We start from the raw sequence: 51,149 nt of genomic DNA on the forward strand, positions 1-51,149 counted from the left end.
CATCGGCCAGCGCTGCCTGCTCGGTGCCAACTCCGGCATCGGCATCTCGCTGGGCGACGACGCCGTCGTCGAGGCGGGGTGCTACGTGACGTACGTCGCTGCCGAAGCGACCGGCGGCGCGGGCGGCGCGGGCGGCGCGGGCGGAGCGGGCGGCGTGGGCGTCGGCGGCACGGGGGCCGGCGGAGCCTGACGGGCGATCGGGGCCGGGACCAGGGTCGGGGCCGCCTGAGCCTCGGCCTGAGCGGCGCTCTGGGTCGGGGCGGCGGGAGTCTGCGGCCGCTCGGCCGGCTCCGGGGTCGCCTCGGCCTGCTTCAGGCGCATGGTGGTCAGGTTGACGATGCGGCGCGGCGCCGGGGCCTCTTCCTCGGCCTCGACGATCGCTGGAGGACGTACGTCGACCACGACCGAGCCCGCACGGCGGTCATGCCACCCCTGGCGACGGCCGCGGTCGTCCATCGCGGCGACCCAGGCGAAGGTGGCGGTGCCGATGCCGAGCGTCGGGATCGTGCAGAGGCCGAGCAGGGCCTGGCGTACGAACGCCTTGCCGACGCCGATGGGACGGCCCGCGGCTCCGGAGTCATCGCTGACCACGCGGAGCCCGAGGGCCATCTTCCCGGGGGTCTTGCCCCCGGAGCCGGTGAGTACGGTGCCGACCAGCCAGACCGCCAGCACCACGCTGACGATCAGGCCGACGCCGGGAAGCGGGTTGTCGTTGCGGAAGAAGATCAGCCAAGCGGCGAACCCGGCCGCGGCGAAGATCGCCCACGCGATCACCCGGTCGATGGCGAAGGCGTAGAACCGACGGTCCGGCTCCGCGATCGCGGCCTCGACGGTTGGAGCCGGCAGGCCGGCCACGCTCATGCCGCCGCCTCCAAGGTGGCCGGCGACATGAGCGAGAGCCGCTTGATCATGGGTTGGTCACCCGGATCGTCAGACTGTCACCGAGGTCGATGACGGCACCCGGCATGAGCTGGACGGGTACGCCGGGGCGCAGGTCCTCCGGGCCGAGACCGGGCTGGACCAGCACGGTGCCGTTGGTCGAGCCGAGGTCGGTGACCACCGCTGCGCCGTGGTCGACACCGGCACCGGGACGGATCTCGCAGTGGGTCGAGGAGATCTCCTGGTGGGGACTCGGCACGGTCACCAGCATCGGCTGCTCTGTGGGCGTGAACCGGCTCGCCTCGGGGGCGCGACCGACCAGGACGACCCGGTCGACCTCGACGCGGTCACCGCTGGAGAACTCCAGGCGCGCGACCGGGTAGGCGGTCACCTTCGGGGCCTCGGGCTGGCCGGGGATCCCGGCGAGCCCGGCGTTGAGGTCCTCGCCGACGCCGATGCGGGTCAGACCGTCGTGGTCGTCCTCATCGGGGTTGGGCTCCTCCCAGACCGGCTCGTCGTGGGTCTCGGGGATCGGCGCCACGGGCGGAGCCGGCGGCGCGGGCGGGGCCGGGAACGCCGGAGGGGCCGGGGGTGCCGGAGGGATGTCGGTCACCGGAGCGTCGACGGGCGGGCCGTCGAAGGCCGGTGCCTCGATCGGCGCCTCGCTCGGCGCTGAATCGATCAGACCCTCGACCGGCGCGTCCACCGGAGGCGGCGGAGGCGTCGTCAGCGGCGGCGGAGGCGGCATCGACGGCGGGCCGAAGCCGGGCGCCGGGGCGGACTCGGGCTCGTCGTAGGACTCGGGCTCGTCGTAAGACTCCGGTTCGTCGTAGGGCTGCTCGTCGACGGCCGGAAGAACCTCGGTCTCGGCGTCGGAGGCGACGTCCATGTCGGACACGGGCTCCGGGGAGACCGCGGAGGGACCGAAGGAGGAAGCCACGGCAGCAGCGTGCTCGTCGCTGGCGTAGTCGTCCTCGTAGCTGCCGGTAGCCGGCTCCGGGAAGTCCTGGTCGTCGGCGTCCTGGGAGGCGGCCGGCATCTCGAACGCCTCGGTCGGCTCGGTCAGGTCGTCGTGACGCGGCGCCGACGCCTCGCCGGACTCGTCGCCACGGTTGACCGAGATCGGCTCGTCCGCGTCGGAGTCCGCGTCGAAGTCGGAGTCCGGGCCGAGGTCTGCCTCCGAGCCGGAGTCCGACTCAGCGTCCGCCCCGAGACCGGGGAGATCACCCGAGACCGGGATCGGCGGAACGACCGAGAGGGAGGGCGGAGCCGCTACCGGCTCGTCCTCGTCGAGACCCTGCTCCTCGGCGGAGTCCAGGTCGTCGGCGGAGTCGGCGTAGCTGTCCTCGGGAAGAGGATCGGTGAGCGGGTCACCCGGGGCCGGCTCGTCGACGCTCTCCTCGGGGCCCTCCTCGACGGCCACCGGGGCAGCGACGAAACCGGCGCGGCTCTCCGGCGAGTCGTCCTGGGCGGACTCCGGGACCGGCGGCGGAACCTCGAGACCCGAGACCCGCAGCAGGCCACCGAGCGCCGTCATCGGCTCGCCGGTCGCGCCCTCCTCGCCGAGCGAGACGGACATCCTGGTGACACCCTCGAGGGTGCGCTCGACCCACGTCTTCGACGACGATCCGTCGACCTCGACGGTGCCTTCGCCGGCCTCGAACGAGACCACGGACGGGCCGCGCACGACCGTGCGTACGCTGCCGCCGTCAGGCGTCACGTCCCCGGAGATGAGGACGAAGCCCGGCAACGAGCTCAGCCCGGTCGCGACGAGCGCGTCGAGCACCTCGTCGAACCCGGCACCGTCGTCGACGAGCGCCCACAGCGCGCCCGCACGGCTCTTCTCCGAGGGCGGGAGCAGCACCGTGGCGCTCTCACCGATGATGCCGAACCAAGTGCCCGGCATGTAGGACGTGCTTGCGATGGTTGCTGGCTCACTCATGGCAGCACTCCTAGCTTCTGCTCCATACTCACCCTTTGTTGCTCCGAGTCATACGGGTTCTCCTCGGTCAATCCCATCACATCGACCACGATCGCGGTGGCGTTGTCCCGGCCACCCGCCTCGACCGCGGCGGCGACGAGCTTCTCGGCCGTGTCGCGGGCATCGGTGTCCTCCGCCGCGAGGATGTCGGCGATCTCAGAATCCGAGATCATCCCGCTCACGCCGTCGGAGCACAGCATCAGCCGGGCGCCCACGGGCAGAGTCACCTGGAAGATGTCCGGGACCGCCGGGGCCATCCCGCCCAGCGCCCTGGTCACCACGTTGCGCTCCGGGTGGTGCTCGGCCTGCTCACGCGTGATCTGCCCCGAGTCGACCAGCTCCTGGACCAGGCTGTGGTCGCGGCTGAGCTGGCTCAGCGTGCCGTCGAAGTATCGGTAGATCCGCGAGTCGCCGACGTTGAGCAGGATCCACAACGGGCTGCTTCCGCCGTCGGCGATGAGAGCCGCGGCGCAGGTGGTGCCGGACTGGTAGTCCGAGGCCCCGCGCGAGCGCTGCTCGAGCGCGAAGGCCACGATCCGGTCCTGGGCCGCCTGGAGCGCCTCGACCATCGCCTGGCTGCCGGACTCGGACGCGTAATGGGTGCCACCTAGCTTGGCGAACTCCTGGATCACCATCTCGCTGGCGATGTCACCACCGTCGTGGCCGCCCATACCGTCCGCGACGACGAAGACCGGTGGCTCGGCCACATGGGAGTCCTCGTTGACCTTCCGCACCTGGCCGACATCTGTCGCGGCCCCGTGCGCGATCACTAATTTCCTGGACATCTCGCCCCCTAGGCCTGCCGGGATAGCGTGATGCCGATGGACACAGGCTTCCGCTCACTCGCAGACCAGTTGCGCTCTTGGCCCACAGAGCGCATCTCACGCCTGCTTCTTGCTCGTCCTGATCTCGCCACGCCGTCCCCTCATGACTCCGGCCAACTCGCCGCCCGAGCAGCCACTCGCACATCCTTGCACTACGCGATGGATGACCTTAACCATCTCGAGCTGATCGTGCTTGATGCCGTGGTCCTCGCGAATCAAACCACCAAAGCCCACTTATCTTCCATGCTGAACGCTGAAGTGGACGCCGCGACACGGGCACTTTCTCATCTGGAGGACACCTGCCTGGTGTGGCACTCCCTCGACGGCCTGCGCGCGGTGACCGGTGTCGCGGCCCTGCTGCGGGGCTCACCCGGCACCTCCGGGCTGCAGCCGTTCGCCGCTGACCAGGGAGAAGTCGTACGCAGCCTGCCGGCTGTCTCCGCCGAGGCACGCGCGATGCTGGAGGCCGTCGACGCCGGCGGCGGGCAGGCCTCCTCCTCCCGCGCGCGCCCGGGCGTATCCGTGGCCGAGGCGGCCGGACCGGCCGAGGAGCTCATCGCCCACGGGCTGCTGGTCTCCTCGGGCGACGGCATGCTGACTCTCCCCGGAGAGGTCGGGCTCGCGCTGCGGGGCGGGCGGACGACGGTCGCCCCCGTCGACGTCCCGCCGCCCCTGCCGACCTCGTCGCGGGCGTCCACGCTGGTCGACCGGGCGGCCGCGGGCGCCGCCTTCGAGCTCGTACGCAACCTCGAGCTGCTCCTCGACGCCTGGAGCGCCACGCCACCCCGGTCGCTGCGCGGCGGGGCGGGGCTGACGGTCCGGGACCTGAAGACGACCGCCGAGCGGCTCCATGCCAGCGAGCCCACGGCGGCGTTGCTGATCGAGGTCGCCTGGGCCTCAGGACTGCTCGCGCTGGGCACCGACGAGGAGGGCGATCCGTCCTGGATGCCGACCGAGCTCTTCGACCAGTGGCTCCAGCAGCCCCTGGCGGCCCGCTGGTCGCACGTCGCCGGCGCCTGGCTGGCCTCGCCGCGCCTACCCGGGCTCGTCGGCCAGCGCGACCCCGCCGGGAAGACCTGGAACGCGCTGGCCCCCGATCTGGCCGGGGCCTCGGCCGTGGCGACGCGGCGACAGACCCTGGGCCTGTTGGCCGCCCTCCCGGACGGCGAGGTCCTCGCCGCGGGAAGCGGACCGGCCGCGATCGTCACCCGCCTCGCCTGGGAGCGGCCGCGCCGGCCGCGCACCCGCACCGAGTCCCGCGAGTCGCTGGTGGACTGGACGCTGACCGAGGCCGAGACGCTCGGGCTCGCCGCGCTCGGCGGGCTGGCTGCGTACGGTCGGCTGCTGGTGGCCGGCGAGGACCCGGTCCCGACCCTGGCCGGGCTGCTGCCGGAGCCGGTCGACCACGTGCTGCTCCAGGGCGACCTGACCGCGGTCGCGCCGGGGCCGCTGGAGCCCGCGCTCGCCCGCACCCTCGCCGTGGTGGCCACGGTGGAGTCGCACGGCGGGGCGACGGTCTACCGGTTCACCAAGGAGTCGGTGCGCCGGGCCATGGACCGCGGCTGGACCGCCACCGAGATCCACTCGTTCCTGACCGCCGCCTCCCGCACCCCCGTCCCGCAGGCGCTGACCTACCTGGTCGACGACACTGCGCGTACTTTCGGGACGGTCCGGGTCGGGTTCGCCGCCGCCTACCTGCGCAGCGACGACGAGGCGGCTCTGGCCGAACTGCTGGCCCACCCTGCGGCCGAGTCCCTCGGGCTGCGGCGGCTGGCGCCGACGGTGGTCGTCAGCACCGTCGCGCTCGACTCGCTCCTCCCCCGGCTGCGCGAGCTGGGTCTGGCCCCGGTCGTCGAGGCACCCGACGGATCCATCCACGTCGCGCGCCCCGACGCCAAGCGCGCCAAGGCCCGCAACGGCGCGCGTCCGGCCGGCGCCCAGGCGGCCCACCTCGCCGCGCGTGCGACCGCGGTGGCGGCCAGGATCAAGGCGGGCGACGAGACCGCGTCCTCCCGCCCGTCCCCCGCCGAGCCGGCCTCCACCATGGCGATCCTCCACGAGGCCATCGATGCCGGGGAGCAGGTCGTGATCTCCTACGTCGACGGCCGCGGGGTCGCCGGCGAGGCGCGCGTCGAGCCGCTGGGGATCGACGGCGGCTCTCTCGCGGCCCGGGTCGAGGAGGACGTACGTTCCTTCGCGCTGTCCCGGATCAGGAGTGTCCGGCCGGGGTCGTGACCTTCGGCTCGGCCTCCGCGGGCTCCTCGGGGTCCGACCTCCGGCGGCCGCGCCAGAGCATCCGGCCACGGGTCTCCCACTGGGAGAGTGCAACGGCGAGGATGAGCGCGACGCCGTAGAAGAGGTCGTTGACCCAGCGCGGTGAGCCGCCGAGCTGAAGACCCTTGATGCCGACGGCGAGCACGTACATCGCCACCAGGGTGCCCCACACGTTGAACCGTCCGCCCCGGAACTGGGTAGACCCCAGGAACACCGCGGTCAGAGCAGGGAGCAGGAAGCTCGGGCCGACGGTCGGGTCGCCGGCATTGAGGCGGCTGGTGAGGAGCGCACCGGCCAGCGCGGCGATCGCGCCACCGGCCATCAGGGCGCGGGTCTGGATCCGGGTCACGCCGACCCCGGCGAGCCGGGCGGAGTCGGGGTTGAACCCGGAGGCGTACATCCGGCGCCCGATGGGGGTGCGCTCGAGCACGTACCAGCTCACCAGGGCCACCGCGAACAGGATGTAGACCGGCACCGTCACGCCCGCCCACTGCGTCGTGGCCAGCGTCCGGTAGGAGGGACCGAGGTCGAGGATCTGCTGGCTGCCGGAGACCCACGCCATCCCGGCGAGCAGGATCGAGCTCATCGCCAGGGTCGCCACGATCGGCTCGACCCGCAGTCTGGTGATGACGACCGCGGTGACCCAGCCGATCAGCGCGCCGACCACGAGCACCAGCGGGAGCTGGATCACTATCGGCAGCCCCGCCTTCGCCAGCAGCCAGGCCGACAGGATCGCGGTGAAGCCGACCTGCGCCCCGATCGCCAGGTTGAGCGAGCCGGTGACCAGCGGGATCAGTGCGGCGAGAGCGGCCAGCCCGGTGAGCGCCTCGGCGTCGAGGATCGAGCGCCACACGCCGATCTGGAGGAACCGGTCCGGGATCCAGATCGAGAAGACGACGAACATCACCACGAAGATGTAGACGGCGCTGATGTTGCGGAAGGAGAGTGCGCGCAGGTTCACGATGGTCCTTGGTCCTTCTGGATCTCGGGGTTGTCGGGCGTCAGGCCATAGCCCTCGACGAGCAGGCGGTGCTCGGTGAGCGCCTCGCCGGCCAGCTCGGCGACGAGACGGCCGTCTCGCAGGACGAGCACGCGGTCGCAGATTCGCAGCAGCTCCTTGGTGTCCGAGGAGCTCACCAGCACCGCGGTCCCGTTGGCCGCGGCCTGCCCGACCGCGTCGTAGATGGTGGTCTTGGCGCCGATGTCGACGCCCTGGGTCGGCTCGTCGAGAAGCAGGATCAGCGGGTCGTCGCGCAGCCACCGGGCCAGCACGATCTTCTGCTGGTTGCCCCCGCTGAACAGGCCGAACCGCTGCTCGGTGCGATGCGGACGTACGTCGTACGCCGCCAGCCGGCGCTCCGCCTCCGCCCGCTCGCGACGGTTGCTGATCGCCCCGCCCGTACCTCGGACGGTACGCATCTGCGGCAGCGTGAGGTTCTCCCGGGCACTCATCTGGGCGGTGGAACCGTGCCGGGCGCGGTCGCCCGGGACGAAGGCGACCTTGCGCCGGATGCTGGTCGCCGGGGTCGGTGCCAGGACGACGGCTCCGCCGACGGTGAAGCTCCCCGCGTGGGACGGCACCGCACCGAAGAGCAGCGACGGCACCGCCTCCCTGCCCGAGCCGAGCACGCCGGCGACGCCGACGATCTCGCCCGGGTGCAGGTCGAGGTCGAGGTGCTCGATGGCACCGCCGCGTAGGCCGCGGACGCTGAGGACCGGGTCGCCGCGGACATCGTGGGGCTGATGCGACTCGATCTCCGCCGGGGTGGCGCCGGTGATGAGCTCGACGAGCCGGTCGTGGTCGAGGCCGTCGACCGGCTCGGCGGCGACGACTCGTCCGTCACGCAGCACCACGACCCGGTCGGCGAGCGCCAGGACCTCGTCGAGGCGGTGCGAGATGAACATGACCCCTGCACCGTCGGCCGCGAGACCGCGGACCGCCGAGAAGAGGACCTCCACCTCGGCACCGTGGAGCGACTCGGTGGGCTCGTCGAGGACGAGCACGTTGCGCGGGTGCGTCCAGCCGTCCAGGGCGCGGGCGATCGCGACGATCGCACGCTGCCCGGGCGTCAGGGACGCGACCGGAACGGTGACGTCGAACGCCTCCCCGAACCGCGAGACGAGCTCGACGGCCCGGCGGCGCTCGGCCCGACTGTCATGGGGGCGCAGTCGGGCCGAGCCGATCAGGTTCAGGTTCTCGACCGCGGTCAGCGCGCCCACCAGCGCGAGATCCTGATGGATGAAGTGCAGCTCGGCTGCCTCCTCGCCACCCGAAGCGGGCAGCTCGACGGAGCCGTCGTCGGCCAGATAGCGGCCTGCGAGGACCTTGACCAGGGTCGACTTCCCGGAACCGTTGTGGCCGAGCACGGCCACCACCTCGCCGCTGCGCACCTCGAGCGAGACGTCGTCGAGCGCCCGTAGGCCCGGAAAGTCCTTCACCAGGGAGGTGACCCGCAGCAGCGGGTCACCTCCCGACTCATCGGCTGACATCACTCAGTCGACCAGCCAGGTCTTGGCGAAGAGCGCCTCGAGGTCCTCGACGGCCTGGTAGCCGACAGTGGCATCTTCCGGGAGGTTCTCGGCGTCGGTCACCCGGGTCAGGGTCGAGGCACGCACCTCGGTCGAGGGCCACTCGTACGCGTCGCCGTTCATCTCCCGCAGCAGCTGGTCCAGGACCGTCCACATCATCAGGCTGAGGTCGACCGAGAGGGTCGCGTCCTGGTCGCCGGAGCCGATCTGCTCGTAGTTGGGCGGCGAGGTCCACATCCCGATGCCCTGCGTCTCGATGCCGGCCAGCTTCAGCTTCTGCGGCAGACCGATCTGGACCTCGTCGACGGCGGCGATGAAGTACTCGGTGTCCGGGTTGGCCTGCAGGTCGCTGACCACCCGGTCGGCCGCCGTGGAGCCCAGCTCGGCGATCGGGATGTCGACGGTGCGCAGCGTGCAGTCGGGGCAGAGCTCCTTCATCTTCGCCTTCGCACCCTCCAGCTCCAGCGGTGAGAACGGGAACTCGGGCACGTTGTAGAAGACGTACTCGCTCGCACCCTCCGAGCGCACCACCGCGGCTGCGGCCAGCGCGGCGCCGTTGGCCTTCATCCAGTCCGGACCGTTGAACGCCTCGGGCAGACCGTGCTCGACGGTGTTCATCACCGACCCGGAGGCGATCGGGATGCCCTTCTCCGCCAGCGCCTTCGTCTGCGACTCGAAGAAGACCGGGTCCAGGGTGATGTTGATGACGCCGTCGGGGTTCTTCTCGACCACCGTGTTCATCGCGGCGTTGATGCTCTGCGCGTCCCGGCCGACCTCGACCCGCTCCAGCTTCAGGCCGAGCAGCTTCGCCGGCGCCTGCAGGTTGCTCCACATCACCGCGCTCACCGGGGTGCCGACGTCGAGGTAGACGACCTCGGTGCCCTCGGCGATCGGCTTGGAGAGCGGCTCGTCGATCAGCTGGCTCTTCTCACCCTCGCCGTTCCACGGCTCCAGGTAGGCCTGCGCAGCCTCGACGTCGGCCTCGGTGCTCGCGCCGCCTCCGCCGCCGCTCTCGCTTCCGCAGCCGGCGAGCAGCAGCGCTCCGGCGGCCAGCGCCGCGTACATCCGCTTCGTTCTCATCATGCGTCGTCGTCCTCGTCTCAGGTGGATCAGGTGGATCGGATGGATCTGCGTGGGGCCCGAGAGGGTTCAGAAGGGGTACGCCTGGATCTGCGACTGCACCGTGACCCACTGGGTCTCGGTGAAGGCGTCGATGTTGGCCTCGTGGCCGCCGAACCGCGCGCCCGTGCCGGACTCGCCGACGCCGCCGAAGGGCGCCTGGGCCTCGTCGTCGACGGTCTGGTCGTTGACGTGCACGATCCCGCTGGGGATCCGGTCGGCGAGCTCGTAGCCCGCGAACGGATCCGTGGTGAGGACACCGACCGAGAGGCCGTAGTCGCTGCGGCGGACCAGCTCGATCGCCTCGTCCATGGTGTCGAACCGGGTCACCGGCGCGACCGGCCCGAAGATCTCCTCGGCGAACGCGGGATGCTCCGGGGTCACCGCCGACAGCACCGTCGGCTGGTAGAAGAGGCCGTCGTACGTCCCGCCCGTCTCGAGCCTCGCGCCGGCCGCGATCGACCCCGTGACCAGGGCGTGCACCTTGTCGCGCTGCCCCGCGTCGATGACCGGACCCAGAGGTACGCCGCTGGTCGGGTCGCCCACCGGGATCCCGGCGGCCTTGGCGGCCAGGGTCGCGACGTACTCGTCGTAGATGTCGGCGTGGACCAGGTGACGGCCCGTGGTCATGCAGATCTGGCCCTGGTGCAGGAAGGAGCCCCAGGCGCCGGCGGAGGCCGCGGCGGTGATGTCGACGCCGGGCAGCACGATCATGGCGTTGTTGCCGCCGAGCTCGAGATGGGCCCGCTTGAGCAGGCGCCCGGCGCGCTCCCCGATGATCCGGCCGGCCTCGGTCGAGCCGGTGAAGGAGATGACCGGCACCTCCGGATGCTCGACCAGCGCCTTTCCGGCCTCGACGCGTCCGGGGACGACGGCCAGCAGCCCGGCCGGGAGCCCGGCCTCCTCCAAGAGCGCGGCGAGGAACAGCCCGCCGCCGATGCTCGTGCGCGGGTCGGGCTTGAGGACCACGGCGTTGCCCAGCGCGAGCGCCGGGAGGACCGAGCGGGCGGCCAGGATCGCCGGGAAGTTGAACGGCGAGATGACGCCGACGACGCCGACCGGGCGACGCCGCGCGACGCTCAGCCGCGGGTGCGAGGACTGGAGCAGCTGGCCGTAGGGCATCAGCGCGGTCGCAGCGGCCTGGTGCAGCTCGGCGGCGACCAGCCCGGCCTCGAAGGTGGCCTTGCCCTGCCCGGATCCGGCCTCGCGGACAAGCCAGTCGACCAGCAGGTCCTGGTGCTCGGCCAGGATCGCAGCGGCCCGGCGCATCACCTCGGCGCGCACCTCGGCCGGCCGGGCCGCCCACTCCCGCTGTGCCTCGACTCCCAGGCTCACCGCCTGGTCCACGTCGGCGGCCTCTCCGGACGCGACCGTGGCGATCACGTCGCCGGTCGCCGGCGCAGACACCTCCAGCGTCCCGCTCAGCCTCACCCAGCCCCCGACGTACGCCCTGCCGGTCCACTGGCCCTGGTCGAAGAAACCCATTCCACTCCCTCGTCTGGTCGAAGCGATGCCCGAGACAATCTGGCTCGTGCGACGACAGCCTCTGGTGGCCGCCGCCGCGTCGACGCTACGGCTGGTCGCCGTCGCCTGAACCGACGATTTGTGCACGGCGCCGGGCGGATCCGGGCGTGACCGGCATCACGTTCCGTAGGCTTCTGTCAGACCCCGGGAGGAGGACGAGATGAGCGCGGTGGTCGAGGTCGACAGCGCCGACGCCTGGCAGTCGGTCGTGAGCAACTGCTTCGTGCCTCTCGCCTGCAACGACATCGAGCCCGGGTTCACCGGCCGGATGGAGCACACCCAGCTCGACGACGGCATCGCGGTCGCGCTCGCGACCTCCTCGGGCCACAGCTCCACCCGCACCGCCCGGCTCGCCCGTGGCGCCGGCGGAGACGACCTGCACCTGTCGCTGCAGCGCTCCAGCACCGGCACGGTCTCCTCCGGCTCCCGGACGGTCGCCGTACGTCCCGGGTCGGTGTCGGTCTACCGCGTCGATGCCCCCTATCTCGTGGACTACTCCGCGCCGCACCAGCAGCAGCTGCTCGTCCAGGTCTCCCGCTCCTCGATGCGGCTGCCGAGCGGGATGCTCGGCGAGGCCGCGGACCGGGTCGCGCTCCCCCGCGTCCAGGAGGCGCCGGCCGCGCGCGCCCTCTTCTCCTTCGCGGCCGCACTGCCCGAGGCGGAGAGTCCCGCCGAGGTGGCGACCGTGGTCCGTGACCTGGCGGCGGTGATGATCCACTCCGCGTTCACCAGCGCCCCGGTCACCCCGCACACCACCGCCGGGCTGCGCCACACCGTGCGCCAGCACCTGCGTGACCATGCCGGGGACCGCGCGCTGACCATGGACGAGGTTGCCCGTCGCCACGGTGTCTCTCGGCGGCGGCTCTACCAGGTCTTCGAGGAGTCCGGCAGCTCACCGGCCGCCTATCTCCGCTCCGTACGCCTCGCCGTCGCAGCCGAGCTGCTCTCGGCGGCGCGGCAGCCTCCGGGCGGCATCGGCGCCGTCGCGTACGTCTGCGGGTTCAACGACCCGCTCACCTTCACCCGGGCCTTCCGCCGGGCCTACGGCGTCACCCCGCGGGAGTGGCGCGCCGGGGACCGGGCCGCCTGAGGCTGATCACGGTCCGCGGGTCGGCCCGTAGGCTGGTCCGGTGAACGACGGCCCCCTGATCGTCCAGTCGGACAAGACGCTGCTGCTCGAGGTCGACCATGCCCGGGCAGGTGAGTGCCGCAAGGCGATCGCGCCGTTCGCCGAGCTGGAGCGGTCGCCGGAGCACATCCACACCTACCGGCTGACTCCGTTGGGGCTGTGGAACGCGCGCGCAGCCGGGCACGACGCCGAGCAGGTGGTGGACACGCTGCTCGAGTTCTCCCGCTATCCCGTACCGCACTCCCTGCTGGTCGATGTCGCCGAGACGATGGCCCGCTACGGCCGGCTCCGTCTGGAGAAGAACCCGGCCAACGGGCTGGTGCTGGTCTCCGCCGACCGGGCGGTGCTGGAGGAGGTCATCCGGGCGAAGAAGGTCGCCGGGATGCTCGGCGAACGGCTCGACGAGGACACCGTCGTCGTCCACCCCTCCGAGCGCGGCAACCTCAAGCAGGCGCTGCTCAAGCTCGGCTGGCCGGCCGAGGACTACGCGGGCTACGTCGACGGCGAGGCGCACTCGATCGCGCTGGACACCACCAACTGGACGCTGCGCCCCTACCAGTCGGAGGCGGCCGAGTCGTTCTGGCACGGTGGCTCCGGGGTCGTCGTGCTCCCGTGCGGCGCCGGCAAGACGCTGGTCGGCGCCGCCGCCATGGCGCACGCCCAGGCGACCACGCTGATCCTCGTCACCAACACCGTCTCCGCGCGGCAGTGGAAGGACGAGCTCGTACGCCGCACCTCACTGACCGCTGACGAGATCGGCGAGTACTCGGGGTCGGTCAAGGAGATCCGGCCGGTCACGATCGCCACCTACCAGGTGCTGACCATGCGCCGGAAGGGCGCCTATCCCCACCTGGAGCTGCTCGACGCCCGCGACTGGGGGCTGGTCGTCTACGACGAGGTGCACCTCCTTCCCGCCCCGATCTTCCGGATGACCGCGGACCTGCAGGCGCGTCGCCGGCTCGGCCTGACCGCGACGCTGGTGCGCGAGGACGGGCGCGAGGGCGACGTGTTCTCCCTGATCGGTCCCAAGCGCTACGACGCTCCGTGGAAGGACATCGAGGCGCAGGGCTGGATCGCCCCGGCCGACTGCGTCGAGGTGCGGGTGACGCTGCCTGCCGACGAGCGGCTCGTCTACGCCACCGCCGAGCCCGACGAGCGCTACCGGATCGCTTCGTGCACGCACCACAAGATCGACGTGGTCAAGGAGATCGTCTCCTCCCACGCCGGCAAGCCGACGCTCGTGATCGGGCAGTATCTCGAGCAGATCGACGAGATCGCCGCCTCGCTCGACGCCCCGGTGATCGAGGGCAAGACGTCGGTCAAGGAGCGACAGCGGCTATTCAACGCCTTCCGCTCCGGCGAGATCGACCTGCTGGTCGTCTCCAAGGTCGCCAACTTCTCCATCGACCTGCCCTCGGCCGAGGTCGCGATCCAGGTCTCCGGGGCCTACGGCTCCCGCCAGGAGGAGGCCCAACGGCTCGGCCGGCTGCTGCGCCCCGGCGACGGCAACAAGACCGCGCACTTCTACACGATCGTCTCCCGCGACACCGTCGACGCCGACTTCGCCCAGAACCGCCAGCGCTTCCTGGCCGAGCAGGGCTACGCATACCGGATCGTCGACGCCGACTCCCTCGACGACCTCACCTCCTGACCGGTTGAATCGTTGGCCGTGGCCGGATGCGGCCAAGTCGATGCACGCGGAATGTGACGCACGCCATACTCGGTGAAGCGTTTCAATTCCTCGACCTCAGGAGTCCGCGTGCGCCGACACATCGCCGGGCTGGTCACGGCCACCCTCGCCGTCGTCCTCTCCCCCGCACTACCCCCGCTCGCCGCCAGCGCCGTCCCATCGACCGAGAGCGTGGGCTCCGTCCCCGTCGTCGGCGAGCTGCGTACGAATGCGCTGGTCGATCCGCTCGGCATCGCGACGACCGCCCCCACACTGGGATGGCAGCTCGACTCCGACCGCCGCGGCGTGACCCAGAAGGCGTACCAGATCCGGGTCGCATCCTCTGAGCGACGGCTCACCTCGCCCGACGTGTGGGACAGCCGGAAGGTGAGGTCCGGGCAGTCAGTCGACGTCCGGTATGCCGGCCCCGCGCTGAAGCCTCGCACTGACTACGTGTGGTCGGTGCGGGTCTGGGACGACGACGGCGTCGCCTCCTCGTGGAGCGAGCCGGCGACGTTCGCCACCGGCCTCGGCAAACAGGCGTGGACCGCGGACTGGATCGGCGCGGAGACTGCTGAGCTGGGCGCGGAGTGGACCGACTACACGATCGAGTTCACCGCCTCCGACATCGGCGGAGCGCTCGGCGTCTACTTCCGTGGCGAGAACACCGAGAACGCCTACATGTGGCAGTTCAGCGAGTCCGATGACGCGCTTCGTCCGCACGTGAAGCGCAACGGCGGCTACTCCGTGCTGCCCGCGAAGCCGGTCCCGAGCGGCTTCGACTTCGCCGCCGAGCACGACTACGCGATCACCGTCGCGGGCGACACGATCACGACCACGATCGACGGCCAGCAGCTCGACCAGCGCACCGATGCCACCTTCGCCGGGCCCGGGGTCATGGGCTTCCGCACCAACGGGGCCGAGCACGGGCTGGTCCACGACGTGACCGTCACCAGCGCCGGCGGCACCGCCCTGGTGGACACCGACTTCCCGACCGGCGACCGCACCTTCACCGCCGGCACCGTCACCGCCGACGGGCTCCGGGTCGACAACGCCGGCGGCGAGGCGTGGCTGCGCGGCGACGACGCGGTGCCGCTGCTGCGCAAGGAGGTCGACCTGGGGTCGAAGAAGGTCGCCCGTGCCCGCGTCTACGCCTCGGCGCGCGGCGTCTACGAGCTGCGCCTCAACGGCAAGCGGGTCGGCGACGCCGAACTGGCACCCGGCTGGACGGCGTACGACAAGCGCATCGACTACCAGACCTACGACGTGACCGAGCTGGTGCGCTCGGGATCGAACGTGTTCGGGGCCGAGGTCGCGCCCGGCTGGTACTCCGGCAAGGTCGCGATGTTCGGCACCGACGTCTACGGCACCGACAACTCCGTGATCGCCGAGCTCGTCGTCGACTACTCCGACGGCACCAGCGAGGTCGTACGCACCGACGACACCTGGCGCACCACCGGCGGACCGACCCGTGAGGCCGATCTCCTCGACGGTGAGTGGTACGACGCCCGCCGCGCGGCAGAGGTCGAAGGCTGGGACCGGGCCGGATATGACGCCCGGGACTGGGCCGCCGTCGCCGTCAGGGACGAGCCGACCGACGTGCTCGAGCCACAGACGGCCGTCGACGTACGCGTCACCGAGGAGCTCGAGACCTCGAAGCGGATCGACTCGCCCACCGATGGTGTCTACCTCTACGACCTCGGCCAGAACATGGTCGGCCACGTCCGTCTCACCCTGCAGGGAGAGAAGGGCCAGACGGTGACCATCCGCCACGGCGAGGTGCTCAACCCGGACGGCACTCTCTACACCGCCAACCTCCGCAGCGCGAAGGCCACGGACACCTACACCTTCGGGTCGGACGAGCCGGAGACGTACGAGCCGTCCTTCACCTTCCACGGCTTCCGCTACGTCGAGATCTCCGGCGTGGAGGAGGCGCCCGATGCCTCCGACCTCGTGGGCGTCGTGGTCGGCACCGACGGCGACCTGGCCAGCACGCTGGACACCAGCTCGGACCTGGTCGACCAACTGCAGAGCAACATCGTCTGGGGCATGCGCGGCAACTTCCTCTCCATCCCGACCGACACCCCGGCTCGCGACGAGCGGATGGGGTGGACCGGCGACATCAACGTGTTCGCCCGGACGGCGGTCTACAACATGGACTCCGAGTCGTTCCTGACCAAGTGGATGCAGGACCTGCGCGACACCCAGCGGCCCAACGGATCGCTGCCCGGCGTAGCCCCGGTCGTCCCGGGCCGCTTCGACGGCGGCTACGAGTCGGCCGGCTGGATGGACGCGGGCGTGCACGTGCCCTGGACGCTGTGGCGGGCCTACGGCGACACCGGCGTCATCACCGAGAACTACGACATGATGAAGCGCTACGTCGACTTCCTCGACGCCGACTCGACCGGACACATCAGGTCCGCCGGCGGCTACCTGGACTGGCTCAACCTCGACGACCCGACACCCGCGGACGTCCTGGACACCGCTTTCGTCGCGAAGAGCACCCGGGAGTTCGCGCAGATGGCGAAGGCCATCGGCAGGGACGCCGACGCCGCTGCCTACCAGGCGCGCTACGAGGCCATCCGGGCGGCGTACCAGCAGGCGTTCATCGCGGCCGACGGCTCCGTCAAGGGCGACAGCCAGACGGCGTACATCCTCACCCTGACCAACGACCTCGAGCCCGAGGACCGGCGCGATGCGGTCTAGACCAGTTCGTGCAGACGCTCGAGCGGCGTGACTACCACCTCTCGACCGGGTTCCTCGGCGTCGACGGGCTGCTGCCCGCGCTGACCAAGGCCGGACGCACCGACATCGCCTACCGACTGCTGCAGCACGAGGACTACCCGTCGTGGGGTTATGAGATCGGCAAGGGCGCCACCACGATCTGGGAGCGCTGGAACTCGATCAACCCGGACGGCACGTTCAACGACGTGGGCATGAACTCCTTCAACCACTACGCGTACGGCGCCGTCGGCGAGTGGATGTACCGCACCATGGCCGGGGTCTCGGCCGCCGAGCCCGGCTACCGCAAGATCACCATCGCGCCCGAGCCCGGAGACGGTGTCGACGACGTCGACTACAGCCTGCAGACCCCGTACGGCACCGTACGCAGCGCGTGGGCGACCGACGACGGGCCGATGACCCTCGACGTGACCGTCCCGGCCAACACGACCGCGGAGGTGCGGATCCCCGCGGCCAACCGGTGGGCGGTGACCGAGGGCGGCGGCTCGCCGATCGAGGACTCGGAGCACGTCGAGTTCGTGCGTGAGGACGAGGGCGTGGTCGTTCTCGAGGTCGGATCCGGCGACTACAGCTTCGCGGTCGCTCCCGCGCTCGGGGACCTCGGGGCCGCTCGGGCGGAGGCTGCCGCGACGGCTGCGCAGGTCTCCTCCCTGAACCTCGATGGCCCCGCGGGCCGTGCCGCCAAGCGCGACCTCGCGAAGCGGACAGCTCTGCTGCGCGGCGAGATCAGCGGGGCATGGGACCTCGCCGCTCGTGACGCCGAGGAGGAGCGGGTCGCCGAGGCGGTCCACCGTGCCCTCGCGGCAGCCGCGAACCTCGACCGCGCCGTCCAGATGTACGCCGACAACGGCATGGTCACCGAAGCGACCGCGGCAGGTCTGCGCGACCGACTGACGGCGATCGAGAAGAGTCTCTCGCGCGCTTCGGCCCGACTTGTCGGCGCCGTCGCCGTCCTGCAGGTCCCCGGCGAGGAGGTCCTCCCCGGCGACGTCGTCGAGGTGTCGGTGCGGGTCGACAACTCCGGCAAGCAGTCGCTGAAGGAGGTGGCCTCGTCGCTCGAGGTGCCGGACGGGTGGACGGCGGAGCCGGTCGGCGCACCCGCCGACACAGTGCCCGCCGGCGGACAGGTCGAGCACGCCTATGAGGTCACGGTGCCGGAGGATGCCGCCGTGGGTCCCGCGGAGCTCAGCGGTGAGCTGTCCTACAGCCGCTCGGGTGGCACCGCCGGGCTCCCGGTGGGAGGCACCCTGATGGTCGGACCCGGAGTGCAGATCACCGCGACGTCGAGCGCCCCGGCGTCGGCCGACGGCGGACAGACCGCGACCATCTCCGCCACGCTGCACAACCGCAGCGACGTCACCCAGCGCGGCGAGCTGTCACTGACCGGTCCCGCCGGCTGGTCGGCGGAGCCGGTGGGCTACGAGATCCCGGCCGGCCAGGACGCCGATGTGGACGTCGAGGTCGTCGTGCCGCAGACGGTTGTGGCCGGCCCGGTCTCCCTGACCGTGGCGACCGGAGCGACGCCGGCGGAGCAGGCGGCGGCCACCGTGACCGTCGGACTCGCGACGCCACCGTCGGAGTCGACCGATCACATCGACCTCGGCGAGGCCACCTCGGAGACGGCGCACGGACTGACTGCCTCCGAGCGGTCGGGGACCAATCAGGAGGCCGGACTGACCCGCCGCTACACGCACTCCTCCTACCCCGGCGGCTGGTTCGAGTTCGACGCCGCGGTGCCGGCGGATGGATCGTTCGTGGTCCGCATCGTGGAGACGTTCGACGGCGCGCGCCGCAAGACCTACGACGTCGAGCTCGACGGTCAGGTCGCGCGCAGCGTCGACCTGACCCGCACCGGCGGCGGGCAGGGCGCGATGACCCACCAGTTCCTGGTGGAGCCCTCGGCGCTGACCGCGGACGGCTCGGTGCGGATCCGGTTCCGGGACACCGGCGCCGACTACGACCCCTCGGTCGCCGACGTGTGGGTGGTGCCGGTGGCATGAGCCTCACCCGAGCGCAACGACGCGGAGCTGGTGAGGGGGTGGACAGTTCTGCACCCAAAGGTCTCGGCACTCGCGGCACAACAGGTAGGTGTGGGTGCACCGGTCGTCGGGACAGAGCACGGTCACCGCGTACGCCGCCACCTCGCCACAAGGCTCCGCGTCGCTGTCCGGGCTGCCACAGCTGCACTCACAGGCAGGCCGCTCGCCGAGCTCCTCCTCGAGCCGCTCGATCTCCTCATCGATGGTCGTGCTGATGGTCATGACATCTCCTCCGTCTGGATCGGATGTCGTCCTCACCACCACCTAAACAGAGACCACCGACAGTTCTGCCTCATGGATCGTGGTCTCGAAGCCGAGATCGGGACGTGAACCTCCGACCGGGGTCAGCTGCACGACGACCCCGGTCGCGACGTCCAGCGCGACGTCGTACGCCTCGGGGTAGACCGTCCCCGGGGACGGCTCCCAGCCCGGGTCGCCGTCGCCGTACTCGTAGCGGTCGGAGACCCAGGACCACAGCAGCGGACAACAACCGCACCGCGGCTCGTACCCGTCCCCGGGCACCGCCCTCGCCCACCAGGTCTCCCGACCCGCTCGCTCCTCCGAACGCAGGTCGCCCAGCAGGACGTCGGCGGAGAGCTCTTCGGGATCGAGCATCGACACGAAGACGTAGTTGTTCCACATCGGGTCGTCGATGTCGTGGGTGTAGGCCCGCGACCGGCTCTCCACCAGACCGTCGGCGCGAAGCACCGGCTCCGGATCGAACACCGGACCCTCACCCCTCTTTACGCGATCCCCGCCGGCATCGCGCACCCGGAGCCAGCCGGGTCTGCGCAACCAGCACTCGACGTCGCCTTCGTCCCGCGTCCGCCAGGTGAAGTGCAGAGCGGAGAAGAGCCACGGCGAGGATCGGGCGAGCGCGCGGAAGGTGTCCTCGGTCAGCGGGATCTCAGCTTCCATCGGACCCGCCCTCGTCCAGCCAGCGGCCGTTCCGCATCAGGTGGCGTCCCTCGAGCTCGTTCGACTCGCGCCACGCCTGGATCTTCGTAGGCCGGACGCGGATCAGGCTGTCCGCCCAGCTGCTCGGGTCGCCGCCCTGCTTCTCGGCGTAGATCTCCAGGACCCGCTTCGGCGTACGCTCCATCGGCTCGACCTCGGCGCGACCGTCGATGATCACGACGTCGCGCAGCTCGCCTAGCGCCAGGCGTACGACCGGGGAGGCGGACAGGTTGCGCTGGGTGCGCGCACCGCCCATGCTCGCGATCCAGATCTCGCCCTCCCACCACACGAACGAGATCGGCACCAGCCACGGCTGGTCGTCGTGCGCGGAGGCGATCCAGAGGTCGATGTCGTTCTCCAGACGAGTGCGGGTGTCGGAGAGTCTCTGGGCGAGGGAGCGAGGGTCAGCCATGGCCGCACCCTAGCCGCCGGCCATGCCGGTCGATCCATCATTTTCCAGACGCCGACCTGGGAGGATGAGCGCGTGGAGACCTGGGATTTCGAGGCCGAGCTGTGGCCGTGGAAGGACACGACCGACGCCTGGATCTTCGTGACCGCGCCACCTGAGGTCACCGAAGAGATCCGCGAGGCGTCGATCGCGACCGGCCCGCCGCGCGGCTTCGGGTCGGTGAGGGTCGAGGCGCGGATCGGCACGACCACCTGGAGGACGTCGGTCTTCCCAGGCCAGGAAGGCTATGCACTGCCGATCAAGAAGGACGTACGCCGCCGGGAGGACCTCCAGGTCGGCGATCGGGCGCTCGTCTCGATCACCCTCGTCTGACCTTCGCGAAAATCCCGCGCGGAGCCGGCCATCGGCATGGTTGGCTCGGGCACGATGAGCGCACGGATGCACGATGACGAACTGATGATCGACGCGGACCTGGTGCGGTCCCTGCTGAGGCGGGACCTCGCCGCGTACGCAGAACTTGCCCTCCGCCCGCTGGACTCGACCGGGTCGACCAACCGGCTCTTCCGGCTGGGCGAGGAGCATCTCGTACGCCTCCCCCGCCAGCCCGGCGGATCCGCCACGATCACGCAGGAGGCGCGCTGGCTGCCCGGGTTCGCGGCCAACCTCGAGGTGGCGACGCCCGAGGTGGTGACGGTCGGCGAGCCGGGCTTCGGCTATCCCGAGCGCTGGAGTGTGGTGCGCTGGCTCGACGGCGAGAAGCCTGCCCCTGGCGCGGGTGACGTCACCGCCGCGGACCTGGCCTCGGTCGTGACGGGGCTCCGCCGGACCGAGGTGCCCCAGGAGGCCCTCGACGACCCCGAGCTGCGCTGGTATCGCGGCGAGCCGATCGCCGGCTTCGATGTCGACGTCCGGTCGAGGCTGCGTGAGTGTTGCCAGCTCGCCGATCTCGAGCTGGACCTGGACGCGGTCGAGTCAGTCTGGGACGAGGTGATGGCCCTCGCCCCTGCGGAGGCCGGGACCCACTGGCTCCACGGCGACCTGCTCGCCGAGAACCTCCTCTCCCGCGACGGCCGCCTCACCGCCGTACTCGACTTCGGAGCCCTCTCCGTCGGCGACCCCACCGTCGACCTGATCTGTGCCTGGGAGCTCCTCGACGCAGCCGGCCGCGACGAGTTCCGCAGGATCTTGGACATCGACGACGCCACCTGGCTTCGCGGCCGCGGCTGGGCCCTCTTCATCGCGCTCATGACCTTCCCCTACTACTGGCAGACCATGCCCGTGCGCTGCGCCGACCGCCTCGTGATGGCCCGGGCCGCGCTTGTGGGTTGAGCGTGGTTTGTGCCTGAGTTCCAGCGTGGGTGGGGCCAATACGTTGTCTGGGTTGGGAGATTTAGAACCAGGGTGCCTGGCTGGGTGCCATTTGGCTGTCTTGCGGGCTTCCAGCAGCGGTCTGGGTCTTGGTTGGGATATCTGTCCCTGATTGGGTTCGGTTGTTTTGCGTTGTGTGGTAGGCTCGGCACAGGCGTAAATGTGAAGGCCGACCACCTCAGAATGAGGCGTGCTCTGTCGCTCGGGAGACAACGGGTGTGGGGTAATCCAGGGGAACCAGGGGCGTGAACGCTGAGCTGCGAGGGTAAGTAATAGCCCGTACTGCCGGGCCTCCGAGACCAGCGAACCAGAACACATCCGCGTGCGCGGGTGTGAAGAGTTCGTACGTCGGGAGGTGACCGTTCGATGACCACGCTGCAACAGCCCCAACACCCTGTGCTGGGGGCCGTGGTCGCGATCACCGCCTCCCTCGAGCAGGTTGCTGAGGCGAACCCCTCGTTCATGGCCACCGACCAGAAGGCCACCACCCTGCTCGAGATCGCCCGGGCTAGAGCCCAGTTGGCTGAACTCGAGCTGCGGGTGCTCGCCGCGGCCGACGACGTCGCGGCCGAGAGTGCCGCACGGGATGTCGCGGCATGGCTGCATCACCACACCCACCAGCGCCCCGAGACCCTCCGCGCCGACCTCCGCCTCGCCGAGGCGCTCGACCGTTCCTACGTGCTGGTCGCGGCCGCGATGCGGGCAGGCGCCTGCAACCCGGCCCAGGCCCAGGTGATCGTCAATGCCCTCGATGAGCTGCCAGCCGACCTTGACCCCGAGATCCGGATCAAGGCCGAGGAGGCCCTGGTCGCCTATGCGACCCAGTTCGACCCCATCCAGCTCCGCCGCCTCGGGCGCCGGATCCTGGACGTGATCGCGCCTGAGATCGCCGAGGCCGAGGAAGCGAAACGGCTCGCCGCGGAGGAGGCCCACGCCCGCAAGAAGACCCGCCTGTCCATGCGCCGGCTCGGGGACGGCACCACCCGCATCTCCGCGGTGGTCCCAGATGCGGCCGCGGACCGGCTCACGACCAACCTGGAGGCCTTCGCCTCACCCCGCCGCGACGACGGCACCCGCACCGACACCGGCGAGTACCTTCCCTACGACCGCCGCCTCGGGCGAGCGTTGTGCCAGATGCTGGAGACCCTCGACCCGACCCGGCTCCCGATCCACGGCGGGGACGCCACCACCGTTATCGTGACCATCGATATCGACCAGCTCCGCAAGGAAGCCGGCATCGCCCAGATCCTCGGCGGCACCCCGATCACCGCCGCCGAAGCCCGCCGTCTAGCCTGCACCGCAGGCATCATCCCCGCCGTCCTCGGCGGTGCTTCCGAGGTTCTTGACCTGGGCCGTATGCAACGCTTCTTCACCGCCGCCCAACGCCGCGCTCTCCTCCTCAGGTCAGCGACCTGCGAGGCCGAGGGGTGCGACATCCCCGGCACCTGGGCCGAGGCCCACCACTGGATCGCCTGGGCACTCGGCGGAAACACCGACCTCGACAACGCCGCCCTGCTCTGCTCCCATCACCACCACCGCGCCCACGACACCGCGTACCTCCACGAACGCCTACCCAGCGGCGACATCCGGTTCACCAGACGCACATAGAGTGGCGCTAGCCGCGGCCTTTGAGCCGGGAGCGAAGGATGAGCCGGGCCGTCGGCCCGAGATCCTCGATGACCTCGACGAGCGTGCCGAGCTGCTCGAGGGAGGCGAAGGCCGAATCCGCGCCGGGGCGGTCGACGCCGTCGTACATGAGCAGGCCGATGAACGCCGAGCTGATCGCGCGCGATAATCCAGGCGCGTCAACCACGGCCTCGACCGGGCTTCCAGTCAAGGCGCGAGCGACAGCGGCCTCGACCTCTTCGTTCCACCGACCCAGCGCGTACCGCGCTGTCTCGGCCAGCGTTTGGTCGCGCTGCGCACCGGCCAGGAGCTGAGCCATCAGCGTGATGTTGCCCGCGGCTCGTTCCCGCTCATGAAGCCCGCGACCGAGCTCCAGCAGCTCGCTCAGCGAGGTCACCTCCGCGAGCTCGTCCCGATAGGACGCCGCCGCCTCGTCCGTCGCCGCCCGGCACGCCTGGTCGACGAGATCCATGACGGTTCCGAAGTGGTAGAAGACCAGCGCCTGGTTGACCCCTGCCCGGTCGGCGACCGCCCGCGCCGAGAGACCGGCGATCCCCTCCTGCTTGAGCAGGTCGGTGACCGCCGACATCAGCTTGGCCTTGGTGGGGTTCATTCTGCGGCGGGCTCCTTGGTGACGAGCAGGTTGTAGCCGATCAGGACGAGACCGAGTATGCCGCCACCGATGAAGCCTACGAACGCGCAGAGCAGGGCGATCCACGGCCCGGCATGGATCCATCCTTCCGCCATCACGAGTCGCGCGGGTCGACACCGGCGTTCCCGCCAACGCGAAGTAGACGAAGATCTCAGGAGTACGCAGCGCCCGGATCCGCGCACGACGGGTGATCGCATGCGCGAGGAGTCCCGCGATCAGACCGGCGGCGACAGCCATGCCCGGAGGAAGACTCCGAAAATGATCCGCACCAGACCCACCACGTACGCCTCCTCCGACTCATTTGAGCGATTGCTCAAATTCAAGGTAGCGCACCTCTTGAGCGATCGCTCAAATTGACCGTATGGTCGCAGACATGAAGATCGTCATCCCTGGCGGAACCGGCCAGGTCGGAGGCATCCTGCGGCGTTCCTGGAGCACTCGAGGACATGAGGTCGTGGTGCTCTCCCGCCACCCCGAACAGCTGGAGGAAGGCGTACGTCATCAGGTCTGGGACGGCCGGACGATCGGTCCGTGGGCAGATGAGATCGACGGCGCGGACGTGGTGGTGAACCTCGCGGGCCGGACGGTCAGCTGCCGCTACACCGACGTGAACCTGAAGCAGATGATGGACTCGCGCGTCGAGTCGACCAGGGTCGTCGGCGAGGCGATCGCGAAGGCATCGGCTCCGCCGCACACATGGCTGCAGATGAGCACCGCGACGATCTACGCCCACCGCTTCGACGGGCCCAACGACGAGGCGACCGGCATCATCGGCGGTAGCGAACCCGACACCCCCGCCTACTGGGAGTTCTCGACGAGGATCGCCAAGAGCTGGGAGGCCGAGCAGGCCGCGGCGGCAACACCACACACCCGCAAGGTTGCGCTCCGCTCGGCGATGGTGATGAGCCCTGACAAAGGCGGCGTCCTCGACGTACTCCTCACCATGGCGCGCCTCGGTCTCGGCGGGCCCGTCGCCGGCGGCGACCAGTTCGTCTCCTGGATCCATGAGACCGACTTCGTACGCGCCTGCGATCTGCTCATCGAGCACGATGCCATCGCCGGACCGGTGAACCTGGCAGCACCGGGACCATTGCCCCAGCGCGACCTGATGCGCACGCTGCGCGATGAGGCGGGCATGCCGATCGGGTTGCCCGCCACTCGCTGGATGGCTGAGGTCGGAGCCTGGGTGCTGCGCACGGACACCGAACTGCTCCTCAAGAGCCGTCGCGTCGTCCCGGGAAGGCTGCGAGAAGCGGGCTTCGAGTTCGAGTACGCCGACTGGGCCTCCGCCGCTCACGACCTCGTCAGCCGGGCACGAGGGCGGACGCGGCAGAGAAACCACTCGCTTGGCCCAGCCGGATCGGCCACGATGAAGAGGTGACTCGCGCGACCTGGCAGCCCCGACCCGACGACGCCGAGACCCTGAGACGGTTCTTCGGCAAGGACGGGCGGCTGCTGACGATCCCGTCGAAGCACGTCAAGAAGCTGGTCGTGCTCAACCAGCTCGCGCAGGCTTTCGAGCCGGGGAAGGTCTACCCCGAGCGCGAGGTCAACGACATCCTGAGACAGTTCCACGAGGACGTCGCGGCGCTGCGACGCTACCTCCACGAAGAGGGATTCATGATGCGCGAGGGCGGCTACTACTGGCGCGACGGCGGGAGCGTGGAGGTCTGAGCAGCGAGGGTCCCGTCCGTCGGGCATGATTCGCCCCATGACGATGCCGGACCAGACGGGCCAGCCAGTGCCCGGACAGCCGCCCGTGGGGTGGATCGACCTGACGATCCAGGGCAGCCACATGACCTCGAACATGATCGTGCCGACGGTGAAGCTCAACGGCCACCAGATGCCGACGCAGTACGGCCGGAACGTCTTCCCGGTGCCGCCGGGGCGCTGGAACGTCGACATGTACGCCCAGTGGACCTGGAAGTTCGGCAAGGCGTCGCTGAGCTTCGACGTCGCCGAGGGCCAGACCGTTCCGGTCTTCTACGCCGCGCCGCTGACCGGGTTCAGCAAGGGTGCGATCGGGCACGAGAAGCAGGGCAAGCCCGGAATCCTCGGCTTCGTCCTCATGATGGTCGTGCTGCTGCTCTTCATCGTCGGCATCGTGGCTCTGGGCGTGGTGTCGGGCTAGCTCCGCACGCGGGGACGCCGGCCCGGACTGTCGGTGCTCACCGATACCGTCAGCCTTGTGACCACCACCGAATCACGCGGCCGAAGCGAAGCCCGGCGAAATAGCCGGGGCTACGCGGTCCTCGACGTCGAGACGACCGGGCTCGACCCCTACCGCGACCGCGTGATCCAGGTGGCGATCCGCCAGATCGCCGCCGACGGCACCGCCGAGTCGGAGTGGGAGACGCTGGTCAACCCCGGCGCCGGCGTCGACCCCGGACCGGTCGAGGTCCACGGCCTGACCAGTGCCGACCTCGCCGGTGCCCCGCCCTTCCGGGACGTGGCCGCCACGATCGCCCAGCGTCTCGCCGGCCGGGTCTTCGTGGCCCACAACGCCGCGTTCGACTGGACGTTCGTGGCCGTGGAGTCGGACCGTGCCGGCGTACGCCTCGAGGTCCTGGAGTGGCTGTGCACGATGCGGTTCGCGAAGGCGCTCGCGCTGGAGGTTCCGGACAAGTCCCTGGCGACCATCGCGGCCTACTACGCGGTCGAGCAACTGAGGGCCCACGACGCCGGTGACGACACCCGGGTGGCCGCGGAGATCCTGCTGCGCGAACTGGCCGACGCCGACCGGGTCGGCCTCACCCTGCCTCTGGTGGAGTGCAACACCTCGCGACACCGGCTGAAACGGACCGTACGCCGTTGGTTCAGCCGCGTCCGGCGACCGCTTCACTGAGAGATCGTCCCAACATCCGGGACATCTCCCGCAGAGATGCAACCGGAGAACCCGGTTCGGACATCACTATCTCGTCGGCCCCGCGTTACTTGAAGTAACAACACCTTGAGGGCCTTGGTCCGAAGTGAGGCGATGAAGATGGTCATCCGGGGATTGATCGCCGGGGCGCTCGCCGCCCTGTTGGCAACGACGTTCGCGGCCTGCGCCGTGGAGCCGGCCGCCGCGCCTGGGCCCGAGGCGACTGCCTCACCGGCCGCGGGCTCCTCCTCCGCCAGCCCCTCGGCATCGCCGAGCGCCACGCCGACACCGTCGCCCAGCGCGAAGCCGAAACCCGAGCCGAAGCCGTCCCCGACCTCGGGTCCGCGGCTCTTCGGCAAGGGTGACAGCGGTGACGACGTACGTGACCTGCAGGCGCGCCTGAAGCAGATCGGCTGGTTCAACGCGGGCGTCACCGGGTTCTACGGCAACGTCACCACCGAGGCCGTCTCCGGTTTCCAGGGCAAGCGCGGCATCGCGGTCACCGGCTTCGTGGACCAGACCACGCTCGACCGGCTGCACGCGATGACCCGCGAGCCGACCGAGGCCGAGCTGACCAACGCGCCGCCGCCGGTGCCCTCCGGCAAGCTCGACCCGCGCTGCCTGACCGGCCGGGTGATGTGCATCGACAAGTCCACCTCGGTGCTGCGCTGGGTCGTCGGCGGGACCGTACAGATGAGCGTCGAGGTGCGGTTCGGCTCACAGGAGCTGCCCACCCGCGAGGGCCAGTTCTCGGTCTTCGCCAAGAGCCGCGACCACGTCTCCTCCATCTACAAGACCCCGATGCCGTTCGCGATGTTCTTCTCCGGCGGCCAGGCGGTCCACTACTCCCCCGACTTCGCCGCCAACGGCTACAACGGCGGCTCCCACGGCTGCGTGAACGTGCGCGACTACGGCGCCATCACCTCGCTCTACGACCAGGTCGACATCGGCGACGGCGTCGTCATCTACTGGTCCTGAGAACCGCCGTGCGCGCCCGTCCGGCCCTCGGGCAGGATTGAGGAGGCGTACGTCCCGCGTCTTAGGCTTGAGCCATGAAGGCGCTGCTCCTGGAGAACATCCATCCCGTCGCTGTCGAGAACCTCGAGAAGGCCGGCTTCGAGGTCGAGCTGCGCAGCAAGTCTCTCTCCGAGGACGAGCTGGTGGCCGACCTTCCGGGCGTGACGCTGCTCGGCATCCGGTCCAACACCCACATCACCCCGCGCGTGCTGGACGCGGCCACCGACCTCAAGGCGATCGGCTGCTTCTGCATCGGCACCAACCAGGTCGACCTGGCCGGCGCCGCCGAGCGCGGCGTGGCCGTCTTCAACGCCCCCTACTCCAACACCCGCTCGGTCGTCGAGCTGGTCATCGGCTACATCATCTCCCTGGCGCGACGGCTGCCGGAGAAGACCGAGAAGATGCACGCCGGCGTCTGGGACAAGTCCGCGAAGGGCTCCCACGAGATCCGCGGCCGCACGTTGGGCATCGTGGGCTACGGCAACATCGGCACCCAGCTGTCCAACATCGCCGAGGCGCTGGGCATGTACGTCATCTTCTACGACATCGCCGACCGGCTGGCCCACGGCAACGCGCGCCGGATGAAGTCGCTCGACGCGCTCCTGGAGGAGGCCGACGTGGTCTCCATCCACATCGACGGACGCCCGGGCAACCTGGGCATGTTCGGCGAGGAGCAGTTCGCGAAGATGAAGCCGCGCTCGCTGTTCATCAACGCGGCGCGAGGCTTCCTGGTCGACAACGACGCGCTGCGCAAGCACATCGAGTCCGGTCACATCGCCGGCGCTGCCCTCGACGTCTTCCCGATCGAACCCAAGGCCCAGGGCGACGCCTTCGAGAGCCCGCTGCAGGGTCTCGACAACGTCATCCTGACCCCGCACGTCGGCGGCTCGACGCAGGAGGCCCAGGAGGAGATCGGCTGGTTCGTCTCCAGCAAGCTGCGCGACTTCATCCGCTCCGGGTCGACCGCGCTGGGCGTCAACCTGCCTGCCGTCCAGCCGCCGCCGCTGGCCGAGGGAGCGCGTCTCGCGCTGCTGCACGACAGCGTCCCGGGTGTGCTCGCCGACCTCAATGCGCTGCTCGCCGCCGAGGGGGTCAACGTGACCGGTCAGTACCTCGCCACCGCCGGTGAGACCGGCTTCGTGGTCACCGACGTGACCGACGTACCTGCGACGACGCTGGAGAAGATCACAGCCAACCCGCACACCCGGTGGGTGCGCGCCTACCACGCCTGACGCTAGCGTTCTGGCTCATGGAGCTCCCGCAACATTGGCCGCTGCCAGAGGCGACCGACCTTCTCGATGACGTCCTGGCAGCGTACGACGACCCGACCCGCCGCTATCACGACCGCCGGCACCTCACCGAGGTGCTGGACCGGATCGAAGAGCTGCGGGCGGAGGGAGAGCACTTCGATCCGCTGACGGTCACCCTGGCGGCGTTCTTCCACGACTCCGTCTACGACGGGGAGCGGGACGCCGAGGAGCGCTCGGCCACCTGGGCCGAGGACGCACTGGGCGCCTACGTGGATGCCGACACGGTGGCGGAGGTCGCCCGGCTGGTGCGGCTGACCGAGACCCACGACCCCACCGCCGAGGACCGCAGCGGCCGGGTGCTCTCCGATGCCGACCTGGCGATCCTGGCGGCGCCGACGGAGCGCTATGCGGAGTACGCCGCGACCGTCCGCGAGGAGTACCAGCACCTCACCGACGAGGAGTTTCGCGTCGGTCGTGCCCAGGTCCTCGAGCGGCTGCTGGAGAAGGAGTCGCTCTTCTCGACACCCTTCGCGAGGATCAGCTGGGAGGCCGCCGCGCGGGCCAACATCTCGGCCGAGATGGAGACCCTGAACACATACCTGTCACCCGACCGATAACGATTCGTTCGAATCGCTCACCGGTGACAGAATCTGCCGGTGAGCTTCCAGACGTACGCCGACCTGTGGCGGATCCCCGACGTTCGCCGCATCCTGGTGCTGGGTCTGTTCCTGCGGATCCCGATGCCGGCGTCCTCTGTCATCGTGACCCTGCACGTGGTCGGCCCGCTGGATCGCTCCTACGCCGAGGCCGGCCTGGTCTCGACGATGCTCGCGATCGCGATGGCGATCTCCGCGCCCTGGCTCGGTCGGCTCCTCGACCGCCTCGGGCTGCGGCGTACGCTCCTGCTGCCGCTGGCAATCCTCCCGATCGCCTGGTCGATCGCGCCCTGGGTCGGCTACCTCCCGCTGCTCGCGCTGGTCGCCGTCGCCGGGCTCTTCACGGTCCCGTCCTTCTCGGTCGTGCGCCAGGTGATGATCCGCTCGGTCGGTCCCGGGCAGCGCACCGCGGCACTGAGCGCCGACGCGATGATGACCGAGCTGGGCTTCATGGTCGGACCGGTGATCGGCGTGCTCGGCGCCAGCTATTTCGGCACCGCCTGGGCGATGCTGCTGATCCAGTGGCTCGGGATCGCCGCGGCGGTCGTGCTGTGGCTGTTCAACCCGATGATCACCGACGGCGAGCCGACCGTCCCGAGCGACGCCGTCCCGAGCGACGCTGTCCCGAAGCGCCGCTTCGGGCTCCCCTCGTGGGTGAACCCGGGGGTCACCCTCCTGCTCGCCGGCACCTTCACCGCCTCGCTCATCCTCATCGCCGAGGACCTCGGCACCGTGGCCGCGATGCGCGACTTCGACCGCACCGCCCTGCTCGGGCTCGTCATGGCGATCTGGGCGCTCGGCTCGCTGCTCGGCGCACTCATCTACGGCGCCCTCAACAGCCACCCCTCCACCGCGGTGATGCTCGTCCTGCTGGGTGCGACGACGGTCCTGACCGCGTTCGCCTGGGACCCGGTCTCCTTCACCGTCCTGCTCCTGCTCAGCGGCTTCTTCTGCGCACCGACTCTGACCGCCGCGCTCGAGGCGATCACCAGCAGCGTCCCTTCGAACGTACGCGGCGAGGTGATGGGCTGGCACGGCTCGGCCATCACCCTCGGCAGCGCCGTCGGCGCCCCCACCGCCGGGTTCGCCATCGACCTGATCGGCTGGCAGGGCGGCTTCGTCCTCGGCGGCGGCCTCGGCCTGCTCATCGCGGCGGCCATCTGGCTCACCACGCGACGGATGTCCACCCCAGCGGAGGCCTCGCTCCCGCCGGGCGAGAAGTCACCCGCCTAACGGGGTTTGCGGCGGCGTAGGCCGGCGGCGAGGAGAGCGGAGACCAGAACCCGAGAGGTGACCTCGACGGCACCCGCGGCGACCATGTCGTCGTAGACCTCGGCGGGTACGTCGTAGTGGTCCCGGTCGAAGCCTCGGGCCGGGATGCCCATCCGGCTCGCGAAGGCGTGCAGCTCCTCGTAGGAGGTGTCGCTGGCGAGGTGAGACCACATCCGGCCGCGACTGGGTACGTTCGGCGGGTCGATGAGGATCACGGGCCATTCTTACCGTGTCGATCCTGAGGCCACAGCCTTGACCGGTCGGCAAGAATGGTCCGTGATGAACACGACAGTGCTGTTCGAGGCTCGGGCGAGGGTGCTCCATGACCTCGATGCCCGCGGACTCGCCGGTGCGGCAGCCGTCTCCGCTCTCGAGGACGCGATGACCGAGCGTGGCTGGTGGGTGGAGCAGTGGCCGGAGGGCAAGGCGTACGTCGCCGGCCTGGTCGCCCAGGACGTCCAGGACCTCCTCTTCGACGGCGAGGCCTCGGCCCGCTGGCCGGTGTGCACCACGTGTCCGCCCGAGTCGCCGGTGCACTCGCTCCACATCACTCCCGACCTGGGAGGTCCGGACCCGATCTGGGTCTGCGAGGAGAGCGGCGACGTGGTCGCGCCGCTCGGCGACCTCTGATCAGGACGGACCGAGCTGCAGGTGCAGCGCATAGCGGTCGGCACGGTAGACCGAGCGACACACCTCGACGTAGCGATCCCCCGCGACCGACTTCCGCTGCCTGCGGAGCACGGGGACGCCGACCGAGAGGCCGAGCAGCGTGGCCTCCTCGATGTTGGCCACATCGGCACGGAAGGTGTCGTCGACCCACGACGGCCGCATCTGTCGACTGGCCAGCTCGGCGTAGAGACTGGTCGGCGCGGTGCGCTCGAGCATCCCGGGCACGATCGCCTCGTCGAGGTAGACGTCCTCGATGCAGATCGGCACCCCGTCACCGCGGCGCAGACGCCGCCAGTGGATGACGGCCGCACCTTCCTTGATGCTGAGCGCGCGGGCGATGGTGGGGCCGGCCTTCTCCCGGCCGAGCAGCAGGGTCTCGGAGGACGCCTGCATCCCCCGGCGAGCCATCTCCTCGCTGAACCCGAGCACCGGGCTCGCCGCCCGCGGCGGGCGCGCCACGAAGGTGCCCCGGCCCGGGATCCGAACCAGCAGACCGTCGGCGACGAGAGCGTCGAGCGCCTGCCGCACGGTGGCCCGGGCGACGCTGAACTTCTGGACCAGCTCGCGCTCGGAGGGCGCGGAGGCACCAGGGCTTTCGCCGATGACCAGCTCCCTGACGTACTCACGGATCTGGACGTGCTTGAGCGACCGCTCTCCCTCGACCGACCGGACCATGACCAGAGCGTAGGTGTACACCTCGCGTACGTCCCGAGTTTAGTCAAGTTGTGACATTGCAACGAGATGAGGCAGATCAACTGCAACGAAACAACAATGTCCGCCAACAATCAGTACAGCAGTAGAACACATGTTCGATCACGAGGTATGGTGGCGGGGTGGACTTCCAGGGAACACTCTTCGCCCCCACAGACGACGAGACCACCGAGACGACCTACGAGCGGATCCATCTGGACCGCGGAGCCTGGGTGGACATCGCCCGCGGCTGGCTGCCCGATCCCGACGACGTCTTCGCCGCGCTGGTCAGCGACGTCCCGTGGCACGAGGAGCGACGGCAGATGTACGACCGCGTCGTCGACGTGCCTCGGCTCCTGCACACCTATCTGCAGGGCGACCCGCTCCCCCACCCCCGTCTCGCCGAGGCCCGCGGCCGCCTCACCGCTCACTACCTGCCCGAGCTTGGCGAGCCGTTCGTCACCGCGGGCTGCTGCTACTACCGCGACGGCCACGACTCGGTCGCCTGGCACGGCGACAAGATCGGCCGGGGCCGCACCAACGACACGATGGTCGCCATCGTCTCCGTCGGCGACCCCCGCCGCCTCGCCCTGCGTCCCTATGGAGGCGGCAAGGGGATGAGCATCCAGATGGGCCACGGCGACCTCGTCGTCATGGGCGGCTCCTGCCAGCGCACCTGGGAGCACGCCATCCCCAAGGTCTCCTCCGCCGGCCCCCGGATCTCGGTCCAGTTCCGCCCCCGCAACGTCTTCTAGGTTCAGCCGGGATCAGCCGAAGGGACGCATGCTGAACCCTTCGCCGCGGTAGTAGTTGTCGATCGCGGCATTCATCCTGCTGATGAACATGTCGAGAACCCTGACCGCACTGACGTAGCTGCGATTTCTCGCGCGAGTCAGGAAGGCCGCCTCGTAGGTCGCCACGGCGGTCCTCGCCCGCCCCATCAGCTGGCCCTCGATCGAGTCGAACTGGCTGCTCACGCTCGAGAGCCGCGGCGCCCACCTCTTCCACCTGCGGTGTGAGGCGAGGTAGTTCCGCTGGTACCGCAAGGAGTCGGTGGCCGACTGGATCGCCGCGATGTCGATCCGGATCGAGGCTGCTTCGGCGGGCGCCGGCTTCGTGGCAGCGGCCACGGCGATCGGGGCGAGGCCGGCAACGAGGGCGAAGGCCACGAGCAGGACTCGCAGCCGGGTGAAGAGGTGGGGCACGGTGAACCTTTCTGAGGGAATATTGCGGCCATCGTGGCCGGTCCCGCGGACGCCTCGAACCCGTACCGCTCCCGTACCGAGAAGCCCGCCCAGCGCCGATCTCAACCGTCCCGAGGTGGGTCCCACATGCGTTCCGTACGCTGGTAGGAAAGGATGGGACCGACAGCCGACGCCCCTGGAGCCGCCTTGACCACCACCGCACCACCCATCGCCCCGCCGTCCGCTGAGGAGATCGCCAGGGCGAAGGAGATCGTCGGGCGGGTCAGCACCGCCTTCAGCAGCCGTGTGGTCGGCCAGGAGCGGCTCAGGACGGCGCTGCTGATCGCGCTCCTCTCCGAGGGTCACGTGCTGCTCGAGAGCGTGCCCGGGCTGGCCAAGACGCTGGCCGCCTCGACGCTGTCGCAGACGGTCAAGGCGCAGTTCTCCAGGATCCAGTGCACCCCCGACCTGCTGCCGAGCGACATCATCGGCACCCAGGTCTACGACCAGCGCAACCACGAGTTCGAGACCCAGCTCGGCCCGGTGCACGCCAACTTCGTGCTGCTCGACGAGATCAACCGCTCGTCCGCCAAGACGCAGAGCGCAATGCTCGAGGCGATGCAGGAGCGCCAGACGAGCATCGCGGGCCACATCCACCCGCTGCCGCGCCCGTTCATGGTGCTCGCCACGCAGAACCCGATCGAGGAGGAGGGCACCTACGTCCTCCCGCACGCGCAGATGGACCGGTTCCTGCTCAAGGAGATCGTCAACTACCCCAGCGACGCCGAGGAGCTCGTCGTCCTGGAGCGCATCGAGGCCGGCACGCTCGGCCCCGACCACGAGGTGACCCGCCCGGTCGCCGACCCCGACGACGTGATCTGGCTCCAGGAGCTGACCAAGCGCGTCTACGTCGACCCGGCGATCAAGCGCTACATCGTCGCCCTCGTCCAGGCGACCCGCAACGCCCGCCAGCTCCTCGGGCCGGAGACGGGTTCCTACGTCGAGATCGGCGCGTCCCCACGTGCCTCGATCGCGTTCCTGCAGGCCTCGCGCGCGGCGGCGCTGCTGCTCGGCCGCTCCTACGTGACTCCTGAGGACGTTCGCGAGCTGCGCCACAGCATCCTGCGCCACCGGCTCCACCTCAGCTTCGAGGCACTGGCCGAGAAGGTCCAGCCCGAGATGCTGGTCGACGCGCTGGTCCGCGCTGTCCCGAGCCCCTGACCCGAGCACCGACATGGCGACGTACCTTCCCAGGATCCGCACACGGTTGATGATCCATGCCCACCGCAAGGTCCTGGGCCTGCTCGACGGGGAGTACGCCAGCGTCCAGACCGGGCGCAGCATGGACTTCCACGACCTGAGGGAGTACGTCCCCGGCGACGACGTCAAGGACATCGACTGGAAGGCGACGGCCCGGTCCCGGAGCCTGCTGGTCAAACGGTTCACCGCCGAGCGCCAGCATCTGGTGCTGCTGGCGATCTCCACCGGCCGGAGCATGGCGGCCCAGGCGACCGGCACCACGACCAAGCGCGAGCTGGCGATCTTCACCGCCGGCCTGGTCGGCTGGCTGGGAGTACGCCACGGCGACAAGGTCGCGGTCGTCTACGGCGACTCGGAGACCCAGAAGCTCACCAAGTCCGCAGACACCGAGGTCGCGCTCGAGCGGGCGCTCGGGCAGGCCCACGACGCGATCACCCCCGACTCCGCCGAGGCCGACATCGTCGCCGTCCTGCGCCACATCGCCACCAACGTACGCCGCCGGGCGATCCTGCTCGTCGTCACCGACGAGCACTCGGTCAGTGACGAGATGGCCGCGGTCCTGCGCCGCCTCACCGTCCAGCACGAGGTCCTGGTCGCCGGCATCGACGACCTCGACCCCACCACCGCCGTGGCCGGCGGCGCCCCGACCGTCGACATCGACACCGTCTCCGCCCTGCCGGGATGGCTGACCGGCGACTCGGTTCTCCAGGCTCAGTACGCCGAGCTGGCCGCCGCCGAGGAGCACGGCCTGCGCGGCACCCTGGACCGCCTGGGCATCGCCTACCAGCGCGTCCAGGACGACGCCACCGCCATCGGCGCCGTCTTCCATCTCCTGCAGAGGCACCGCCATGCGCGCCGGTAGCGTCCCTGAGGAGTTCCAGCAGCCACTGGCCCACTCGGGTTGGTGGCTGGTGCTCGCGCTCGCGCTGCTCGCCGCGATGGCGCTCTACTACATCGCGGTCATCCTGCTGACCCGCAAGCGCCGGCAGGTCGTCGAGATCGAGACACCCTGGGTGCCCGAGCCTCGTGACCTCCGTGCCGAGCACCTGGCCGAGATCGACCGGATCGAGCGGGCGGTGCACCGTGGCGACGTACCGGCGCGGGTCGGTCACCAGCACCTGAGCCGCACCGTGCGCGACTACGTCGCCGAGGTCAGCCAGATCCCGGCCGACAAGATGGTCCTCGCCGACCTGAAGGCGACCGTACGCAGCGACCCCCGCACGCGCCCGCTGGCGATGGCCGTCGAGGTGATGTACCCACCCGCCTTCGCCTCCGAGGAGGAGGGCAAGGCTTCCGAGCGCTTCCCCGAGGCGCTCAGCCGGGCCCGTCAGGTGGTGACGACATGGACCTGAGATGGCCCGTTCTCGGCGCGATCGTGCTGGTCCTCACCATCATCGCGATCGCCGCGATCGTCGTGTTCGCCGCCCGGGTGCATCGCCGCCCGGCCGACGCGGTGCTCGTCGCCCACACCGCGCGGCTCAAGCGGCTCCCCCGGTTCCGTGAGCTCGCGACCCAGCAGCGGTGGCTGTCCTGGTGGCAGACCGCGGGGATCGCGCTCGCGGTGATCGGGTGCATCTGGCTGATCGCCCGGCCTCAGGCCACCGACATCACCCAGAACCGCTACTCCACCCGCGACATCGTGCTCTGCCTCGACGCCTCGACCTCGATGTTCGACGAGGACACCCAGGTCACCCAGGCCTACTCCCAGCTCGTCGCCGGCCTCAACGGCGAGCGGGTCAGCCTCGTCCTGTGGAGCGACGCCGCGGTCACCGTCTTCCCGCTCACCGACGACTACGGCTGGGTGCAGGACGAGCTGGCGCGGGCCGGCCGGGCCTTCGCCCTCGGCGACCAGGAGTACGTCGCCGGCACCTACCTCGGCAAGGAGCGAGCGAGCCTGATCAGCGACGGGATCGTCTCCTGCGTCAAGCGCTTCGACCTGTCCAACTCCGAGCGCGGCCGGGCGGTCATCGTCGCCTCCGACAACGACCCACAGGGCGGCCCTCCGGTCTACACGCTGCCCGAGGCCACCGAGTTCGCCAAGGAGCGCGACGTCCAGCTCTACGGCATCGGCTCCGCCGACCTCAGCTTCCAGGAGGACAAGCGCGCCACCTTCGACAAGGCGGTGACCGACACCGGCGGCACCTTCTCGCTGCTCGGTGACGACGGCTCGATCGAGTCGATCCTGGCCGGCATCGACCGGCTCTCCGCCGACGAGGTCATCGAGCCGCCGAAGTACCAGATCCGCGATGCCCCCGGCTGGCCGATCGCCACGATCGTCCTCGGGGTCCTCATGTTGATCGCCGGGTGGGTCTACGCCCTGGTCCGCTCCGGACGACTGTCCCCGGGCCCGTCGTCCCGGCCGACCCCGCCCGGAGGCTCGTTGCCCGCACAGACCCGGCCACCGAGCGAGGTGGCCCGATGAGCGCTAGAGGGTGGCAGATCCTCACGCTCGTACGCCGCGCGCTGATCGTTCTGCTCACCGTCGTCGTCCTGGTGCGGCCGAGCTGGGGCGCGGCGCCGGCGGAGATGCGTACGGCCGATCTCGATGTCCTCGTCGTGGTCGACCGGACACGGTCGATGGTCGCCGAGGACGCACCCGGCGGCGAGGCCCGGATGACGCAGCTCAAGAAGGACCTCAAGGCGCTCTCGGCGGCGCTGCCCTCGGTGCGGTTCGGTGCGATCACCTTCGGTGGCGAGGTCGTCCGCACCGAGATGCCGTTCACCTACGACACCACCGCCTTCAACGCCTGGGTCGACGGGCTCTACGCCGAGCGGGCCTTCGACGGTTCCGGATCGATGGTCGATGCTCCGCGCGATGCGGTCATCGAGGCCCTCGAGCGTGATCAGGAGCGCTTCCCCGAGCGGCGCCGGATCGTGGTGTTCGCCTCCGACGGCGAGAACACCCGCGAGGGCGTCGACCAGCAGTCGTTCGCCGAGGTCGACGACCTCTCGGCCGGCGGCATGGTGCTCGGCTACGGCACCGAGGGGGGCGGCCGGATGCCCTGGGACGACGAACGTCCCCAGGACGGCTACCTCAAGGACGGCGACGGCCAGGACGCCCGCTCCCGGATCGACCTGGCCAACCTGCGCGAGATCGCAGGTCAGATGGGTCTTCAGACGATTCACCGCACGACGAAGGAGACCAAGGAGATCACCACGGAGGCCTCGACCTGGGACTCCGAGATGCTCACCGAGGAGACCTCCGCCGGCGGCGAGACGTCCCGGGCCTGGCTCTTCGGCTTCCCGCTCCTGGCACTCTTGCTGTGGGAACTGTGGGGCCATCGCCGCCGCGCACACGAGGCCGAGGAGGTGCTGTCGTGACGCTTACCGAGACGCCTGTCGACTCGACCGAGCCGCAACCGCTACGCACTCCTCGCGAGCAGGTGCGGCGCGCGCTGCTGCTCGCCGGGATCGTGCCGGTGGTGATCGGTCTGGCCTTCCTGGGGAAGGTGATCCTGATGGACCACCACGACCGCGGCGGCCGGGACGCCTGGGACGTACGCGACGCCGCGACCGCGATGGAGCACTACTCGGCCAACCGCGACCTCAACTTCCTACAGCCGTGGATCGCCCACTTCGACGCCGGCAACGCGGCCTTCCTGCTCGGCGAGAACGCCCGCGCGGTCGCCTACTTCGGCGAGGCTCTGGAGCGCGTGCCCGAGGACCACGAGTGCACCGTACGCATCAACATGTCGCTGACCCAGGAGGCGATCGGCGACCGCGCCCGGGACGCCGGCGATCAGCCCGGCGCGAAGGCCGCCTACGAGGAGGCGCTGGCCACCCTGAAGGAGGGCGACTGCCCCACCGACGCCGGCCAGGGCCCCGAGCAGTCCCAGCAGGGCGAGTCCGTCGAGGAGCGCCTGAAGGAGAAGCTGACCCCGAAGGTGCCGATCAAGCCCGAGGAGCAGGAAGACCCGCCCGAGGAGCCGCAGAACCAGGGCGAGAAGGAAGACAAGCTCGACCGGCGCAACGGCGACGGCGAGGACTACCGCCGCGACGACGCCGACCTGGACGACTACGGCGGGTTCAGCGACGAGCCCCAGTGGTGACCGTCAGCGCATGAGGGTCTGAGACGGAAGCTCCTGGAACTGTGCCCGGTACGCCTGGGAGAACCGGCCGAGGTGGAAGAAGCCCCACTGAGCGGCGACCTCGGTGACCGAGGTGGCGGTGGCGTCGGCGGCGAGCAGATCGGTGTAGGCACGGTCGAGCCGCGTACGCCGCCAGTACTCCAGCGGGGTGGTGTCGAGGTCGCGCTGGAACGCCTCTTGCAGCGTGCGGGTGGAGACCCCGACCCTCTGGGCCAGCTCGGCGACCTTCCAGGGACGCTCGGGGTGGGCCTCGAGGAGGTCCACGGCCATGCGTGCGGCTCGGGAGATGGTGGGAGATCCGGTCTCGGAGACGATCTCGAGGGAGGTGTTGGCCTGGATCGTCAGCAGTCCGCCGATGAGAGCCTGCTCGTACGGCGCGGCCACCAGCGGAGAGCTCAGCAGTGAGCCACCGGCCTCGACGTTGTCGTAGGCCAGCCGCACCATCTTCAGCCAGTCACGCACCTCGGGCCGGCCGAGGTCGAGGCTGGGATCGAAGACCACCGGCCCGGAACCGCCGATGCCCGCGGCCGCCTCCTCGACGGCGCTGCGGCGGATGTAGACCTGCAGCTTCTCGCAGCCGTCGGACCAGAGCATGTCGACCGGTTCGGTCGGCGAGCCGATCGATGCGCGGGTGCGGTCGGCGAGGACGACCTGCTCCCCCACCTTGACCTTGGCGGTGCCGGCCAGCGGGAGCTGGATCAGGTAGAAGTCGTCGAAGGTGCCGGGAGTGATCCGCACCTCGTCGCCGTAGCGCATGTAGTTGAGCATCACGTCCTCGCCCAGCGGCGCGGCGTTGTGCACCATGTCGAGGTGGGAACCGGCCTTGGTCAGCGCCAGGTAATGGGCACAGAACCGTTCGGCCACGGCTTCTCTGGCCTGGTCCACGTCAGTGGTGGCGACAACGGTGTGACGGCCCAACAGGGGACGGGGCAATGGAGGCTCCTGGAGCGTGCTCGATTGACCGAAGAGCGTAGCGGAGCCGGCGCCGCGTCAACGCGAACACGGCGCAATCACCGTCTAAGGTCCCAGCCCAGGTCCTGACCCGGTCCCGAAACGAGATGCCGGCCCCACCCAGCACCGGCATCTCGCCGTACTAGCTCCTCGCTGCCAGCTTCTCCACGAGTCTGGGAGTGATGGAGGCGTACGCCTTCGGGTCGATCGGCAGCAGCCACTGCACTGCCTTGACCCGTTTGCTGACGTCGATGTCGACGTCACCGAGAACCTCGTCGATGTTGTGCATCGAGAACGGGATGATGTTGGTGCCGCGGGCGTGGTGGCCGTCGGTGCGCTCCCGCATCCAGGCCAGCCGCGCGGTGACGTGGGCCTCCATCTCCTCCACCGGCGGGACCTCGTGGCCGCCACCGAGGTGCGAGCCGATCCAGACGGCGCTCATCTCGGCCGAGAGCGGCGAGAAGAACGAGGAGTTGTAGCCGGCGAAGGTCAGGTCCTTCACGCTCAGCGGAAGGATCTGGCGGTAGAGCTGGTAGTCGCCGTTGTCGTCGGTGAGCTGGTCCTGGATCTCCTCGGAGAAGAACGGGAGCTCCTGCTTGAACCCGGTCGCGGTCACCACGACGTCGGCGGGCACCGCGCGCCCGTTGGCGAGCTCGGCGTACGGCTTGCCCTCCTTCGTCACGAAGGCGGCGATCTCGGTGTCGCGCTCGACGGCGATGTCCCCGGCCTCGACGCCCTCGAAGAAGCCCTCGGTGGCCAGCGAGACCGTCGAGCGGGCGATGTCGGTGAACGGGCCCTTGGGCACCAGCCCGAGCTTCTTCAGCTTGAGCTGGCTGGTGGTGACCGACTCGACGCTGCCGACCATCGAACCGGCCATCTTCGAGCCACCCGCGTGCAGCGCCTTCTCGGCCCCGCGGATGCTCTGGTAGGGGAACAGCCCCTCCCCCAGGCGCGTGAGCAGCAGCATCTTGTAGTTGAGGACGCCCTTGATCTTGCGGGGCATCTTCCACAGCAGCTGGCGCGCGACCACGGTGGTCGAGGCCGCCTCCTTGGCGATCTCGACGGCCACGTCGCAGGCCGACTTCCCGTAGCCGACGACCACGACGTGCTTGCCGCTGACGGTCTCCAGGTCGTGCAGCTCGCTCGCCGCGAGGATCCGGCCGCCGGCGGCCTCCAGCTCGTCGACCCCGTCGTACGCAGGGGCGAACGGCTCCGAGAAGACGCCGCTGGCCACAATCAGGTGATCGTGGTGCTCGGTCGTCTCGCCGTCGGCCCCTGCGATGGCGATGTCCCAGCCGCCCCCTCCAGCCGGCTGGGCACTCCGCACCTCGGTGGAGAGCTTGATCATCGGGGCGAGGTCGAACTTCTCGACGTACATCTCGAGATAGCTCTGCACCTGCTCGCCGCTGAGCCACTCCGGGAACACCTTGGGCATCCTCAGGTCCGAGAGCGTGTAGGAGTCCTTGTTGTTCTGCGTCGTCAGGCCCGGGTAACGACGGGTCCGGCTCCAGACGCCGCCGACATCTGGGGCCTTCTCGTAGACGGTGACGTCATGACCGAGCTCGCTGAGCACCTTGGCCGAGGCAACGCCTGCGAACCCGGCACCGATGACCGCGATCTTCACTTTTCTGTTTCCTCTCGCAGCGGGATCTGCGTCATGGAAACGCTAGAGAGGTCGAACGGCCCTCGCTATCCACGTTGCGCGGGTGGTATCCGGTTTGCGCGACGGGTTCAACCTCGCAGGAGCCTGTAGACGATCACCACCGCCGCGATCACGGCTACCCCGACGGCGATCTTCTTGCCGTAGTTCTTGATCAGCACCGGTACGACCGTGGCGCCGAGGTCGAGCGCTTCGGGCTGCTGAGCGTGCTTCGGCGCCGTGGCCCGCGGAGCGGGTGACTCGACCGGGGCGGCAGTCTGCGAAGGTTCGGGGCTTGCCTCACCCGACGGCTCCTCAGCAGCGGGTGGCTCCTCGGCCGGAGCCGACTTGGACTCCAGGCACGCGACGAACTGGCCGAGGAGCTTGTCGGAGACGTCCTGCATGACCCCGCGGCCGAACTGGGCGGGCTTTCCGGTGACCGCGAGGTCGGTGACGATCTCGACCTTCGTGCCGGTGCCCTCCGGGGCCATCGTCAAGGTCGCGTTGGCGCCGGCGGTGCCGTTGCCGCGCTTGTCCCGTCCCTTGGCCTCGACGACCAGGCGGCGGGCGGTCTCGTCCTTCTCGACGAAGGTGCCGGAGCCGGCGTAGACCATGGCGATCGGGCCGAGCTTGACCTTCACCGTGCCGGTGAAGGTGTCGCCCTCGGCCGAGGTGACCTGGGCTCCCGGGAAGCACTCGGCGAGCGCGCCGATGTCCAGGAAGCTGTTCCAGGTCTCCTCGACCGAGGTCGGAACCGTGAACTCGTGCGTCAGGTCCACGCCTCAGCCCCCGAGGGCCTTCGTGATGGCGCGCCGGGTCAGCACCGTGACCAGGTGACGCCGGTAGTCGGCGTCGCCGTTGAGGTCGGAGGGCGGCTCGGCGCCGTCCGCGGCCAGGGCCGCGGCGTTGCGTACGACCTCTTCGGTGGCCTGCTGGCCGACCAGCGCCTGCTCGACGCCGGCGGCACGCAACGGGGTCGAGCCCATGTTGGTGAGACCGATCGCCGCGCCCTCGATCACGCCGCCGGAGACCTTGAGGGTCGCCCCGACCGCGCAGATCGGCCACTGGTGGGCGACCCGGACGAACTTCTCGTAGTGGGCCGTCCATCCGGTGTGCTTCGGGATGCGTACGCCGATGAGCAGCTCGTCCTCCGAGACGGCCGTCTCGAAGAGCCCCTGGAAGAACTCGGCACCGGGGACGACCCGCTCCCCGGCCGGCCCGGCGATGACGAACTCGGCGTCCAGGGCAAGGGCCGGGGCTCCGAGGTCGCCCGCCGGGTCGGCGTGGGCGAGCGCGCCACCGAAGGTGCCGCGGTGGCGTACCTGCTCGTCGGCGACCGTCGCCGTGGCACGCGTGATCAGTGCCGCGTGCTCGGCGACCAGAGGATCGGCCGCGACGTCACAGTGGCGCGTCATGGCGCCGACGAAGATCGACTCACCCTCGTCGCGTACGCCGCGGAGCGAGTCGATGCGACCGAGGTCGATGACCCACTCCGGAGCGTTGAGGCGCATCCTCAGCACCGGCAGCAGGCTCTGCCCGCCGGCGATGATCTTGGCCTCGTCGCCGTACTGTGCGAGGGCGGCCAGCGCCTCCTCGACCGTGGTCGGGGCGACGTAGTCGAACGATGCGGGAATCACTGGACGTCTCCTTCCGTGCGGTCGACGTTCCCGGACATGCCCGTCGACGGATCGAAGTGTGCTGCGGCCGCACCGGTGGTCTCGCCACCGGCCGAACCCTCGTTGATCGCCCGCCACACCCGTTCGGGCGTGCAGGGCATGGTCACGTCGTGCACACCCAGCGGGCGCAGCGCGTCGACGACCGCGTTGACCACCGCCGGCGTGGAGGCGATCGTGCCGGCCTCGCCGACGCCCTTGGTGCCGAGCGTGTTGGTGGTCGAAGGCGAGGTGGTGTGGTCGATGTCGAAGCTGATCGTGTCGGCGGCGGTCGGCAGCAGGTAGTCCACGAACGAGCCCGACACCAGGGTCCCGGCGTCGTCGTAGACCGCGTCCTCCCACAGCGCCTGGGCGATGCCCTGGACCAGGCCACCGTGCACCTGACCTGCGACGATGAGCGGGTTGATGATGTTGCCGATGTCGTCGCAGCAGACGTACTTCCGCATCTTCACCTGCCCGGTCTCGGTGTCGACCTCCATCGCGCACAGGTGGGTCCCGTGCGGGAAGTTGAAGGCCTCCGGGTCGAACGTGGCCTCGGAGTCGAGGTTGGCCTCGACCCCGTCGGGCAGGTTGTGCGCGGCGAAGACCGCCGTGGACAGCTCGCCGATGGACATGCCCTGGTCGGTGCCGCGCACCGTCCACCTGCCGCCGGTGAACTCCATGTCGTCGACGCTCGCCTCGAGCAGGTGGGCCGCGATCGGCTTGGCCTTCTCGAGCACCTTGTCGGCAGCCCGCACCAGCGCCTCGCCACCGACGACCAGCGACCTGGACCCGTAGGTGTCGTAGCCCTTGGCCGCGACCTGGGTGTCTCCGTGGAGCACCTCGACGTCCTCGAAGGCCACGCCGAGACGGTCGGCCACGATCTGGCTGAACGCGGTCTCGTGGCCCTGCCCGTGCGCGCTGGCCCCGGTGATGACCTCGACCTTGCCGGTCGGCGTCAGTCGCACCTGGGCGTGCTCCCAGCCACCGGCACCGTAGTCGAGGCTGCCGAGGACCCGGGACGGAGCCAGGCCGCACATCTCGGTGAAGGTGGAGATGCCGATGCCGAGCTGGACCGGGTCGTTGTTGGCGCGACGCTGCTGCTGCTCGGCGCGGAGCTCGTCGTAGCCGAACATCTCCTTCGCCCTGGCGGTCGCGGCCTCGTAGTTCCCGGAGTCGTACGTCAGGCCGGCGATGGTCGTGAACGGGAACTCCTCGTGCTTGATCCAGTTCTTCTCCCGGATCTCGAGCGGGTCGACCCCGACCTCGGCGGCCAGCTCGTCCATCAGCCGCTCGATGGCGTACGTCGCCTCCGGCCGCCCCGCGCCGCGGTAGGCGTCGGTCCAGGTGGTGTTGGTGAACACCGTCTGGCAGTTGAACTGGTAGGCCGGGAACTTGTAGATCGCGTTGAACATGAACGCGCCGAGGACCGGGACACCGCCGCCGACGATGGCGACGTACGCCCCCAGGTTGGCGTCGAGCTCGACCTTGAGGCCGGTGACCTGGCCGTCCTTGGTGGCCGAGAGGGTCAGCTTCTGGATCTGGTCCCTGCCGTGGTGAGCGGAGAGCAGCGACTCGGAGCGGGTCTCGGTGTACTTCACCGGCTTGCCGAGCCGGCGAGCGATCGCGAAGACGATCATCTCCTCCGGCGTCTGCTGGAGCTTGCCGCCGAAGCCGCCACCGACGTCGGGCGCGATCACCCGGATCTTCGACTCGGGCACGCCCGTGGTCGCGGCGAACGCGAACCGCAGGATGTGCGGGATCTGGGTGGCGCTCCACACCGTGATCTGCTCACCGGTCGGGTCGCACACCACGCTGCGAGGCTCCATGAACGCCGGGATCAGGCGCTGCTGGCGGTAGGTGCGCTCGATGACGATCCCGTCGCTCTTCGCGGAGGAGATCGCCTCGTCGACGCTGCCGCCGGTGCCGGCCTGGGCGCTGTCGAAGACCCACAGGGCGGACTTGTTGGTGCCGAGATCGGGGTGCGCGAGCACCTCGTCCTTGACCGCCTCCTCGAGGGAGACGACCGCGGGGAGCTCCTCGTAGTCGACCTCGACCATCTCGGCGGCGTCCCGGGCGGCGGCCGCGGACCGGGCGGCCACGACTGCGACGATCTCACCGGCGAAGGTGACCCGGTCGATGGCGACCGGCGGGTGGGCCGGCGTCTTCTGGTCGGGCGTGATCGGCCAGGCGTTGATGCAGACGCCGAGGCTCTCGTCGAAGTCCTTGGCGGCCAGCACGGTCACCACGCCCTCGGACTCCTCCGCGGCGCTGGTGTCGATGCCCGTGATCCGGGCGTGCGCGAACGGGCTGCGCACCATCGCGAGGTGCAGCATCCCGGGCAGGTTGATGTTGTCGGTCCAGCGGGTCCGTCCCGTGATCAGGCGCGCGTCCTCCTTGCGGCGCCGGTCGCGGCCGATCTCGTTGGTCTGCTCCGGACGAGCTTCTACGGCGGTCACAGCGCGTCCACCTCCTCGGTCGCGCCCTTGGGGCTGGCAGCCGTGGCCAGGTGGCCGCTGGCGTACTGCACCGCGCGGACGATGTTGTGGTAGCCCGTGCAGCGACACAGGTTGCCCTCGATGCCTTCACGGATCTCGTCCTCGCTGGGCTGAGGGTTGCGCTTGAGCAGGTCGACGGACTGCATGATCATGCCCGGCGTGCAGAATCCGCACTGCAGACCGTGACACTCGCGGAATGCCTCCTGGACCGGGTGGAGGTCGCTCTCGACCGTGTCGGCGAGGCCCTCGATCGTGGTCACCTCGCACCCGTCGGCCTGCACCGCGAGCACGTTGCACGACTTCACCGAGTCGCCGTCGAGATGGACCGTGCAGGCGCCGCAGTTGCTGGTGTCGCAACCGATCACCGTGCCGGTCTTGCCGAGTCCTTCGCGAAGGTACTGCACGAGCAGCGTTCGCGGTTCGACGTCGTCGGTGACTTTCATACCGTCGACGCGCATGCTGATCCGGGCCATGTTGTCTCCCTGCCAGACGTCACTGTTCTAGTGGAAAGCTGTGTGGGCCAGATCACAGTAGGACGCGCAGGGTTGGGCCCCGGTTGGCTGCTCGAGCCGCGTACCCGTTCTTGGTCAGCGGCTGGCGGCCAGGCGTGCCCTGAGCAGGGGCAGCGCGGGGTGGGCGCTGCCGCCCAGACGACGCAGACAGACGTCGACGACCTCGGTGTCGTACGGAGCCAGCTCGCTGTAGCTGAGCACCGCGTCGGGCTGCGGGTCGGCGATCAGCGCCTCGCGCAGCGCGACCGCGACGTACTCGGCCATCTCGGCCAGAGCCGGGCTGTTGGTGCCGGGCAGAAGATCACCGCCGTACGCCTCGACAGCAGCGGCCACCCGGCCGTGCCGGACCAGCGCGAGGACCTGCTCGACGTCGGTCACGACCGGCATCAGCAGGCGGTAGGGCCTGGAGGCGACCTGGCCGCCGAGGGCGTGGCGCAGGTGGGAGACCTCGGCCTTGAGCGTCGAGAAGGTGACCGCCTGGTCGCCGTAGACCATCGCGTGCAGCCGCTCCAGCGAGAGGCCCTCGGGGTGGAGCGCGAGCAGGGCGAGGATCTCGGTCTGGCGACGGTTGAGGAGCAGCCGCTGCCCGTCGAGCCAGGTCTCGGCGGTGCCGAGCAGCGTCAGCACCAGGCCCGGTTCTGCGATCGCCTCGTCGTCCCGCTGGGTCGGGAGCTTCGGCAGCGCGCCCTCGATGAGGCGCGCCATCACGCGGGCGGTGGCCAGCCCGATCGGGTGGGTGCGGTCCCAGGTCGTGGAGAGGTCGAGGACACCGAGGTGCTTGCCGGTGACCGGGTCGTGCAGCGGCGCGGCCCAGCAGACCCAGTTGTGCACGACCTCGGCATAGTGCTCGGGGCCGAAGACCATCGTCGGGGAGTTGGTCCGGTTCGCGAGGTCGAGCGCGTTGGTGCCGGCGCTCTCGTCGTCCCAGCGGCCGCCCGGCACGAAGTTGACCGACTCGGCCTTCCGCCGCATCACCCGGCCGCCGTACGTCCACAGCACCCGGGTGTCGGGGTCGGTCACCGCGATGACCAGGTCGCCGTCGTCGGCGGTGCACCGAAGCTCCTCCTCGACCCGCTCGACCGCCACCTGGAGCGGCGAGCCACGCCACATCTCGCGCGTCTCGTCCTCGTCCGCCAACGGCGCCTCGCGCACGTCGGGTCTGACGGCCGTCGCCGAGCGCGTCCAGCTGGTCAGGATCTCCGGCCTGACGAAGTCCTCGGCGGCGTCGCCGCTCTCCACGAAGGCGGTCCACGCCCGCGCCGCGCTGATGCGGCGCTCCTGCAGATCGCTGTGAACCATCACTCCCCCTTTGGAGCTGGCTGGTTCTGCCAACGTAGCACCCTGTGACGCGGCTCACTATGCGGTTGGAGGTACTCCAGCTTCCGGTGTCACAGTGGGTACATGACGACGCGCACCGCCACGACCTGGGCCGACTTCGAGACCGCGGCCAGGCTGCAGGTCGACTTCAACACCGAGTACGACGACCCCGCCCCGCCCACCGACGAGCTCGCCCGTCACCTGGGCCGCCTGGTCGAGGGCGGGGACACGACGGTGATGCTGATCGGAGACCCTGCGGTCGGCCACGGCATCACCCGCTTCCGCCTGCAGACCACGGCCGACGAGCTCGAGGCCTACCTCGCCGAGCTCTACATCGTGCCGTCCCGTCGCGGGCAGGGACTCGGCACCACCTTGCTCCAGGCGATCATCGACGAGGCGAAGGCCCGCGGTGCGACGTACATGGACCTGGGGACGAGCGAGGACGACACCTCAGCCCGGGCACTGTACGAGAAGTTCGGCTTCGACAACCACGAGGGCCGCGGCTCCGGGCCGCGGGCGCTCTACTACGAGAAGGAGCTGTAGCGCTGTGGCATCGCCGTCGGCGTCCCAGACCGGTCGCCGTCAGCGGTACTCCACGTCCTGATGAATCCGGCCCTGCGTGCTGGCCAGGCGCTCGCCTGAGCCGCCCCAACGGCCGGCGATGATCTCGGCGGCGATGGAGATGGCGGTCTCCTCCGGCGTACGGGCGCCGAGGTCGAGGCCAATGGGGCTGCTCAGCCGGGCGATCTCTTCGTCGGTGAGGCCGGCATCGACCAGGCGGGCGAGGCGGTCGTCGTGGGTGCGGCGCGAGCCCATCGCACCGACGTAGGCGATATCGGGAAGGCGGAGGGCGACCTCGAGGAGAGGTACGTCGAACTTCGGGTCGTGGGTGAGGACGGCGATCACGGTGCGCTGGTCGATGCGGCCCGCCTCGACCTCCTGGTTCAGGAAGCGGTGGGGCCAGTCGACGACGACCTCGTCGGCCTCGGGGAAGCGTGAGTTGGTGGCGAAGACCGGGCGGGCGTCGCAGACGGTGACGTGATAGCCGAGGAACGCACCGACGCGGGCGACGGCGGCGGCGAAGTCGATCGCACCGAAGACGAGCATCCTGGGCTTGGGCGCGAAGGACCAGACGAAGACCCTCATGCCCTCGCCGCGGCGCTCGCCGTCGATCCCATAGGACAGAGTCTGGTTGGTGCCGTGAGCGAGCAGGCCGAGCGCGTCGTCATGGACGGCGTCGTCCATCCGGGCGCTGCCCAGCGACCCCTTGACCCCTTCGGGGCGGATGAGGACGCGGCGCCCGAGGATCTCGGGATCGGGGTGCTCGATGACGGTCGCCAAGGCGACAGGGCTGCCGCTGCGTACGTCCTCGGCGAGCTCGCCGAGCTCCGGGAAGGTCTCCTGGGACACCTTCTCGACGAAGACGTCGAGAATGCCGCCGCAGGTCAACCCGACCGCGAACGCGTCGTCGTCGGAGACGCCGTAGCGGTTGAGCTCCGGCACACCGGTCTCGGCGACCTCGCGGGCGACCTCGTAGACGGCGCCTTCGACACAGCCGCCGGAGACCGAGCCGACCGCGCTCTCGTCGGGACCGACGAGCATCGAGGCGCCCGGCGGCCTGGGGGCCGACTGGAACGTCGCCACCACGGTGGCCACCGCCACGGTCTCGCCGGATTCCCACCACTTCATCAGATCGTCGAGTACGTCACGCACGCGCGATCACCTCCACCAGATCCTCGTACGTCGCCAGTGAATGTCCGGCGACGAAGTCGTCCACGTGCGGCAGCACCGCGACGATGCCTCGCTGCAGTGGTTCATATCCAACCTTGCCACGGTGTGGGTTGGCCCACACCACGCGGTGTGCGAGACGGTGCAGCCTCGCCGCCTGCTCCTCGAGGAGCGCGGTGTCGCCGCGCTCCCAACCGTCGCTCGCGATGACAACCACCGCGCCTCTGGCCAGACCCTGGTGTCGCCGCAGGAACGCCTGCAGGTTGTCACCGAGCCGGGTCCCGCCCGACCAGTCGGGCACCGTCTCGCCGGCCGCGACGAGCGCACGGTCGGGGTCGCGGTGGCGCAGCGCGCGGGTGACGTTGGTGAGCCTGGTGCCCATCGTGAACACCGCGCCGCTCCCGGTCGTCGAGCTCACCCGGTGGGCGACCCGCAGCAGCACATCGGCGTAGGAGCTCATCGAGCCGGACACGTCGATCAGCCACACCACGCGGCGCGGCCGATCGCCACGCCTGCGGTAGTGGATCCCGGCCGGCTCGCCGAGGTGCCGCAGGCTGGCCCGCAGGGTGCGATGGGCATCGACGCGCCCTCGCCGCCAGGGGTCCTGCCGCGGCGTCCTCCGTCGTGGCGCCCGGGGGCGGAGCCGGGCGATCAGGGTCGCCAGGCGCTCCTGCTCGGCGGGGTCGAGGTCGGCGACGTCGCGGTGCCGCAGGGTCTCGATCTCGCTGGCCCGTGCCCTGATGAGGTCGTCGGTCTCCTCACCCTCCCCCTCGCCCTCCTGCGGCTCGGTCTCGGGGAGGGTCGAGGTGACCGAGACCGTACGCGGCGGCCCCTGCGGCCCCGGCAGCGTCGCGGTCGACCCGAACCATGCCTCGAAGACCTGGTCGTAGCGGCGCAGGTCGTCGGGGCCGGCGCACAACGTCGCCCGTCCGGCGGTGTAGGTCGCGGTCGGGTCCCCCGCACCGACGATCGCGGTCGCCTGCAGAAAGCCGTGGGCGCGGTCCTGGGTCACCTGCACCCCGGCCGCTCTGAGCGCCCGGGTGAAGCCGAGGAAGATCGCTGTCGGGATACCCGGTTCACCGGGTATCCCTGCACTTCTCTGGCGTTGCATTGCCTGAGAAGTGCCAGTTTTGCCAGAGAAGTCCGTCACGTCAGGAGCCGATCCAGCGCTGCCCGGACGCGGTCGGCGTCCTCGCGGTGCTTGACGAGCGCGCCGAGCGTCGCGGCGGCGCTCTCCAAATCCATCTCGGCCACCCCGAGATGGTGCAGGGCGCGGGCCCAGTCGAGGGTCTCGGCGACGCCCGGCGGCTTGAGCAGCGCGTTCGCGCCCTCGGCGCTGCGCAATTGCTGGACCACCGTGACCACCTGGCGGGCGAGTTCGTCGGCGACCTCCGGGGCTCGGCTGCGTACGATCTCGATCTCGCGGGCCAGGCCTGGGTGGTCGATCCAGTGGTAGAGGCAGCGGCGTTTGAGGGCGTCGTGGAGCTCGCGGGTGCGGTTGGAGGTGAGGACTACGACCGGTGGGACCGTCGCCGCGACGGTCCCGAACTCCGGGATCGTCACCTGGTAGGTGGACAGCACCTCGAGCAGGAACGCCTCGAACTCGTCGTCGGCCCGGTCGACCTCGTCGACAAGGAGCACCGACGGCGCCTGACGCAGCGCGGCCAGCACCGGGCGAGCGAGCAGGAACCGCTCGTCGTAGAGGGACTTCTCGGCCTCCTCCACCTCCCCCGCCCCACCGGACGCCTCGAGGGCACGCAGGTGGAGGATCTGGCGGGCGAAGTCCCAGTCGTAGAGCGCCTGGGTGGCGTCGATCCCCTCGTAGCACTGCAGCCTCACCAGCGGCAGGTCGAGCGCCTCGGCGACGGCCTCCGCGAGTGCGGTCTTTCCGGTCCCAGGCTCTCCCTCGAGCAGCAGCGGCCGCTGCATCCGCAGCGCGAGGAAGGTCACCGTCGCCAGCTCCGGGTCGGCCAGGTATCCGGTCGCCGCCAGCCGGTCAGCGATCATCACGGGCGTCAGCGACTCCATGCCCCTCAGCGTAGAGCGAGCGTCGTTGGCTGGTGGTTGGCATGCGGCGGGTACGACGGGGAGATCGACATGGGTTACCCAGGCCTCGGCCGCGGTCGAATCCCTCTGCGACAGTCCGCCGAGCAACCTCGCGACCGCGCTGACTGCCGCGATC

General features: G+C 70.1%; 50 protein-coding genes and 1 pseudogene. 26 read left to right on the forward strand and 25 right to left on the reverse strand.

Annotated features, from left to right (window positions below):
- A pseudogene (locus ABZU72_RS23515) lies at window positions 1–91 on the forward strand (DapH/DapD/GlmU-related protein); the annotation flags it as partial.
- On the opposite strand, the gene ABZU72_RS23520 reads toward ABZU72_RS23515, so the two are convergent.
- From ABZU72_RS23520 to ABZU72_RS23530, 3 genes are read right to left on the reverse strand one after another with little or no spacing between them, the layout of a single operon-like run.
- Window positions 82–861: an RDD family protein gene (locus ABZU72_RS23520; protein ID WP_355021205.1), complete on the reverse strand. Its 780-nt coding sequence runs from the start codon at window positions 859–861 to the stop codon at window positions 82–84. The pseudogene ABZU72_RS23515 and the gene ABZU72_RS23520 sit on opposite strands and share 10 nt — an antisense overlap.
- A gap of 46 nt (window positions 862–907) precedes the next feature.
- On the reverse strand, window positions 908–2,821 hold the full coding sequence (locus tag ABZU72_RS23525) for an FHA domain-containing protein (protein ID WP_355021206.1): 1,914 nt from the start codon (window positions 2,819–2,821) through the stop codon (window positions 908–910).
- Window positions 2,818–3,645: a protein phosphatase 2C domain-containing protein gene (locus tag ABZU72_RS23530; RefSeq protein WP_355021207.1), complete on the reverse strand. Its 828-nt coding sequence runs from the start codon at window positions 3,643–3,645 to the stop codon at window positions 2,818–2,820. Before ABZU72_RS23530 ends, ABZU72_RS23525 begins: the two co-directional genes overlap by 4 nt.
- A gap of 282 nt (window positions 3,646–3,927) precedes the next feature.
- On the opposite strand from ABZU72_RS23530, the gene ABZU72_RS23535 reads away from it, so the two are divergent.
- Window positions 3,928–5,919 (forward strand): helicase-associated domain-containing protein, encoded by a 1,992-nt coding sequence (locus ABZU72_RS23535; RefSeq protein WP_355021208.1) that lies wholly within the window; start codon window positions 3,928–3,930, stop codon window positions 5,917–5,919.
- On the opposite strand, the gene ABZU72_RS23540 is transcribed toward ABZU72_RS23535, so the two are convergent.
- From ABZU72_RS23540 to ABZU72_RS23555, 4 genes are all read right to left on the reverse strand, one after another.
- The gene (locus ABZU72_RS23540; RefSeq protein WP_355021209.1) at window positions 5,894–6,919 is read right to left on the reverse strand and encodes an ABC transporter permease; all 1,026 of its coding nucleotides are present in this window, start codon (window positions 6,917–6,919) and stop codon (window positions 5,894–5,896) included. The genes ABZU72_RS23535 and ABZU72_RS23540 overlap by 26 nt on opposite strands.
- Entirely contained in the window at window positions 6,916–8,448 is a 1,533-nt protein-coding gene (locus tag ABZU72_RS23545; RefSeq protein WP_355021210.1) for a sugar ABC transporter ATP-binding protein, read from the reverse strand. The genes ABZU72_RS23540 and ABZU72_RS23545 overlap by 4 nt, the downstream gene beginning before the upstream one ends.
- 3 nt (window positions 8,449–8,451) lie before the next feature.
- Entirely contained in the window at window positions 8,452–9,570 is a 1,119-nt protein-coding gene (locus tag ABZU72_RS23550; protein ID WP_355021211.1) for a substrate-binding domain-containing protein, read from the reverse strand.
- A 66-nt stretch (window positions 9,571–9,636) separates the two neighbouring features.
- Entirely contained in the window at window positions 9,637–11,091 is a 1,455-nt protein-coding gene (locus ABZU72_RS23555) for an aldehyde dehydrogenase family protein (RefSeq protein ID WP_355021212.1), read from the reverse strand.
- Window positions 11,092–11,290: 199 nt separating this feature from the next.
- Here ABZU72_RS23555 and ABZU72_RS23560 point away from each other — a divergent pair, with 199 nt between their 5' ends.
- The 4 genes from ABZU72_RS23560 (at window position 11,291) to ABZU72_RS23575 (ending at window position 18,670) form a co-directional block, all read left to right on the forward strand.
- Window positions 11,291–12,220 carry an AraC family transcriptional regulator gene (locus ABZU72_RS23560; RefSeq protein WP_355021213.1) on the forward strand — a complete coding sequence of 310 codons (930 nt, stop codon included), beginning with the start codon at window positions 11,291–11,293 and terminating at the stop codon, window positions 12,218–12,220.
- 40 nt (window positions 12,221–12,260) lie between these two features.
- Window positions 12,261–13,910: a DNA repair helicase XPB gene (locus tag ABZU72_RS23565; RefSeq protein WP_355021214.1), complete on the forward strand. Its 1,650-nt coding sequence runs from the start codon at window positions 12,261–12,263 to the stop codon at window positions 13,908–13,910.
- Window positions 13,911–14,018: 108 nt separating this feature from the next.
- Window positions 14,019–16,634, forward strand: coding sequence for a family 78 glycoside hydrolase catalytic domain (locus ABZU72_RS23570; RefSeq protein ID WP_355021215.1), 2,616 nt, complete (start codon window positions 14,019–14,021; stop codon window positions 16,632–16,634).
- A gap of 8 nt (window positions 16,635–16,642) precedes the next feature.
- Window positions 16,643–18,670, forward strand: a complete 2,028-nt coding sequence (locus tag ABZU72_RS23575; RefSeq protein ID WP_355021216.1) for an alpha-L-rhamnosidase C-terminal domain-containing protein — start codon at window positions 16,643–16,645, stop codon at window positions 18,668–18,670.
- A gap of 3 nt (window positions 18,671–18,673) precedes the next feature.
- On the opposite strand, the gene ABZU72_RS23580 is transcribed toward ABZU72_RS23575, so the two are convergent.
- From ABZU72_RS23580 to ABZU72_RS23590, 3 genes are read right to left on the reverse strand one after another with little or no spacing between them, the layout of a single operon-like run.
- Window positions 18,674–18,931, reverse strand: a complete 258-nt coding sequence (locus ABZU72_RS23580) for a hypothetical protein (RefSeq protein ID WP_091052322.1) — start codon at window positions 18,929–18,931, stop codon at window positions 18,674–18,676.
- Window positions 18,932–18,973: 42 nt separating this feature from the next.
- Window positions 18,974–19,627 carry a hypothetical protein gene (locus tag ABZU72_RS23585; protein ID WP_355021217.1) on the reverse strand — a complete coding sequence of 218 codons (654 nt, stop codon included), beginning with the start codon at window positions 19,625–19,627 and terminating at the stop codon, window positions 18,974–18,976.
- Window positions 19,617–20,078, reverse strand: coding sequence for a pyridoxamine 5'-phosphate oxidase family protein (locus ABZU72_RS23590; RefSeq protein ID WP_355021218.1), 462 nt, complete (start codon window positions 20,076–20,078; stop codon window positions 19,617–19,619). Before ABZU72_RS23590 ends, ABZU72_RS23585 begins: the two co-directional genes overlap by 11 nt.
- Before the next feature lie 72 nt (window positions 20,079–20,150).
- Here ABZU72_RS23590 and ABZU72_RS23595 point away from each other — a divergent pair, with 72 nt between their 5' ends.
- From ABZU72_RS23595 to ABZU72_RS23605, 3 genes are all read left to right on the forward strand, one after another.
- Window positions 20,151–20,447: a DUF1905 domain-containing protein gene (locus tag ABZU72_RS23595; protein WP_355021219.1), complete on the forward strand. Its 297-nt coding sequence runs from the start codon at window positions 20,151–20,153 to the stop codon at window positions 20,445–20,447.
- Window positions 20,448–20,513: 66 nt separating this feature from the next.
- Entirely contained in the window at window positions 20,514–21,404 is an 891-nt protein-coding gene (locus ABZU72_RS23600; protein ID WP_355021220.1) for an aminoglycoside phosphotransferase family protein, read from the forward strand.
- A 405-nt stretch (window positions 21,405–21,809) separates the two neighbouring features.
- Complete coding sequence (locus ABZU72_RS23605) at window positions 21,810–23,051, forward strand: DUF222 domain-containing protein (protein ID WP_355021221.1); 1,242 nt, start codon at window positions 21,810–21,812, stop codon at window positions 23,049–23,051.
- A 7-nt stretch (window positions 23,052–23,058) separates the two neighbouring features.
- Here the strand turns inward: ABZU72_RS23605 and ABZU72_RS23610 are convergent, their stop codons facing one another.
- Both ABZU72_RS23610 and ABZU72_RS23615 read right to left on the reverse strand, forming a co-directional pair.
- Window positions 23,059–23,682, reverse strand: coding sequence for a TetR/AcrR family transcriptional regulator (locus tag ABZU72_RS23610; RefSeq protein ID WP_355021222.1), 624 nt, complete (start codon window positions 23,680–23,682; stop codon window positions 23,059–23,061).
- Window positions 23,679–23,816: a hypothetical protein gene (locus ABZU72_RS23615; RefSeq protein WP_355021223.1), complete on the reverse strand. Its 138-nt coding sequence runs from the start codon at window positions 23,814–23,816 to the stop codon at window positions 23,679–23,681. The genes ABZU72_RS23610 and ABZU72_RS23615 overlap by 4 nt, the downstream gene beginning before the upstream one ends.
- Window positions 23,817–24,094: 278 nt before the next feature.
- On the opposite strand from ABZU72_RS23615, the gene ABZU72_RS23620 reads away from it, so the two are divergent.
- From ABZU72_RS23620 to ABZU72_RS23655, 8 genes are all read left to right on the forward strand, one after another.
- A complete protein-coding gene (locus ABZU72_RS23620; protein ID WP_355021224.1) occupies window positions 24,095–25,102 on the forward strand; it encodes a TIGR01777 family oxidoreductase in 1,008 nt (335 codons plus the stop codon).
- On the forward strand, window positions 25,099–25,395 hold the full coding sequence (locus ABZU72_RS23625) for a DUF2087 domain-containing protein (RefSeq protein WP_355021225.1): 297 nt from the start codon (window positions 25,099–25,101) through the stop codon (window positions 25,393–25,395). The genes ABZU72_RS23620 and ABZU72_RS23625 overlap by 4 nt, the downstream gene beginning before the upstream one ends.
- 37 nt (window positions 25,396–25,432) lie before the next feature.
- On the forward strand, window positions 25,433–25,852 hold the full coding sequence (locus ABZU72_RS23630) for a hypothetical protein (RefSeq protein ID WP_355021226.1): 420 nt from the start codon (window positions 25,433–25,435) through the stop codon (window positions 25,850–25,852).
- 57 nt (window positions 25,853–25,909) lie between these two features.
- Entirely contained in the window at window positions 25,910–26,566 is a 657-nt protein-coding gene (locus ABZU72_RS23635; protein WP_355021227.1) for an exonuclease domain-containing protein, read from the forward strand.
- Between the two features lie 132 nt (window positions 26,567–26,698).
- On the forward strand, window positions 26,699–27,562 hold the full coding sequence (locus ABZU72_RS23640) for a L,D-transpeptidase family protein (protein WP_355021228.1): 864 nt from the start codon (window positions 26,699–26,701) through the stop codon (window positions 27,560–27,562).
- 74 nt (window positions 27,563–27,636) lie between these two features.
- Window positions 27,637–28,833 (forward strand): phosphoglycerate dehydrogenase, encoded by a 1,197-nt coding sequence (gene serA / locus ABZU72_RS23645; protein WP_355021229.1) that lies wholly within the window; start codon window positions 27,637–27,639, stop codon window positions 28,831–28,833.
- Window positions 28,834–28,850: 17 nt separating this feature from the next.
- Window positions 28,851–29,468, forward strand: a complete 618-nt coding sequence (locus ABZU72_RS23650) for a hypothetical protein (protein ID WP_355021230.1) — start codon at window positions 28,851–28,853, stop codon at window positions 29,466–29,468.
- Between the two features lie 39 nt (window positions 29,469–29,507).
- Window positions 29,508–30,740 carry an MFS transporter gene (locus ABZU72_RS23655; RefSeq protein ID WP_355021231.1) on the forward strand — a complete coding sequence of 411 codons (1,233 nt, stop codon included), beginning with the start codon at window positions 29,508–29,510 and terminating at the stop codon, window positions 30,738–30,740.
- Here ABZU72_RS23655 and ABZU72_RS23660 read toward each other — a convergent pair.
- Window positions 30,737–30,994 carry a DUF4031 domain-containing protein gene (locus ABZU72_RS23660; protein WP_355021232.1) on the reverse strand — a complete coding sequence of 86 codons (258 nt, stop codon included), beginning with the start codon at window positions 30,992–30,994 and terminating at the stop codon, window positions 30,737–30,739. The genes ABZU72_RS23655 and ABZU72_RS23660 overlap by 4 nt on opposite strands.
- 64 nt (window positions 30,995–31,058) lie before the next feature.
- Here ABZU72_RS23660 and ABZU72_RS23665 point away from each other — a divergent pair, with 64 nt between their 5' ends.
- On the forward strand, window positions 31,059–31,409 hold the full coding sequence (locus tag ABZU72_RS23665; RefSeq protein WP_160026922.1) for a hypothetical protein: 351 nt from the start codon (window positions 31,059–31,061) through the stop codon (window positions 31,407–31,409).
- Here ABZU72_RS23665 and ABZU72_RS23670 read toward each other — a convergent pair whose 3' ends face one another.
- Window positions 31,410–32,123, reverse strand: a complete 714-nt coding sequence (locus ABZU72_RS23670) for a GntR family transcriptional regulator (protein ID WP_355021233.1) — start codon at window positions 32,121–32,123, stop codon at window positions 31,410–31,412.
- A gap of 158 nt (window positions 32,124–32,281) precedes the next feature.
- Here ABZU72_RS23670 and ABZU72_RS23675 point away from each other — a divergent pair, with 158 nt between their 5' ends.
- The gene (locus ABZU72_RS23675) at window positions 32,282–32,893 is read left to right on the forward strand and encodes an alpha-ketoglutarate-dependent dioxygenase AlkB (protein ID WP_355021234.1); all 612 of its coding nucleotides are present in this window, start codon (window positions 32,282–32,284) and stop codon (window positions 32,891–32,893) included.
- A 12-nt stretch (window positions 32,894–32,905) separates the two neighbouring features.
- Here ABZU72_RS23675 and ABZU72_RS23680 read toward each other — a convergent pair whose 3' ends face one another.
- Window positions 32,906–33,343 carry a hypothetical protein gene (locus ABZU72_RS23680; RefSeq protein ID WP_355021235.1) on the reverse strand — a complete coding sequence of 146 codons (438 nt, stop codon included), beginning with the start codon at window positions 33,341–33,343 and terminating at the stop codon, window positions 32,906–32,908.
- A 186-nt stretch (window positions 33,344–33,529) separates the two neighbouring features.
- On the opposite strand from ABZU72_RS23680, the gene ABZU72_RS23685 reads away from it, so the two are divergent.
- Genes ABZU72_RS23685 through ABZU72_RS23710 form a run of 6 tightly spaced genes read left to right on the forward strand, consistent with a single transcriptional unit; the run spans window position 33,530 to window position 38,631 of the window.
- Window positions 33,530–34,543 carry a MoxR family ATPase gene (locus ABZU72_RS23685; RefSeq protein ID WP_355021236.1) on the forward strand — a complete coding sequence of 338 codons (1,014 nt, stop codon included), beginning with the start codon at window positions 33,530–33,532 and terminating at the stop codon, window positions 34,541–34,543.
- Between the two features lie 49 nt (window positions 34,544–34,592).
- Window positions 34,593–35,444, forward strand: a complete 852-nt coding sequence (locus ABZU72_RS23690) for a DUF58 domain-containing protein (protein WP_355021237.1) — start codon at window positions 34,593–34,595, stop codon at window positions 35,442–35,444.
- The gene (locus tag ABZU72_RS23695; protein WP_355021238.1) at window positions 35,431–35,934 is read left to right on the forward strand and encodes a hypothetical protein; all 504 of its coding nucleotides are present in this window, start codon (window positions 35,431–35,433) and stop codon (window positions 35,932–35,934) included. The genes ABZU72_RS23690 and ABZU72_RS23695 overlap by 14 nt, the downstream gene beginning before the upstream one ends.
- On the forward strand, window positions 35,925–37,004 hold the full coding sequence (locus ABZU72_RS23700) for a VWA domain-containing protein (protein ID WP_355021239.1): 1,080 nt from the start codon (window positions 35,925–35,927) through the stop codon (window positions 37,002–37,004). The genes ABZU72_RS23695 and ABZU72_RS23700 overlap by 10 nt, the downstream gene beginning before the upstream one ends.
- Window positions 37,001–37,903: a vWA domain-containing protein gene (locus tag ABZU72_RS23705; protein ID WP_355021240.1), complete on the forward strand. Its 903-nt coding sequence runs from the start codon at window positions 37,001–37,003 to the stop codon at window positions 37,901–37,903. Before ABZU72_RS23700 ends, ABZU72_RS23705 begins: the two co-directional genes overlap by 4 nt.
- Entirely contained in the window at window positions 37,900–38,631 is a 732-nt protein-coding gene (locus ABZU72_RS23710; RefSeq protein WP_355021241.1) for a tetratricopeptide repeat protein, read from the forward strand. Before ABZU72_RS23705 ends, ABZU72_RS23710 begins: the two co-directional genes overlap by 4 nt.
- A gap of 3 nt (window positions 38,632–38,634) precedes the next feature.
- Here ABZU72_RS23710 and ABZU72_RS23715 read toward each other — a convergent pair whose 3' ends face one another.
- The 7 genes from ABZU72_RS23715 to ABZU72_RS23745 form a co-directional block, all read right to left on the reverse strand.
- Complete coding sequence (locus ABZU72_RS23715) at window positions 38,635–39,603, reverse strand: AraC family transcriptional regulator (protein ID WP_355021242.1); 969 nt, start codon at window positions 39,601–39,603, stop codon at window positions 38,635–38,637.
- A 160-nt stretch (window positions 39,604–39,763) separates the two neighbouring features.
- Window positions 39,764–41,245: an NAD(P)/FAD-dependent oxidoreductase gene (locus ABZU72_RS23720; protein ID WP_355021243.1), complete on the reverse strand. Its 1,482-nt coding sequence runs from the start codon at window positions 41,243–41,245 to the stop codon at window positions 39,764–39,766.
- Window positions 41,246–41,352: 107 nt separating this feature from the next.
- Complete coding sequence (locus tag ABZU72_RS23725; RefSeq protein WP_355021244.1) at window positions 41,353–42,039, reverse strand: SRPBCC family protein; 687 nt, start codon at window positions 42,037–42,039, stop codon at window positions 41,353–41,355.
- A 3-nt stretch (window positions 42,040–42,042) separates the two neighbouring features.
- Window positions 42,043–42,897 (reverse strand): xanthine dehydrogenase family protein subunit M, encoded by an 855-nt coding sequence (locus tag ABZU72_RS23730; RefSeq protein ID WP_355021245.1) that lies wholly within the window; start codon window positions 42,895–42,897, stop codon window positions 42,043–42,045.
- Window positions 42,894–45,371: a xanthine dehydrogenase family protein molybdopterin-binding subunit gene (locus tag ABZU72_RS23735; protein WP_355021246.1), complete on the reverse strand. Its 2,478-nt coding sequence runs from the start codon at window positions 45,369–45,371 to the stop codon at window positions 42,894–42,896. Before ABZU72_RS23735 ends, ABZU72_RS23730 begins: the two co-directional genes overlap by 4 nt.
- Complete coding sequence (locus ABZU72_RS23740; RefSeq protein ID WP_355021247.1) at window positions 45,368–45,883, reverse strand: (2Fe-2S)-binding protein; 516 nt, start codon at window positions 45,881–45,883, stop codon at window positions 45,368–45,370. Before ABZU72_RS23740 ends, ABZU72_RS23735 begins: the two co-directional genes overlap by 4 nt.
- Before the next feature lie 114 nt (window positions 45,884–45,997).
- Window positions 45,998–47,221 (reverse strand): transcriptional regulator, encoded by a 1,224-nt coding sequence (locus ABZU72_RS23745; RefSeq protein WP_355021248.1) that lies wholly within the window; start codon window positions 47,219–47,221, stop codon window positions 45,998–46,000.
- Window positions 47,222–47,323: 102 nt separating this feature from the next.
- On the opposite strand from ABZU72_RS23745, the gene ABZU72_RS23750 reads away from it, so the two are divergent.
- The gene (locus ABZU72_RS23750) at window positions 47,324–47,782 is read left to right on the forward strand and encodes a GNAT family N-acetyltransferase (protein WP_355021249.1); all 459 of its coding nucleotides are present in this window, start codon (window positions 47,324–47,326) and stop codon (window positions 47,780–47,782) included.
- A gap of 39 nt (window positions 47,783–47,821) precedes the next feature.
- Here the strand turns inward: ABZU72_RS23750 and ABZU72_RS23755 are convergent, their stop codons facing one another.
- From ABZU72_RS23755 to ABZU72_RS23765, 3 genes are read right to left on the reverse strand one after another with little or no spacing between them, the layout of a single operon-like run.
- Window positions 47,822–48,952 carry an XdhC/CoxI family protein gene (locus ABZU72_RS23755; protein ID WP_355021250.1) on the reverse strand — a complete coding sequence of 377 codons (1,131 nt, stop codon included), beginning with the start codon at window positions 48,950–48,952 and terminating at the stop codon, window positions 47,822–47,824.
- Window positions 48,945–50,078 (reverse strand): VWA domain-containing protein, encoded by a 1,134-nt coding sequence (locus ABZU72_RS23760; RefSeq protein WP_355021251.1) that lies wholly within the window; start codon window positions 50,076–50,078, stop codon window positions 48,945–48,947. Before ABZU72_RS23760 ends, ABZU72_RS23755 begins: the two co-directional genes overlap by 8 nt.
- Window positions 50,079–50,113: 35 nt before the next feature.
- Window positions 50,114–50,995, reverse strand: coding sequence for a MoxR family ATPase (locus ABZU72_RS23765; protein ID WP_355021252.1), 882 nt, complete (start codon window positions 50,993–50,995; stop codon window positions 50,114–50,116).
- Window positions 50,996–51,149 lie beyond the last annotated feature (154 nt).

The organism is Nocardioides sp. NPDC004968, from assembly GCF_040608935.1.
Taxonomy (GTDB): Bacteria; Actinomycetota; Actinomycetes; order Propionibacteriales; family Nocardioidaceae; genus Nocardioides.

Excerpts from the sequence above, each read along its gene's own strand:
- ABZU72_RS23605 (WP_355021221.1), top strand. The coding sequence starts at position 21,810 with ATGACCACGCTGCAACAGCCCCAACACCCTGTGCTGGGGGCCGTGGTC.
- ABZU72_RS23670 (WP_355021233.1), bottom strand. The coding sequence starts at position 32,123 with ATGGTCCGGTCGGTCGAGGGAGAGCGGTCGCTCAAGCACGTCCAGATC.
- ABZU72_RS23740 (WP_355021247.1), bottom strand. The coding sequence starts at position 45,883 with ATGGCCCGGATCAGCATGCGCGTCGACGGTATGAAAGTCACCGACGAC.
- ABZU72_RS23765 (WP_355021252.1), bottom strand. The coding sequence starts at position 50,995 with ATGGAGTCGCTGACGCCCGTGATGATCGCTGACCGGCTGGCGGCGACC.
- ABZU72_RS23585 (WP_355021217.1), bottom strand. The coding sequence starts at position 19,627 with ATGGAAGCTGAGATCCCGCTGACCGAGGACACCTTCCGCGCGCTCGCC.
- ABZU72_RS23545 (WP_355021210.1), bottom strand. The coding sequence starts at position 8,448 with ATGTCAGCCGATGAGTCGGGAGGTGACCCGCTGCTGCGGGTCACCTCC.
- ABZU72_RS23665 (WP_160026922.1), top strand. The coding sequence starts at position 31,059 with ATGAACACGACAGTGCTGTTCGAGGCTCGGGCGAGGGTGCTCCATGAC.
- ABZU72_RS23555 (WP_355021212.1), bottom strand. The coding sequence starts at position 11,091 with ATGGGTTTCTTCGACCAGGGCCAGTGGACCGGCAGGGCGTACGTCGGG.
- ABZU72_RS23550 (WP_355021211.1), bottom strand. The coding sequence starts at position 9,570 with ATGATGAGAACGAAGCGGATGTACGCGGCGCTGGCCGCCGGAGCGCTG.
- ABZU72_RS23615 (WP_355021223.1), bottom strand. The coding sequence starts at position 23,816 with ATGGCGGAAGGATGGATCCATGCCGGGCCGTGGATCGCCCTGCTCTGC.
- ABZU72_RS23560 (WP_355021213.1), top strand. The coding sequence starts at position 11,291 with ATGAGCGCGGTGGTCGAGGTCGACAGCGCCGACGCCTGGCAGTCGGTC.
- ABZU72_RS23705 (WP_355021240.1), top strand. The coding sequence starts at position 37,001 with ATGAGCGCTAGAGGGTGGCAGATCCTCACGCTCGTACGCCGCGCGCTG.
- ABZU72_RS23535 (WP_355021208.1), top strand. The coding sequence starts at position 3,928 with ATGCTGAACGCTGAAGTGGACGCCGCGACACGGGCACTTTCTCATCTG.
- ABZU72_RS23580 (WP_091052322.1), bottom strand. The coding sequence starts at position 18,931 with ATGACCATCAGCACGACCATCGATGAGGAGATCGAGCGGCTCGAGGAG.
- ABZU72_RS23600 (WP_355021220.1), top strand. The coding sequence starts at position 20,514 with ATGCACGATGACGAACTGATGATCGACGCGGACCTGGTGCGGTCCCTG.
- ABZU72_RS23760 (WP_355021251.1), bottom strand. The coding sequence starts at position 50,078 with ATGCAACGCCAGAGAAGTGCAGGGATACCCGGTGAACCGGGTATCCCG.
- ABZU72_RS23630 (WP_355021226.1), top strand. The coding sequence starts at position 25,433 with ATGACGATGCCGGACCAGACGGGCCAGCCAGTGCCCGGACAGCCGCCC.
- ABZU72_RS23640 (WP_355021228.1), top strand. The coding sequence starts at position 26,699 with ATGAAGATGGTCATCCGGGGATTGATCGCCGGGGCGCTCGCCGCCCTG.
- ABZU72_RS23620 (WP_355021224.1), top strand. The coding sequence starts at position 24,095 with ATGAAGATCGTCATCCCTGGCGGAACCGGCCAGGTCGGAGGCATCCTG.
- ABZU72_RS23610 (WP_355021222.1), bottom strand. The coding sequence starts at position 23,682 with ATGAACCCCACCAAGGCCAAGCTGATGTCGGCGGTCACCGACCTGCTC.
- ABZU72_RS23530 (WP_355021207.1), bottom strand. The coding sequence starts at position 3,645 with ATGTCCAGGAAATTAGTGATCGCGCACGGGGCCGCGACAGATGTCGGC.
- ABZU72_RS23520 (WP_355021205.1), bottom strand. The coding sequence starts at position 861 with ATGAGCGTGGCCGGCCTGCCGGCTCCAACCGTCGAGGCCGCGATCGCG.
- serA (WP_355021229.1), top strand. The coding sequence starts at position 27,637 with ATGAAGGCGCTGCTCCTGGAGAACATCCATCCCGTCGCTGTCGAGAAC.
- ABZU72_RS23690 (WP_355021237.1), top strand. The coding sequence starts at position 34,593 with ATGATCCATGCCCACCGCAAGGTCCTGGGCCTGCTCGACGGGGAGTAC.
- ABZU72_RS23700 (WP_355021239.1), top strand. The coding sequence starts at position 35,925 with ATGGACCTGAGATGGCCCGTTCTCGGCGCGATCGTGCTGGTCCTCACC.
- ABZU72_RS23750 (WP_355021249.1), top strand. The coding sequence starts at position 47,324 with ATGACGACGCGCACCGCCACGACCTGGGCCGACTTCGAGACCGCGGCC.
- ABZU72_RS23525 (WP_355021206.1), bottom strand. The coding sequence starts at position 2,821 with ATGAGTGAGCCAGCAACCATCGCAAGCACGTCCTACATGCCGGGCACT.
- ABZU72_RS23590 (WP_355021218.1), bottom strand. The coding sequence starts at position 20,078 with ATGGCTGACCCTCGCTCCCTCGCCCAGAGACTCTCCGACACCCGCACT.
- ABZU72_RS23695 (WP_355021238.1), top strand. The coding sequence starts at position 35,431 with ATGCGCGCCGGTAGCGTCCCTGAGGAGTTCCAGCAGCCACTGGCCCAC.
- ABZU72_RS23745 (WP_355021248.1), bottom strand. The coding sequence starts at position 47,221 with ATGGTTCACAGCGATCTGCAGGAGCGCCGCATCAGCGCGGCGCGGGCG.
- ABZU72_RS23650 (WP_355021230.1), top strand. The coding sequence starts at position 28,851 with ATGGAGCTCCCGCAACATTGGCCGCTGCCAGAGGCGACCGACCTTCTC.